Source organism: Paraburkholderia sp. BGA-UO-ETr-F12, assembly GCF_059567945.1.
Genome location: NZ_JCAQOZ010000063.1, coordinates 169780 through 227450, shown reverse-complemented (window position 1 = coordinate 227450; position 57671 = coordinate 169780). Strand labels below are relative to the sequence as shown.

General features: G+C 62.2%; 45 protein-coding genes and 1 pseudogene (1 of these 46 running past the window's edge). 28 read left to right on the top strand and 18 right to left on the bottom strand.

Going from position 1 to position 57671, the window contains the following annotated elements; all coding sequences use genetic code 11:
* Positions 1–61 precede the first annotated feature (61 nt).
* From AC57B6_RS31785 to AC57B6_RS31775, 3 genes are all read left to right on the top strand, one after another.
* Complete coding sequence (locus AC57B6_RS31785) at positions 62–556, top strand: hypothetical protein (protein ID WP_046567843.1); 495 nt, start codon at positions 62–64, stop codon at positions 554–556.
* Positions 557–732: 176 nt separating this feature from the next.
* Positions 733–1125, top strand: a complete 393-nt coding sequence (locus tag AC57B6_RS31780; RefSeq protein ID WP_028198007.1) for a DUF427 domain-containing protein — start codon at positions 733–735, stop codon at positions 1123–1125.
* Positions 1126–1158: 33 nt separating this feature from the next.
* Entirely contained in the window at positions 1159–1920 is a 762-nt protein-coding gene (locus AC57B6_RS31775; protein WP_406867523.1) for an SRPBCC family protein, read from the top strand.
* Positions 1921–2004: 84 nt separating this feature from the next.
* Here the strand turns inward: AC57B6_RS31775 and AC57B6_RS31770 are convergent, their stop codons facing one another.
* Entirely contained in the window at positions 2005–3000 is a 996-nt protein-coding gene (locus tag AC57B6_RS31770) for a helix-turn-helix domain-containing protein (protein ID WP_183796388.1), read from the bottom strand.
* Positions 3001–3179: 179 nt separating this feature from the next.
* Here AC57B6_RS31770 and AC57B6_RS31765 point away from each other — a divergent pair, with 179 nt between their 5' ends.
* Entirely contained in the window at positions 3180–3812 is a 633-nt protein-coding gene (locus tag AC57B6_RS31765) for a cysteine hydrolase family protein (protein ID WP_496422807.1), read from the top strand.
* A 48-nt stretch (positions 3813–3860) separates the two neighbouring features.
* Here the strand turns inward: AC57B6_RS31765 and AC57B6_RS31760 are convergent, their stop codons facing one another.
* A complete protein-coding gene (locus AC57B6_RS31760) occupies positions 3861–4508 on the bottom strand; it encodes a TetR family transcriptional regulator (protein ID WP_028198003.1) in 648 nt (215 codons plus the stop codon).
* A gap of 427 nt (positions 4509–4935) precedes the next feature.
* Between AC57B6_RS31760 and AC57B6_RS31755 the strand changes: the two genes are divergently transcribed.
* Genes AC57B6_RS31755 through AC57B6_RS31745 form a run of 3 tightly spaced genes read left to right on the top strand, consistent with a single transcriptional unit; the run spans position 4936 to position 10927 of the window.
* Complete coding sequence (locus tag AC57B6_RS31755; RefSeq protein ID WP_028198001.1) at positions 4936–6168, top strand: efflux RND transporter periplasmic adaptor subunit; 1233 nt, start codon at positions 4936–4938, stop codon at positions 6166–6168.
* An 18-nt stretch (positions 6169–6186) separates the two neighbouring features.
* Entirely contained in the window at positions 6187–9408 is a 3222-nt protein-coding gene (locus tag AC57B6_RS31750; protein WP_028198000.1) for an efflux RND transporter permease subunit, read from the top strand.
* A gap of 1 nt (position 9409) precedes the next feature.
* Positions 9410–10927 (top strand): efflux transporter outer membrane subunit, encoded by a 1518-nt coding sequence (locus tag AC57B6_RS31745; RefSeq protein ID WP_028197999.1) that lies wholly within the window; start codon positions 9410–9412, stop codon positions 10925–10927.
* A 196-nt stretch (positions 10928–11123) separates the two neighbouring features.
* Here the strand turns inward: AC57B6_RS31745 and AC57B6_RS31740 are convergent, their stop codons facing one another.
* Positions 11124–12536, bottom strand: a complete 1413-nt coding sequence (locus AC57B6_RS31740) for a nucleobase:cation symporter-2 family protein (protein WP_046567855.1) — start codon at positions 12534–12536, stop codon at positions 11124–11126.
* 1 nt (position 12537) lies between these two features.
* Between AC57B6_RS31740 and AC57B6_RS31735 the strand changes: the two genes are divergently transcribed.
* From AC57B6_RS31735 to fghA, 4 genes are all read left to right on the top strand, one after another.
* On the top strand, positions 12538–12753 hold the full coding sequence (locus AC57B6_RS31735) for a prephenate dehydrogenase (protein WP_162181303.1): 216 nt from the start codon (positions 12538–12540) through the stop codon (positions 12751–12753).
* Positions 12754–12961: 208 nt separating this feature from the next.
* Positions 12962–14413, top strand: a complete 1452-nt coding sequence (locus tag AC57B6_RS31730; RefSeq protein WP_496422806.1) for a xylulokinase — start codon at positions 12962–12964, stop codon at positions 14411–14413.
* A gap of 256 nt (positions 14414–14669) precedes the next feature.
* The gene (locus tag AC57B6_RS31725) at positions 14670–15776 is read left to right on the top strand and encodes an S-(hydroxymethyl)glutathione dehydrogenase/class III alcohol dehydrogenase (RefSeq protein ID WP_178369285.1); all 1107 of its coding nucleotides are present in this window, start codon (positions 14670–14672) and stop codon (positions 15774–15776) included.
* Between the two features lie 15 nt (positions 15777–15791).
* The gene (fghA, locus tag AC57B6_RS31720; RefSeq protein WP_144192415.1) at positions 15792–16685 is read left to right on the top strand and encodes an S-formylglutathione hydrolase; all 894 of its coding nucleotides are present in this window, start codon (positions 15792–15794) and stop codon (positions 16683–16685) included.
* On the opposite strand, the gene AC57B6_RS31715 is transcribed toward fghA, so the two are convergent.
* From AC57B6_RS31715 to AC57B6_RS31705, 3 genes are read right to left on the bottom strand one after another with little or no spacing between them, the layout of a single operon-like run.
* A complete protein-coding gene (locus AC57B6_RS31715; RefSeq protein ID WP_028197995.1) occupies positions 16633–17415 on the bottom strand; it encodes a metal ABC transporter permease in 783 nt (260 codons plus the stop codon). The two genes, fghA and AC57B6_RS31715, sit on opposite strands and share 53 nt — an antisense overlap.
* Positions 17408–18373, bottom strand: coding sequence for an ABC transporter ATP-binding protein (locus tag AC57B6_RS31710; RefSeq protein WP_496422805.1), 966 nt, complete (start codon positions 18371–18373; stop codon positions 17408–17410). The genes AC57B6_RS31715 and AC57B6_RS31710 overlap by 8 nt, the downstream gene beginning before the upstream one ends.
* Complete coding sequence (locus AC57B6_RS31705; RefSeq protein ID WP_496422804.1) at positions 18370–19344, bottom strand: metal ABC transporter solute-binding protein; 975 nt, start codon at positions 19342–19344, stop codon at positions 18370–18372. Before AC57B6_RS31705 ends, AC57B6_RS31710 begins: the two co-directional genes overlap by 4 nt.
* A gap of 435 nt (positions 19345–19779) precedes the next feature.
* Here AC57B6_RS31705 and AC57B6_RS31700 point away from each other — a divergent pair, with 435 nt between their 5' ends.
* The 6 genes from AC57B6_RS31700 to AC57B6_RS31675 all read left to right on the top strand — a co-directional run bounded on the left by AC57B6_RS31700 (position 19780) and on the right by AC57B6_RS31675 (position 25947).
* Entirely contained in the window at positions 19780–20562 is a 783-nt protein-coding gene (locus tag AC57B6_RS31700) for an L-iditol 2-dehydrogenase (RefSeq protein ID WP_406867519.1), read from the top strand.
* Between the two features lie 111 nt (positions 20563–20673).
* Complete coding sequence (locus AC57B6_RS31695; RefSeq protein WP_030101073.1) at positions 20674–21996, top strand: ABC transporter substrate-binding protein; 1323 nt, start codon at positions 20674–20676, stop codon at positions 21994–21996.
* Positions 21997–22249: 253 nt separating this feature from the next.
* The gene (locus tag AC57B6_RS31690; RefSeq protein ID WP_030101074.1) at positions 22250–23185 is read left to right on the top strand and encodes a carbohydrate ABC transporter permease; all 936 of its coding nucleotides are present in this window, start codon (positions 22250–22252) and stop codon (positions 23183–23185) included.
* Entirely contained in the window at positions 23182–24057 is an 876-nt protein-coding gene (locus AC57B6_RS31685; RefSeq protein ID WP_028197989.1) for a carbohydrate ABC transporter permease, read from the top strand. The genes AC57B6_RS31690 and AC57B6_RS31685 overlap by 4 nt, the downstream gene beginning before the upstream one ends.
* Positions 24054–24755: an HAD family hydrolase gene (locus AC57B6_RS31680; protein WP_030101075.1), complete on the top strand. Its 702-nt coding sequence runs from the start codon at positions 24054–24056 to the stop codon at positions 24753–24755. Before AC57B6_RS31685 ends, AC57B6_RS31680 begins: the two co-directional genes overlap by 4 nt.
* Positions 24756–24837: 82 nt before the next feature.
* Positions 24838–25947 (top strand): ABC transporter ATP-binding protein, encoded by a 1110-nt coding sequence (locus tag AC57B6_RS31675; protein ID WP_028197987.1) that lies wholly within the window; start codon positions 24838–24840, stop codon positions 25945–25947.
* Between the two features lie 42 nt (positions 25948–25989).
* Here the strand turns inward: AC57B6_RS31675 and AC57B6_RS31670 are convergent, their stop codons facing one another.
* The 3 genes from AC57B6_RS31670 to dalD all read right to left on the bottom strand — a co-directional run bounded on the left by AC57B6_RS31670 (position 25990) and on the right by dalD (position 30032).
* The gene (locus tag AC57B6_RS31670) at positions 25990–26937 is read right to left on the bottom strand and encodes a sugar-binding transcriptional regulator (RefSeq protein ID WP_030101076.1); all 948 of its coding nucleotides are present in this window, start codon (positions 26935–26937) and stop codon (positions 25990–25992) included.
* A 78-nt stretch (positions 26938–27015) separates the two neighbouring features.
* Positions 27016–28497, bottom strand: coding sequence for a xylulokinase (xylB, locus tag AC57B6_RS31665; protein WP_144192417.1), 1482 nt, complete (start codon positions 28495–28497; stop codon positions 27016–27018).
* 122 nt (positions 28498–28619) lie between these two features.
* Complete coding sequence (gene dalD, locus AC57B6_RS31660) at positions 28620–30032, bottom strand: D-arabinitol 4-dehydrogenase (protein ID WP_252888394.1); 1413 nt, start codon at positions 30030–30032, stop codon at positions 28620–28622.
* A gap of 386 nt (positions 30033–30418) precedes the next feature.
* On the opposite strand from dalD, the gene AC57B6_RS31655 reads away from it, so the two are divergent.
* The 7 genes from AC57B6_RS31655 (at position 30419) to AC57B6_RS31625 (ending at position 38520) form a co-directional block, all read left to right on the top strand.
* A complete protein-coding gene (locus AC57B6_RS31655; protein ID WP_183796403.1) occupies positions 30419–31417 on the top strand; it encodes an AraC family transcriptional regulator in 999 nt (332 codons plus the stop codon).
* Positions 31418–31525: 108 nt separating this feature from the next.
* On the top strand, positions 31526–32479 hold the full coding sequence (locus tag AC57B6_RS31650) for an ABC transporter substrate-binding protein (protein WP_046567879.1): 954 nt from the start codon (positions 31526–31528) through the stop codon (positions 32477–32479).
* A 62-nt stretch (positions 32480–32541) separates the two neighbouring features.
* A complete protein-coding gene (locus AC57B6_RS31645) occupies positions 32542–34062 on the top strand; it encodes a sugar ABC transporter ATP-binding protein (protein ID WP_496422803.1) in 1521 nt (506 codons plus the stop codon).
* A complete protein-coding gene (locus tag AC57B6_RS31640) occupies positions 34049–35056 on the top strand; it encodes an ABC transporter permease (protein ID WP_496422802.1) in 1008 nt (335 codons plus the stop codon). Before AC57B6_RS31645 ends, AC57B6_RS31640 begins: the two co-directional genes overlap by 14 nt.
* Positions 35057–35093: 37 nt before the next feature.
* Positions 35094–36188 carry an alcohol dehydrogenase catalytic domain-containing protein gene (locus AC57B6_RS31635; RefSeq protein ID WP_216750060.1) on the top strand — a complete coding sequence of 365 codons (1095 nt, stop codon included), beginning with the start codon at positions 35094–35096 and terminating at the stop codon, positions 36186–36188.
* 53 nt (positions 36189–36241) lie between these two features.
* Positions 36242–37786: an FGGY-family carbohydrate kinase gene (locus AC57B6_RS31630; RefSeq protein ID WP_496422801.1), complete on the top strand. Its 1545-nt coding sequence runs from the start codon at positions 36242–36244 to the stop codon at positions 37784–37786.
* Positions 37783–38520, top strand: coding sequence for an SDR family oxidoreductase (locus AC57B6_RS31625; RefSeq protein ID WP_454806467.1), 738 nt, complete (start codon positions 37783–37785; stop codon positions 38518–38520). The genes AC57B6_RS31630 and AC57B6_RS31625 overlap by 4 nt, the downstream gene beginning before the upstream one ends.
* An 83-nt stretch (positions 38521–38603) precedes the next feature.
* Here AC57B6_RS31625 and AC57B6_RS31620 read toward each other — a convergent pair whose 3' ends face one another.
* The 3 genes from AC57B6_RS31620 to AC57B6_RS31610 form a co-directional block, all read right to left on the bottom strand.
* Positions 38604–39089: a hypothetical protein gene (locus tag AC57B6_RS31620; RefSeq protein ID WP_144192423.1), complete on the bottom strand. Its 486-nt coding sequence runs from the start codon at positions 39087–39089 to the stop codon at positions 38604–38606.
* 467 nt (positions 39090–39556) lie between these two features.
* A complete protein-coding gene (locus AC57B6_RS31615) occupies positions 39557–41311 on the bottom strand; it encodes a ShlB/FhaC/HecB family hemolysin secretion/activation protein (protein WP_496422800.1) in 1755 nt (584 codons plus the stop codon).
* The gene (locus tag AC57B6_RS31610; RefSeq protein WP_028197974.1) at positions 41308–41670 is read right to left on the bottom strand and encodes a hypothetical protein; all 363 of its coding nucleotides are present in this window, start codon (positions 41668–41670) and stop codon (positions 41308–41310) included. Before AC57B6_RS31610 ends, AC57B6_RS31615 begins: the two co-directional genes overlap by 4 nt.
* A gap of 323 nt (positions 41671–41993) precedes the next feature.
* Between AC57B6_RS31610 and AC57B6_RS31605 the strand changes: the two genes are divergently transcribed.
* Positions 41994–42383 carry a hypothetical protein gene (locus AC57B6_RS31605; RefSeq protein ID WP_052660776.1) on the top strand — a complete coding sequence of 130 codons (390 nt, stop codon included), beginning with the start codon at positions 41994–41996 and terminating at the stop codon, positions 42381–42383.
* Positions 42376–42678 (top strand): hypothetical protein, encoded by a 303-nt coding sequence (locus tag AC57B6_RS31600; RefSeq protein ID WP_042275718.1) that lies wholly within the window; start codon positions 42376–42378, stop codon positions 42676–42678. Before AC57B6_RS31605 ends, AC57B6_RS31600 begins: the two co-directional genes overlap by 8 nt.
* Before the next feature lie 271 nt (positions 42679–42949).
* Here the strand turns inward: AC57B6_RS31600 and AC57B6_RS31595 are convergent, their stop codons facing one another.
* From AC57B6_RS31595 to AC57B6_RS31580, 4 genes and pseudogenes are all read right to left on the bottom strand, one after another.
* A complete protein-coding gene (locus AC57B6_RS31595) occupies positions 42950–43912 on the bottom strand; it encodes a hypothetical protein (RefSeq protein WP_496422799.1) in 963 nt (320 codons plus the stop codon).
* Between the two features lie 250 nt (positions 43913–44162).
* Positions 44163–44810, bottom strand: a complete 648-nt coding sequence (locus AC57B6_RS31590) for a hypothetical protein (protein WP_127837946.1) — start codon at positions 44808–44810, stop codon at positions 44163–44165.
* Positions 44811–44980: 170 nt separating this feature from the next.
* The gene (locus AC57B6_RS31585) at positions 44981–45427 is read right to left on the bottom strand and encodes a hypothetical protein (RefSeq protein WP_496422798.1); all 447 of its coding nucleotides are present in this window, start codon (positions 45425–45427) and stop codon (positions 44981–44983) included.
* A 7-nt stretch (positions 45428–45434) separates the two neighbouring features.
* Positions 45435–47291: pseudogene (locus AC57B6_RS31580) on the bottom strand (filamentous hemagglutinin); the annotation flags it as partial.
* A 249-nt stretch (positions 47292–47540) separates the two neighbouring features.
* On the opposite strand from AC57B6_RS31580, the gene AC57B6_RS31575 reads away from it, so the two are divergent.
* Together AC57B6_RS31575 and AC57B6_RS31570 are read left to right on the top strand one after the other, a co-directional pair.
* Entirely contained in the window at positions 47541–47747 is a 207-nt protein-coding gene (locus AC57B6_RS31575; RefSeq protein WP_052660774.1) for a hypothetical protein, read from the top strand.
* A gap of 73 nt (positions 47748–47820) precedes the next feature.
* Positions 47821–48054 (top strand): SymE family type I addiction module toxin, encoded by a 234-nt coding sequence (locus AC57B6_RS31570; RefSeq protein ID WP_081833158.1) that lies wholly within the window; start codon positions 47821–47823, stop codon positions 48052–48054.
* 201 nt (positions 48055–48255) lie between these two features.
* Here the strand turns inward: AC57B6_RS31570 and AC57B6_RS31565 are convergent, their stop codons facing one another.
* Together AC57B6_RS31565 and kynA are read right to left on the bottom strand one after the other, a co-directional pair.
* Complete coding sequence (locus AC57B6_RS31565) at positions 48256–57222, bottom strand: hemagglutinin repeat-containing protein (protein ID WP_496422797.1); 8967 nt, start codon at positions 57220–57222, stop codon at positions 48256–48258.
* A gap of 372 nt (positions 57223–57594) precedes the next feature.
* Positions 57595–57671, bottom strand: the final stretch of a protein-coding gene (gene kynA / locus AC57B6_RS31560; RefSeq protein ID WP_030101098.1) for a tryptophan 2,3-dioxygenase. The gene runs 877 nt beyond the window's last position; 77 of the gene's 954 nt are visible here — the last part of the coding sequence; its start codon lies beyond the right edge, outside the window; it ends in the stop codon at positions 57595–57597.

The window sequence follows — 57671 nt, the reverse complement described above, 5'->3', positions numbered from 1 at the left end:
TATCTTGATCCGGGCCCACGGGGGACCCCGGACGACAAGATATTAAAAAAGGAGCGAACCGATGAAAACACAACGCAATCAGCAAAGGATCGTAGCCGCCGCGATATGCGCGGCGCTCACGCTCGGTCTGGCGGGCGGCGCGTATGCACAGGCGAGCGACGTAACGGGCGGCACGACCACGGACAACGGCAGCGCGGGCAACGCCAATGGCGCCGGCATGCCGCAAATCCAGCAACAGGGCGACGTGTCGTTCGTGTCGGGCGGCGTCGGTCTCGACGAGTCCACGGCGTTGCGGCACGCAGAGAGCCAGTGGCCGCTGTCGCTGCGCTTCACGGGCCCCGGCTCCGATTTTCTTGCCGACGTCCACGTGCGAATTGTCGACGCGCACGGCGGCGATGTGCTGGGCGCCACCTCGCGCGGGCCGTACATGCTGGTCAAGTTGCGTCCTGGCCGCTACACGGTGCATGCGCAATATAAGGACCGCGATCAGACCCAGACGGTGACGGTCCCGGCGAAGGGCACAGCCAAGGCGGCGTTCTACTGGAAGACGCAGTAAGAAGCACCGGGAGAAGCGCCGCGCCTTCCTGCGCGACGCCGGGTGGGATACGCCGGCGCCATGCATGAAGGCTGCGCATTCGGCAGGAGTTTGGCCGATAATGAAGCCACGGGCCCACCCCGTGGCTTTATTCTTTGCGCGATCGCGCGCGTTGCACACCACTCCGGAGCCGAGACATGAGCGATGCCTTGACACCCCACGGAAGTCCCGGCGCAAGCTCGGGCGCGCATGCCATTACGATTCGCGCCAATGGTCACCGGGTGCGGGTGATTCATGGCGGCGTGACCATGGCCGACACCCAGTCAGGCCTGACGCTCGCGGAAACCGGTCTGCCTGACGTGTTCTATTTCCCGCGTGGCGACGTGAACATGGCGCGCCTCGAACGCTCGACACATACTTCGCACTGTCCGTTCAAGGGCGAGGCCTCCTACTTCCATCTGCGCACCGAAGACGGCCTGATCGAAAACGCGGTATGGAGCTATGAGACGCCGCTCGAGCCAGTGGCACAAATAAAAGGGTATCTCGCGTTTTACGCATCGCGCGTCGACCGTATCGATCAGACATCCTGACCGGGCCGTCGAGCGCTTATCGGGGAGGCTGCCATGGAGCTGAACGACGCGTTGAGAATTCCGCTTGCACCGTCCGACGTTTGGGACGCGTTGCAGGATCTCGCCTTGTTGCGCGCCAGCCTCGACAATTGCGAGTCGTTCACGCGGCTAGGCCACGGCGAATTTGCACTCACCATGACCGTGCCGCTTGGGCCGTTGCGCGCGCGCTACGACGCGCGCGCTCACGTAGCCGGTCAGGATTCCGGGCCGGCGGAGGCACAGCGCCGCACCATCAATTTCAAGGCGCGCGCCGAGGGCATCGGCGCATTGCGCGGACAGATCGAAGTGAAGTTGCGCGCGGACGATGCCTCGCACGGCATCGGCAGGGAGCGGGGCACACGGATCGAGTACACGATCTGGGCAACCTCGTCCGGGCCGCTTGCCGAACTGCCTACGCGCCAGCTCGAACACGCGCTGCATCAACTGGCCGACGATTTCTTCGACGAATTTGGCGCGGTGGTTCGCGCCAAGCACGGGCAAGGTCCGAACCGGGCGCGTGGTTCCGCGGCGCGGCGGCAGCACGTGTTTCTTCGGCCAATCGCGTTGAGCGGCATCGCGCGACGGACCCGCACGGATCATGGCCATACACTGACCGGACGGGCGGCGAGCGCGTCGCACGGCGGCTCTCACGGCGTGTCGCACGGGGTCTCGCATCACGATTCCGCTCCGCATGCGATGCCTAACTGGGCATGGGCGGCGATGATTTTTCTGGTGGCGCTGCTGTTGTACGTGGCGCGCTGGTTCAGCGAACACTGAACGCATGGTCAGCCTGGCCGGCGCCGTGACGAAGTCTTGGTAATACGCTACCAGCGGCGCTGGCGGCGCGGCCCTCATACTCCCTCATACGCCGCGAAACTCCCGCCGCCACGCTGATGGCGAAGTGCGGAACGCCTCCGCGAAATGTTGCCGCAGCGAGGCGGTCGAGCCGAAACCGGCAATTCCCGCGATCGTTTCCACGGACTCATCCGTGCTTTCCAGCAGGTGCTGCGCGCGGGCGAGGCGCTGGGTCAGCAGCCACGCGCCGACGGTTGTGCCGGTGGCGAGCCGGAAGCGCCGCGTAAAGGTGCGACGGCTCATCAAGGCGCGCTCGGCGAGCGTGTCGAGCGTATGCGGCGCATCGAGATTTCCGCTCACCCAATCGAGCAGGCCGGACAAGCGGTCGCCGCGCACATTCGGCGGCACGGGCTGGTCGATGAATTGAGCCTGACCGCCTTGCCGGTGCGGTGGCACGACCAGCCGGCGCGCGACGTAGTTCGCCACCTGCGCGCCGCACATCTTGCGCAGCACGTGCAGACAGCAATCGAGCCCGGCAGCCGTGCCGGCCGAGGTCAGCACGTTGCCATCGTCCACATACAGCACGTCGGGATCGAGCCGCACGCGCGGATAGCGGCGCGCGAAATCGTCCGCCCACGCCCAGTGGGTGGAGGCCGGACGGCCGTCGAGAATGCCCGCGGCGGCCAGCACGAATGCACCCAGACACAGCCCGACCAGTTGCGCCCCGCGCGCATGGGCGGCGCGCAGCGCGTCGAGCAGCGCGGCGGGCGGGGGTTCGTCCGGATCGCGCCAGCTTGGCACGACGATCGTATCCGCGTCGGCGAGCGCCTCGAGCCCGTGCGTGACGGCGATCGAAAAGCCCGCGGTAGTGGTCAGCGCGCCGGTTTCGGCCGCGCAAACGCGGAAGTCGAAGCCAGGCACGCCGCCGCCACTGCGGTCCTCGCCGAACACCACGCACGGCACCGAAAGGTGGAATGGGCTGATGCGATCAAACGCGACAACCGCGACGACGTGGCGGTGCGCGTCGTCGCGGTGCCCGATGGAGGAGCAATGGGTGGCCATAGATTGCGGCGCCGTGAGAAATTGCGTGATGGCCCGATTCTAGCGAATCTTGTCATCTGGGTCACTGGCGGGGAAATAGGTGGAAGCGAACAATGCAGTTCATCGCCGCTGCCTCTTCAACGCCCATTTGGCGCCGTGCAGCGCGAGCCTTAACTGCTCAACCGAAAAGGAGTCTTGCCATGACCGCACCCCGCCGCGCGCTGATCGTCATCGATGTGCAAAACGAGTACGTCACCGGCGATCTGCCGATCGAATATCCTGACGTGCACACCTCGCTCGCCAACATTGGCCGGGCGATGGATGCGGCCCACGCCGCCGGCGTGCCCGTGGTGGTCGTGCAGAATTTCGCGCCGGCCGCTTCGCCGCTGTTTGCTCGGGGCAGCGCCGGCGCGGAGTTGCATCCGGTGGTGGCGTCGCGTCCACACGATCACTATGTGGAGAAGTCGCTGCCCAGCGCCTTTGCCGAGACGGACCTGGCTGACTGGCTCGCCGCGCAGCGGATCGACACGCTGAGCGTGACCGGCTACATGACGCACAATTGCGACGCCTCGACCATCAACCACGCGCTTCACTCAGGACTCACGGTCGAGTTCCTGCACGATGCGTCGGGCTCGGTGCCGTATGAGAACAGCGCCGGCTTTGCGAGCGCGCAGGACATTCACCGGGTGTTCAGCGTGGTCTTGCAATCGCGCTTCGCGGCCGTGGCGAGCACGGACCAATGGATCGCGGCGGTGAAAAGCGGCGCGCCGCTCGAACGCGGCAACATCTATGCGTCGAATCAGAAGGCGCGCGCGAGAAAGACCGTTGCATAAAACGGCCGCCGCATAACACGGCTGCCCGCAGGCCCGCCTCATTTCCCTTCAGCCGGCCTTATTTCCTTTGCGTAACGCGGGACTCAGCCGCAGCGCATCGAACATCCCGGCGATCATCTGCTCGGCATGTTTGCCGAAATCGGTCGCGTCCGGCAGGAACAGCATGTCGCGCAGCGAGCCGCTGACGAACGCATGCACCATCGCCGCCGCGATCCGGGTGTCGAGATCGGCGGGCAATTGCCCTTTGGAGATCGCGTTGCGCAGACCGCCTTCGATCTTCTGCAGCCCTTCGCGCATGTTCGTCTGATAGCGGATCATCACCGGACCCATCTCTTCGACCAGTTCGCACTTCAAAAACAGGATGTCGAACACCCGCCGGCGACGCGGGTCGTTGGCGGTATCGCGCAGACAGACTGTACAGATTTCCGTAAGGCGGCCGAGCGGATCGGGCTCGTTGGGGTCTTGCGAGGCAGCCTTGAGTTCGTCCAGCGGCAGCAGCACGCGGTCGAACATTTCGGTAAACAGATCGCTTTTGTGAGCGAAGTGCCAATAGATCGCCCCACGCGTGACGCCGGCGGCCTGCGCAATGTCGGCGAGCGAGGTGCGCGACACGCCTTTCTCGAAGAAAACCCGTTCGGCCGCGTCGAGAATGCTGTTACGTGTCTCCTGCGCTTCTTCTTTCGTTCTTCTGACCATATTGGTGTGACCTGCGCTGATTGTGGGGGTTTTCCCGGGCGCTTTTAAGTACGCTCGATGACAATCTGTCTGGGGTTTGGCAATTTTCGGATCGATCTTGCAGACCTCCCGCCTGCGAAGATTGAAACGCACTTTTACATCCATTCGTGAATGTATATATAATAGCACCCCACGATCGGATAGCCCAAGCCGTGACGACCGGTTAATATCCGTCACTGTTGCCTTTCAAAACGCTCTTGCGCCGTGCCCCGACGGGCGGCGCCGTGCGGCATTTCTCCGGTATGGCGCATTTCGCTCAGGATGCCCTTGCAGGTGTTTGCATCCTCGGGCTTCCGGTCAGGCGTCGCAAGACGCATGTGTGCGCTGTCGTCCCCGGGGTAGGGATGCGCGCACTTTTTCATTCTCAGTCATTGACAGAGGTCGCTCCATGCGCGTCGAACGGGTTCCATTCCGCTTAATCAGTGCCGCGACGGCTGCCGTATTGCTGGCAGCGTGCGGACCAAAACAATCTGCCCCGCCGCAACAAACGCCCGAAGTGGGCGTGGTCACCGTCCAGCCGACGGCCGTGCCCGTCGTCACCGAATTGCCCGGCCGCACCAGTGCCTTCCTCGTCGCGCAAGTGCGTGCGCGGGTCGACGGCATCGTGCTGCGCCGCGAATTCACGGAAGGCAGCGAGGTCAAGGCGGGCCAGCGTCTGTACAAGATCGATCCGGCACCCTATATCGCAGCGTTGAACAATGCGAAGGCAACGCTGGCAAAGGCTCAGGCCAACCTCGTGTCGACCACCGCGCAAGCCAATCGCTACAAGGTGCTGGTTGCCGCCAACGCGGTCAGCAAGCAGGACTACGACAACGCGGTGGCCGCCGAAGGCCAGGCCGCGGCTGACGTGGCCGCCGGCAAAGCCGCGGTCGATACGGCGCAGATCAACCTCGGCTACACCGACGTGGTCTCGCCGGTCACCGGCCAGGTCGGCGTATCGCAAGTCACGCCGGGCGCGTATGTACAGGCAAGCGCCGCCACGCTGATGGCGACGGTCCAGCAAATCGACCCAATGTACGTGGACCTGACGCAGTCCAGTCTCGACGGTCTGAAGCTGCGCCGCGAAGTGCAGGAAGGACGCCTGAAGACAAGCGGCCCGAGCGCCGCCAAGGTCTCGCTGATTCTTGAAGACGGCCGCACCTATTCGGAACAGGGCAAGCTGCAGTTCACCGACGTGACAGTCGACCAGAGCACTGGCTCGGTGACGGTTCGCGCGATCTTCAAGAACACCGACAAGGTGCTGCTGCCGGGCATGTTCGTGCGCGCGAAGATCGAGGAAGGCGTCAACGAAAACGCGCTGGTCGTGCCGCAAGTCGGCATCACGCACGACCAGAAGGGCACGCCTACCGCGCTGGTTGTAAATAGCGCGAACAAGGTCGAATTGCGCCAGCTCGTTACCTCGGGCACTTACGGTTCGAACTGGGTGGTGGAGAGCGGCCTGAAGGCCGGCGACCGCGTGATTGTCCAGGGCACCGACAAGGCGCACCCGGGGCAGGACGTCAAAGCCGTTGCCGCGCAACTTCCCGCCACACCCGCTTCCGACGCATCCGCTCAGGGTGCGCCGGCCGCCAGCGGTGCTACGCAGACGGCGCAACCCGCTTCTGCTGCATCGGGCGCGTAATAACAGGGAGCCCGCCACATGGCAAAGTTCTTTATTGATCGCCCGATTTTTGCATGGGTGATCGCCATTATTCTGATGCTCGCGGGTATCGCGTCGGTGTTTACATTGCCGATCGCCCAGTACCCGACCATCGCGCCGCCGGCCGTGCAGATCAGCGCAACGTACCCGGGCGCCTCGGCGAAGACGGTGGAAAACACCGTCACGCAGGTGATCGAGCAACAGATGAGTGGTCTCGACCACTTGCTGTATCTGTCGTCCACGTCGGACGACTCCGGTACGGCGACCATCACGCTGACGTTCGCGGCCGGCACCAATCCTGACATTGCGCAGGTGCAGGTGCAGAACAAGCTGCAGCTCGCCACGCCGCTGTTGCCGCAAGCCGTGCAACAGTTGGGCACCAAGGTCACGAAGTCGAGCAGCAGCTTCTTGCTGGTGATGGCGTTCGTGTCCGAAGACGGCAGCATGAGCAAGTACGACCTGGCGAACTACGTCGCGTCGAACGTCGAAGACCCGGTCAGCCGGATCGACGGCGTGGGTACGGTGACGCTGTTCGGCTCGCAGTACGCGATGCGGATCTGGCTGGATGCGAACAAGCTGACCAACTTCGGCCTGACGCCGGTGGATGTGCAGACGGCCTTGCAGGCGCAAAACGTTCAGGTCGCGGGCGGCTCGCTCGGCGGCACGCCGTCGGTGCCGGGGCAGGTGCTGCAGGCAACCATCACGGAAGCCACGCTGCTCAATACGCCTGAACAGTTCGGCAACGTGCTGCTGAAGGTGAACCCCGATGGGTCGCGGGTCCGTATCAAGGACGTGGGGCGGATCGAGCTCGGTGGCGAAAACTACAACTTCGATACCAAGTACAACGGTCAGCCTACGGCTGGTTTCGGTATTCAGCTCGCCACCGGTGCTAACGCACTGGCAACCGCCAAGGCAGTGCGCGCGAAGATCGACGAACTGTCGAAGTACTTCCCGCACGGTCTCGTCGTGAAGTATCCGTACGACACCACGCCGTTCGTGCGCCTGTCGATCGAAGAAGTGGTCAAGACGCTGCTCGAAGGTATCGTGCTGGTGTTCCTGGTCATGTACCTGTTCCTGCAGAACCTGCGCGCCACGCTGATCCCGACGATCGCCGTGCCGGTGGTGCTGCTGGGCACGTTCGCGATCATGGGGCTGGTGGGCTTCTCGATCAACACGCTGTCCATGTTCGGGCTCGTGCTGGCGATCGGCTTGCTGGTGGACGATGCGATCGTGGTGGTGGAAAACGTCGAGCGGGTGATGGCGGAGGAGGGCTTGTCGCCTCGAGAGGCGACCCGCAAGGCGATGGACCAGATTACCGGCGCGCTGGTCGGCGTGGCGCTCGTGCTGTCGGCGGTGTTCGTGCCCGTGGCGTTTTCGGGCGGTTCGGTCGGCGCTATTTACCGGCAGTTCTCGCTGACGATCGTGGCGGCCATGGTGCTGTCCGTGCTGGTTGCGTTGATTTTGACGCCGGCATTGTGCGCGACGATTCTCAAGCCGATTCCGAAGGGCCATCACGAGGTCAAGAAGGGCTTCTTCGGCTGGTTCAACCGCACGTTCGAGTCGAGCCGCGACAAGTACCACAGCGGCGTGCACCACGTGATCAAGCGCTCGGGCCGCTGGCTCATCATCTATATGGTGGTGATTCTCGCGGTCGGCCTGCTGTTCGTGAAGTTGCCGAAGTCGTTCCTGCCTGATGAAGACCAGGGCACGATGTTCGTGCTGGTGCAAACGCCGTCCGGCTCGACGCAGGAAACCACGGCGCATGCGCTGAAGGACGTCTCCGACTACCTGCTCAACAGCGAAAAGAGCATCGTCGAATCGACCTTTACCGTGAACGGCTTCAGCTTCGCCGGCCGCGGTCAGAACGCGGGTCTCGTGTTCGTGCGGATGAAGGACTACGCGGAGCGTCAGCATTCGGATCAGAAGGTGCAGGCGCTGGTTGGCCGCCTCTTCATGCACTTCGCGGGCTACAAGAACGCGCTGGTGTATCCGGTCAATCCACCGTCGATTCCTGAACTCGGCACGGCTGCCGGCTTCGACTTCGAGTTGCAGGATCGCGCGGGCGTCGGCCACGAGAAGCTGATGCAAGCTCGCAACATGCTGCTCGGCATGGCCGCGAAAGATCCGACGCTGGCTCAGGTGCGTCCGAACGGCCTGAACGATACGCCGCAGTTCAAGGTGGATATCGATCACGAGAAGGCTGCCGCGCTCGGCGTGTCGCTGTCGGCGATCGACCAGACGTTCTCGATCGCATGGGCATCGCAGTACGTGAACAACTTCCTCGATACCGACGGCCGGATCAAGAAGGTGTATCTGCAGGGCGACGCCCCGTTCCGGATGAACCCGGAAGACCTGAACGCCTGGTACGTGCGCAATTCGGCGGGCACCATGGTGCCGTTCTCGTCGTTCGCGAGCGGTTCGTGGACCTACGGTTCACCGAAGCTCGAACGCTACAACGGTATCTCGGCGGTGGAAATCCAGGGCGCGGCTGCACCGGGCAAGTCGACCGGTCAGGCCATGACGGCGATGGAAGCACTCGTAGCGAAGCTGCCGGCGGGTATCGGCTACGAATGGACGGGCTTGTCGTTGCAGGAACGCCAGTCCGGTTCGCAGGCGCCGATTCTGTACGGCATCTCGATCCTCGTGGTGTTCCTGTGTCTCGCGGCGCTGTATGAAAGCTGGTCGATCCCGTTCTCGGTGATCATGGTGGTGCCGCTCGGCGTGATCGGCGCACTGCTGGCCGCTACGCTGCGCGGGCTCGAGAACGACGTGTTCTTCCAGGTGGGTCTGTTGACCACGGTGGGGCTGTCGGCGAAGAACGCGATTCTGATTGTGGAATTCGCTCGCGAGCTGCAGCAGGGTCAGGGCATGGGGCCGGTCGAGGCCGCGCTTGAGGCGGCGCGTCTGCGGTTGCGTCCGATTCTGATGACCTCGCTCGCCTTCATTCTCGGCGTGATGCCGCTCGCGATCAGTAACGGCGCGGGCTCGGCCAGCCAGCACGCAATCGGTACCGGCGTGATCGGCGGGATGTTGACGGCGACGTTCCTCGCGATTTTCATGATCCCGATGTTCTTCGTCGTGATCCGCGCGAAGTTCGGCGGTGAGACAGAAGACCCGGATGAGGCGCTCGCACACTACAACCAGCACCATCCGCATGACGACCAGGGTGGCGGTTCGGCTGGCGGGTCGACGGATGCAGGCTCGGGCAAGGACGGACATTGAGATGCAAAAACACTCTTTGATTGCAGTGGCGGTTGCGTTGTTCGCCGCGGGGTGCACGATGGCGCCGAAGTACCATCGCCCCGCCGAACCCGTGACGGCGACCTTCCCGACCGGCGGCGTGTACGACACGCAACCGGGCGCGGCGGGCGCCGCGCGCACCGCGAATGGTCAGGCGGCGGCCGATATCGGCTGGCGCGATTTCTTCGTCGACGCGCGTTTGCAGCGGCTGATCGAAATCGCGCTGAAGAACAACCGCGATCTGCGCGTGTCGGTGCTGAATATCCAGGCATCGCAGGCGCAGTACCAGATTGCCCGCGCGGCTCTGTTCCCGACGCTCGACGCAGCGGCGTCGCAAAGCAAACAGCGCACGCCTAAGGATCTCTCCTTCAACGGGCAGACGATCAGCAACAGCTATTCGGTCGGGCTGAACGCTTCGTGGGAAATCGATTTCTTCGGGCGGATTCAAAGCCTGAAGGATCAGGCGTTGGCGCAGTACCTGGCCACCGCACAGGCGCGCAAGGCGGCGGAAATCGCGCTGGTCTCGCAAGTGGCCAACCAGTACATGACGGTGCTCGAACTGGACGATCTGCTGAAGGTCACGCAGAACACGCTGAAGACCGCGCAGGAGTCGTACCGGATCGCCAAGCTGCAGTTCGACAACGGCACAGGTTCGGAACTGGATCTGCGCCAGTCGGAAACGGTGGTCGAGCAGGCGCAGGCGAACCTGCAGTCGCAGGCGCGTCTGCGGGCACAGGCGGATAACGCGCTCGTGCTGCTGCTCGGCGAGCCGTTGCCGGATGACCTGCCGCCGGGCATGCCGCTGGATAGCCAGAATCTCCTGACGGATATTCCGGCGGGCTTGCCCTCCGATCTGCTCACGCGCCGTCCGGACATCATGGAGGCCGAAGAGAACCTGCTTGCGGCCAACGCCAACATCGGCGCGGCGCGCGCAGCGTTCTTCCCGAAGGTCTCGCTGACCGGCAGCTTCGGCACGCTGAGCCCGTCGCTCGGCGGTCTGTTCAAGCCGGGTTCGGCGGCATGGAGCTTCGCGCCGTCGATCACGTTGCCGATCTTCGAAGGCGGCCAGAACAAGGCCAATCTCGATCTCGCCACCGTACAGAAGAACATCCAGATCGCGACATATGAAAAGGCGATCCAGACGGCCTTCCGCGAAGTGGCGGACGCACTGGCGGCGCGCGGCACGTACGACCAGCAGATCAAGTCGCTGGAACGCAATGCTTTTGCCGAACAGCGCCGGCTGGATCTGTCGGACCTGCGTTATAAGAACGGCGTCGACAGCTATCTGTCGGTGCTGACCGCGCAGACCGATCTGTATTCGGCGCAGCAGTTGCTGGTGACCGCACGCATGCAGCGTCTGCAGAACCTGGTCACGCTGTACCAGGCACTCGGCGGCGGCTGGATCGAACGGGCCGGCGATCAGCCGCGTCCGGCCGATGCACCGGTCGATTACGGTGCGGCGAGCGCGCCGGTGGCCGCTTCGGCAGCGACCGCGGGTTGAGGTTGGTCGTCTTGCAATAGCAGGCGCGCAGGGCGGCTTTCGGTTCTATCGGAAAAGCCGTCTTGCGCAACTGGTGATAAAAAAAGCCACGGCATGCCGTGGCTTTTTTATTGATGCCTGGATCGAACCTAATTTGGCCCGGCGCCCCGGCGCTCAGCGCGATCTATGTCGCACGGCGCCGGTTCCAGTCAGACGCTCAGTGCGCATCCGCGGCGCGCAGCAGTTCGTCGCCCGCGGGCGGTTCATTGCCGCCGCGCCCGTCGAAATCATGTCCGGCCCGGCGAATTTCGCACTGTGCTTTCTTCTCGCTCTTCACACCGTTGAAGATCAGGTTCAGCACGACCGCCGACACCGACGCCAGCAAGATCCCGCTATGCAGCAGCGGCGACAGCGCCGGCGGCAGCTTCGAAAAGAATTGCGGCGACACCACCGGCACCAGACCCATGCCGATACTGACCGCGACGATGAACAGGTTGTGGTGGTTCTTCACGAAGTCGACCTTGGCCAGTACCTTGATGCCGTTTGCCGCGACCATGCCGAACATCACGATGCCCGCGCCGCCCAGCACGAAGGCCGGCACCGAAGCAACCACCTGCGCCATCTTCGGGAACAGACCCAGCAACACCAGGATCACGCCGCCCATCGCGCAGACAAAGCGGCTCTTCACGCCGGTCACGCCGATCAGGCCGACGTTCTGCGAGAACGAGGTATGCGGAAACGAGTTGAAGATGCCGCCGATCAGCGTACCCAGACCGTCCACACGCAGACCGCGCACCAGCGTCTTCTGATCCACCGGACGATCCACCATATCGCCGACCGCGAGGAACATGCCGGTCGACTCGATGAAGGTCACGAACATCACGGTGACCATGGTCGCGATGGCGAGCGGATCGAAATGCGGCAGGCCGAAGTGGAACGGCATGACGAAACCGACCCACGGTGCGTGCGTGACGCCGTCCATGTTGACGCGGCCCAGTGCCAGCGCGATCACGAAACCCGCGACGATGCCGAGCAACACGGAGATATTCGCCATGAAGCCCTTGGCGAACTTGTTGATCAGCAGAATCAGCATCAGCACGACCAGCGACAGGCCGAGGTAGATCGGATTGCCGTAATCAGGATTGCCGACACCGCCGGCTGCCCAGTTGATGCCCACTTCCATCAGTGAGAGGCCGATCACCGAGATCACCACGCCGATCACCACTGGCGGGAAGAAGCGCAATAGCTTGCCGACCGCCGGCGCGAGGATGATGCCGATCACGCCGGCCGCGATCGTCGAGCCGAAGATATCGAGGATACCGAGCGAGGGATTCGTGCCGATCGCGACCATCGGACCGACGGCGGCGAATGTGCAACCCATGATGACCGGCAGACGAATGCCGAAGATCCACAGACCGAGCGTCTGAATCAGCGTAGCGATGCCACAGGAAAACAGATCCGCGCTGATCAGGAACGCGATCTGGTCTTTCGGCAGCTTCAACGCGGCGCCAATGATGAGCGGCACCGCAACTGCGCCTGCGTACATCACCAAAACGTGCTGAATGCCGAGCGTCAGCAACTGGCCCGCGGGCAGTCGCTCGTCGCACGGGTGAACCGTGTTCGATTGCATTTTGTCTCTCTCCACCATCTCGTTTTGGGATGACTCCAAGGTATGCGGAACGAAAAAGCGCAACAAGACCACTGGGGCCTATTCCGGCATTCCCGGTGACGATATGCATGAGACTCGTTTGAAAGCAAAAAGAAATGACCGCACCGCACAAATCGGCCGTCAGGCCCATGCAGTGGCGATGGGCGCTCATGCGCGGCGCGCGCTCGCCTCAACGTGATATGTGTGAGAATCAATGGGGTGTATCTCGCTCAACGCATAGTGCTGTTTTTGTACAACTCGCGACAGGGCGGGGTTAACCCGCGATTTCCGGTTTTCAGCGTGCATCGGGGTGCGCTTCCGAAACGACGCAGCGGTGATTGAAAATATGCCGTTCCAGACATCTTTCGCGTGCTTGTCTCCACGCTCAAATTGACGTTCTATCGCCCATGAGTTTTCTTGGCATCGACCTCGGCACCGGCTCGCTCAAAGTAGCAATCGTCGACAGAAGCGGCCGCGAACTGGCTGCGGCAAGTGTCGCGTACGCACTCGAAACACCGCTTCCGGGCTGGGCCGAAACTTCGGTGCAGACCTGGTGGCGCGCGCTTCGCGAAGCGGCGGCGCGTTTGCCCGAGGATTTGCGCCGCGAGGTGCAGGCAATCGGTTTCTCCGGACAGATGCATGGCGTGGTTCTGATCGACGCGAATGGCGAAGCAGTGCGCCCCGCGATGCTCTGGCCCGACACGCGCGCCTTGGGTTTGCTCGATCAATGGCCCGAGCCGCAGCCGAATCCGGTCGCGCCCGGCATGGCCGGTCCTTTGCTGCGCTGGATCGTGCAGAACGAACCGCAAGCCGCGCGCAGGACGCGTTGGGCGCTGCAACCGAAAGACTGGCTGCGCGTCGCGCTGGGCGGTGTGCTCGCAACCGATCCTTCCGATGCCTGTGCGACCGCGCTTGCCGATCCGGCAGGCGTATGGGACCTGACGCTGCTCGACCGGTTCGCGTTGCCGCATGAATGGTTTGCGCCGCTCGCACCTTCCTATGCGGCGGGCGGCACGCTGTCGCGCGAAGCGGCACAGGAGCTGGGCCTGCGCGCCGGCATCATGCTCGCGATCGGCGCGGCCGATACGCCGTGTGCCGCGCTGGGCAGCGGTCTCGCGGGCGACGGCGACGCATTGCTCACCACCGGCACCGGTGGCCAAATCGTCGTGCTCGCCGAACACGCACCGCCAGCCGTGAGAGGCCTGCATCGCTATCGCGCCGCGAGCGATCACTGGTATCGCATGGCGGCGATGCAAAACGTCGGCGTCGCGCTCGAACGCGTGCGGGGCTGGCTGTCGTACGAGTGGGCCGATGCGTATCGCGACGCGTTCGATGATGCGGCCGGCGCTAACGCACCCGCCACGACCGCAACCGGCCTCACCTTTCTGCCGTATCTCACCGGCGAGCGCACTCCATGGCTCAACCCGGCGGCACGCGGCGGTTGGCTCGGCCTCGCGCTCGACCACACACGCGGCACGATGATGCGCGCCGCGTTCGAAGGCGTCGCCTTCTCGTTGCGCGCCGGGCTCGACGCGATCCGCGCGAGCGGCGCTACGGTGACGGCCCTGAAACTCGCGGGCGGCGGTTCCGTCGATGCGCGCTGGCGGCAGTTGCTTGCCGATGCGCTGAACGTCGAACTCTACGCGGTGGATTGTCCCAACGCGGCGCCACGTGGCGCGGCCATCCTCGGCGGTTTGGCGAGCGGACATTGGCACGCGAGGGATCTCGCCGCACTTGCCCCAGGCGCGACGCGCGTTGCCGGACCGCAAGGCGACGCGGCGCTTGCCGAACGTTATGCGTGCTTTCTGGATTTGTATGGCCGCGTCGAATCCTGGTTTGGCGAACGGCCGCTTCGATAACCCCAGCGATGTCAGCTACGGACAATGCCGCGACGCACTTTGCAATACCATGACGGCTTTTGCAAGCTAAGGTGTAGGCCGGCCCGTGATGGCGGACGAAAGCAGCATCGTCCGTTCATCGATCGGCACAAGAATTAGCTGCGGCAGGCGAACCTGCGGCAGGCGAACCTGCGGCAAGCGACCCGCGACACCGGCGCGCCGCGCGATATTTCAGCGCGACGCGCCAGCCATTCACAGACTTACAGGAGTATTCACCATGAAGACCAAAGCAGCAATCGCATGGAAAGCCGGCGCCCCGTTGACGATCGAGGAAGTGGATCTGGAAGGCCCGCGCGCCGGTGAAGTCCTGATCGAAGTGAAGGCCACCGGGATCTGCCATACCGATTACTACACGCTCTCCGGCGCCGATCCGGAAGGCATCTTCCCGGCGATTCTCGGCCACGAAGGCGCGGGCGTGATCGTCGATGTCGGTCCGGGTGTCGGCACGCTGAAGAAGGGCGACCACGTGATTCCGCTCTACACGCCGGAATGCCGCCAGTGCAAATTCTGTCTGTCGCGCAAGACCAATCTTTGCCAGGCGATCCGTTCGACGCAAGGCAAGGGCCTGATGCCCGACTCGACCTCGCGTTTCTCGCTGGATGGCAAGCCGCTGTTTCACTACATGGGCACATCCACGTTTTCGAACTACATCGTCGTGCCGGAAATCGCGGTGGCGAAGGTGCGTGAAGACGCGCCGTTCGACAAGATCTGCTACATCGGCTGCGGCGTGACGACGGGCGTGGGCGCGGTCGTGTATTCGGCGAAGGTCGAGGCGGGCGCGAACGTGGTGGTGTTCGGTCTGGGCGGCATCGGCCTCAATGTGATCCAGGGCGCGAAGATGGTCGGCGCGGACAAGATCATCGGTGTCGACCTCAATCCGGGACGCGTCGAACTGGCGAAGAAATTCGGCATGACCCACTTCATCAACCCGAACGAAGTGGAGAACGTGGTCGATCACATCGTGCAACTCACCGATGGCGGCGCGGACTACTCGTTCGAATGCATCGGCAACACCAAGGTGATGCGTCAGGCGCTGGAGTGTACGCACAAGGGCTGGGGCCAGTCGTTCATCATCGGCGTGGCGGCGGCGGGCGAGGAAATCAGCACGCGCCCGTTCCAACTGGTGACGGGCCGCGAGTGGAAGGGCTCGGCATTCGGTGGCGCACGTGGGCGCACGGACGTGCCGAAGATCGTCGACTGGTACATGGAAGGCAAGATCAATATCGACGATCTGATCACGCACCGTCTGCCGCTCGAACGCATCAACGAGGGCTTCGACCTGATGAAGAAGGGCGAGTCGATCCGCTCGGTCGTGCTGTACTAAAGCGGGAGTTTCGCCATGCTCGAACTATTGTCGTCGCATGCCTGCCATGGCGGCGAGCAGCGCATCTATCGTCACGACTCGCAGACCGTCGGTCTGCCGATGCGTTTCTCGGTGTATCTGCCGCCGCAGGCCTTGCAGGCCAACGCGAATGTGCCCGCGCTGTTCTATCTCGCGGGCCTGACCTGCACGGAAGAAACCTTTCCGGTCAAGGCGGGCGCGCAGCGCTTCGCGGCGCAGCACGGTATCGCGCTGATCGCGCCGGACACCAGTCCGCGCGGTGCGGGCGTGCCGGGCGAAAGTGCAGCATGGGACTTCGGCGTGGGTGCGGGCTTTTACGTCGACGCGACTCAGCAGCCGTGGGCGAAGCATTACCGGATGTACTCGTACGTGCGCGACGAACTGCGCGAAACGGTGCTCGCGAATCTGCCGGTGGACGGCGCGCGTCTGGGCATTTTCGGGCATTCGATGGGCGGTCATGGCGCGTTGATGCTGGCGCTGCGCAACCCGGAGATCTACCGCTCGGTGTCGGCGTTCGCGCCGATCGCGGCGCCTTCACAGTGCCCGTGGGGCGTGAAAGCGTTCAGCGGATATCTGGGTGAAGACCGGGAAGGGTGGCGCAAGTACGACTCGAGCGAACTCGTCGCTCACGCGTCGCGCAAGTTCAAGGAAGGGATTCTGGTCGATCAGGGACTGGCGGATCAGTTCCTTGCCGAGCAGTTGAACCCGGATGTGTTCGAAGCGGCCTGCAAAGCCGCGGGGCAGCCGCTGACATTGCGCCGTCACGCAGGCTACGACCACGGCTACTACTTCATCTCGACGTTCATCGAAGACCACGTCGCGCATCACGCGAGGGTGCTCAACGCCGCCGCAACAGACTCCCGCCATACACCACCGCCGACAGCACCGTGATCCAGAAGCTCGTCGGCCAATCGGTATAGAACGCCAGCGTCAGACCCAGCCACGCCTGAATCAGCGCAAACACGGCGGCGAGTACGAGACCGGTCGAGAGCCGCGTCGTCATGTTTTGCGCCGCGGCGGCCGGTCCCACCATTAGCGTGAACACCAGCAGCACACCGACAATCTGCGTGCACGCCGCCACAGCCAGGGCGGCGATTGCGAGAAACAGCACCGACACCTTGCGCAGCGACACGCCCTTGGCTTCGGCCAGTTCCGGTTGCAGCGAAGCGAACAGCAAGGGCCGCATGATCGCTGCAAGCGCCAGCAGGCTGACAATACCCAAGCCCGCCAGCACACCGAGCGTCGACGCATTCACGCCGAGAACATTGCCGAACAGCAGCGCGGTTACCTGGGTCGCGTACGCGGTGAAGAAGTGCAGGAACAGCAAGCCGAAGCCTAGCGACAGCGACAGGATCACGCCGATCGCCACATCGCGTCCGGCGAGCCGCTCACCGAGCGCGCCCATGCCGATGCCCGCGGCGAGCGTGAAGCCGATCATCCCCCAGATCGGCGAGATGCCGATCAGCACCGCGCCGGTCGCACCTGTGAAGCCGACGTGCGAGAGCGCGTGGCCCGCGAAGGTCTGCCCGCGCATCACCAGAAAATAGCCCACCACGCCTGCCAGCACCGCGACGATCCCCGACGCCGCGAACGCGTTCACCATGAAATCGTATTCAAACATCGTGCGTGTGTCCGTCGCGTGAGTCGTGCTGGTGTGAGTGGCCGTGTGCGTGGCCATGGCCGTGCGAGTGTGAATGGCTATGGCCGCCGTTCTCGTCGTGTTCGTGCTCGTGGTCGTGTTTTTCGACTTCGACGTCGCCCGACATCACGAAGATGCGCCCGTTCACGCGCATCACGTCGATCGGCGAGCCGTAGAGGCGCGACAGGACCGGCCGCGTAATGACTTCGTCGACCGTGCCGAGCGCGGCGACGCCGCTACCGAGATACAGCACGCGATCGAGCGCGTGCAAAAGCGGATTCAGTTCATGCGCGGAGAACAGCACGGCGATGCCGAGTTCCTGCTGAACGCGCCGCACCAGTTCGACGACGCTTTTCTGATGATGCGGATCGAGACTGATCAGCGGTTCGTCGAGCAACAGCAGTTTGGGGTTGCCAAGCAGACATTGCGCGAGCAGCAAGCGCTGACGCTCGCCGCCGGACAATTCCGACAACGGCCGCTCGGCCAACTGGCGGCCGCCCACCAGATCCAGCACCCGCTCGACGTCCGCGCGGGTTTTGCTGTCTGCATGGGGCAGGCCCCAGCGGTGTCCGTCGGCGGCCATCGCCACGAAGTCGCGGCCGCGTACGCGGCGCCCGGCCAGCGCGCTGCGTGTCTGCGGCATATAGCCGATCGACGCATTGCCGCGCTCGACCGGCTGCCCCAGCACGCGGATCGCGCCGCTCGCGGCCGGCACGAGACCGAGCACGGCGCGCATCAGCGTGGTTTTGCCCGCGCCGTTCGGCCCGAGCACACCGATGAATTCGCCTTGGTTCACCACGAGGCCGGTGTCGCGCAGAATCGTGCGGCCACCGAGTTCGAGCGTCACGTGCTCGAGTTCGAGCACGGGCGCCGTGCTGCGTCCGCTGATTGATGCATTGTTCGATGCATTAGCTGGCGTGCCGCGGCCAGTCTCGGTCATTGGGTTTTTCCTTTGGGCGCCGTGGCCGCCGCATTCGCTGCACTCGCATCGCCCGCAGCCAGCGCCGTGGAGAGCGCGTCAAGCTGCGTCAGCATCCACGTCTGATAGGTCTTGCCGGCCGGTTCGGTTTCGGTGACGCTCATGGTCGGCACCTTCGATTGCTGCGCGAGCTTCAACATGCGTTTGGTCAGGGCCTCGGTTGCCTGGCTGTTATAGATCAGAACGCGCACGCGCTTTTCGCGCAGATCGCGTTCGAACGCGGCGATATCGGCCGCGCTTGCTTCAGTGTCGTTCATCGTCGCCATCTGGAAGCGCAAATTGCGCATCGAGAGGCCGATCGCGTCGGACATATAGCCGAACACCGGCTCGGTCGCCGTGACCGGCACGCCGGCGTAGCGGCCATGCAGATCGGCGACCTTGGCGTCGATCGGCTTCAGCGAATCGAGAAACTTCGCGAGGTTCGCATCGTACGCCGACTTGTGCGCCGGGTCAGCCGCGACGAGCGCATCGCTTACCGCGCGCGCCACTTTCGGCATGGTTTGCGGGTCGTACCAGAGGTGCGGATTATCGCCGGCTTTCTTGCCGACCAGGTCCGCGGCGACGATGGTGGTGCGCTTCGCGCTCTTCGAGGCGGCCAGCAATTTTGCCATCCACGGATCGTAGTCGGCGCCGTTGTAGACCACAAGGCTTGCATGCTGCAGCGCGCGCGCCGTCTTCGGGCTGGCTTCGAACAGATGCGGGTCCTGATCCGGATTGCTCAGGATGCTCGTGACATCGACACGGTCGCCGCCTAGTTGCTGCACGACGTCGCCGTAAAAATTCTCTGCCGCCACCACCGGGATTTTCGCATCCGCCGCAAACGCGGCATGGCTGAGCGTGAAAGCAGCAGCGGCCGTCGCGCCCACGGCCACGGTCTTCGACAGCGTCAGCGCGCGGCGCGCCCCGTTCAACATCGAGCCGAATTTCTTCATCGTCGTTTCCTGCTGCGTGAGAGTTGAATGAATGACAAACGTAAGGGACGGTATGCCCCGGTGTTCTTGCACTCGCTCGAGCGCATGCGCCGGCGCGGCATGCGGAGGCCGCGCCTACGCTGAAGGGCAGAAGTCGAGCGAGTTCGAAATGATATAACGTATCTCGATTTTTTGGCAGCGGCGTCGGCAACAGGCTGTCTTACCGTCTGCACTTCTTCGGTCCCGCAGGCGTGCTGGACGAGGCGCGCAGTGGGTTAGCCGCGGACATATCAGGCTTATAGGGGAGGCCTGCCGCGCTGCACCATCGAAATCTGATCGAGCGCCTTGACATGACCCGGTCCGTATCCGATCATTCGATCACTAACAGAGCAATTGTTCGCGCAACGAGCGTTCGCTCACCGCGCCTCAAGAAGCGAAACGAACCGGAGACAGGCAGTGGCGGCACGATTGCAAGACAAGGTGGCCATTCTGACGGGCGCGGCAAGCGGAATCGGTGAAGCCGTGGCCCGGCGCTATCTGGACGAAGGCGCGCGTTGCGTGCTGGTCGATGTGAAGCCGGCCGACAGTTTCGGCGACGCGCTCGCCGCCGCGTATGGCGACCGCGTGCTGACCGTCAGCGCCGACGTGACGCGCCGCGAGGACATCGAACGCACTCTTGCGAGCACACTGGAGCGCTTCGGCCGCGTCGATATCCTGTTCAACAATGCAGCGCTCTTCGACATGCGCCCACTCCTCGACGAATCCTGGGACGTCTTCGACCGCCTCTTCGCGGTGAACGTGAAAGGCATGTTCTTCCTGATGCAAACCGTCGCCCGGAAAATGGTCGAGCAGGGCCATGGCGGCAAGATCATCAATATGTCGTCGCAAGCCGGCCGGCGCGGCGAGGCGCTGGTATCGCACTACTGCGCGACCAAAGCCGCCGTGCTCAGCTACACGCAGTCCGCCGCCTTGGCTCTTGCGCCGCATAAGATCAATGTGAACGGCATCGCGCCGGGCGTCGTCGATACACCGATGTGGAAAGAGGTCGACGCGCTCTTCGCCCGCTACGAAAACCGGCCGCTCGGCGAGAAGAAACGCCTGGTCGGTGAAGCGGTGCCGCTCGGCCGAATGGGTGTGCCGGACGATCTGACCGGCGCTGCCCTGTTTCTCGCGTCGGCGGATGCCGACTACATCACCGCGCAAACCCTGAACGTGGACGGTGGGAACTGGATGAGCTAAGCGGACAGCAGCGCTGGATGAGCCGAGCCGGCTTGACCAACCCGCTTCACCCTTCGTCATTTTCGTAGAACAAACGCAGCACTACATAACGTACGAGAAAGGAGACAACACATGAAACCAGCTACTCAATCCGCGCTGAAGGCGCTCAGTGCCGGTGCTCTGGCGTGCTTTGCGTTGAGCGCGTCGGCGGCCACGGTGACCATCGCCACGTTGAACAATCCGGACATGATCGAGCTGAAGAAGCTCTCGCCCGCTTTCGAGCAGGCCAATCCGGACATCAAGCTCAACTGGGTGATTCTCGAAGAAAACGTGCTGCGTCAACGCGCCACCACCGACATCACGACCGGCAGCGGCCAGTTCGACGTGATGACGATCGGCGCGTACGAAACGCCGCAATGGGGCAAGCGCGGCTGGCTCACGCCGCTGACGGGGCTGCCTGCGGATTACGATCTGAACGACGTCGTGAAGACGGCCCGCGACGGTCTCTCGAGCGGCGGCCAGTTGTACGCGCTGCCGTTTTACGTCGAAAGTTCGATGACGTATTACCGCAAGGATCTGTTCGCGGCCAAGGGCCTGAAAATGCCCGATCAGCCGACCTACGACCAGATCGCGCAGTTCGCCGACAAGCTGACGGACAAAGCCAACGGCGTCTACGGCATCTGCCTGCGCGGCAAAGCCGGCTGGGGCGAAAACATGGCGTACGCGACGACGGTGGTGAACACCTTCGGCGGTCGCTGGTTCGACGAAAAGTGGCAGGCGCAACTGACTTCGCCGGAATGGAAGAAGGCCATCAGCTTCTACGTCGATCTGTTGAAGAAAGACGGCCCTCCGGGAGCGAGCTCGAACGGCTTCAACGAAAACCTCACGCTGATGTCCTCGGGCAAATGCGCGATGTGGATCGACGCCACGGTGGCCGCCGGCATGCTCTACAACAAGCAGCAGTCGCAGATCGCCGACAAGGTGGGCTTTGCGGCGGCGCCGACCCAGGTGACCCCGAAGGGTTCGCACTGGCTGTGGGCGTGGGCGCTGGCTATTCCGAAGTCGTCGAAGCAGGCTGACGCGGCGAAGAAGTTCATCGCGTGGGCTACCTCGAAGCAGTACATCGAGCTGGTTGCGAAGGATGAAGGCTGGGCATCGGTGCCGCCGGGAACGCGTCAATCGACCTACGCGCGCCCTGAATACAAGCAGGCAGCTCCGTTCGGCGACTTCGTACTGAAGGCAATCGAGACGGCGGATCCGGATCACCCGACGCTCAAGCCGGTACCCTACACCGGTGTGCAGTTCGTCGGCATCCCTGAGTTCCAGTCGTTCGGCACGGTGGTCGGTCAGAGCATCTCCGGCGCGGTTGCCGGTCAGATGACGGTCGACCAGGCACTGGCAGCCGGGCAGGCCACGGCGAATCGCGCCGTGCAACAGGCCGGTTATCAGAAGTAAGCCGCGCTTTTACACTCCCGGTACCGAAGCCAGGTACCGGCGCGCGTAACGTGAAACGCGCCGGCTGACGCCCGTCAGCCGGCTCACGCAGCACAGCGGGCCGTCCCCGGCACTTGTTGCCGCTTATATGCCGGTCAATTGTCATTCATGCGCCGCGACATCGGCTGGCGTCGCGGCGAGTGATGTGGCTAAAGCGCGGCTAAGGCGGTGTCTTTGCCGGACAACCCGCGCATTACCGAACAGGTGGTCAATCATGCGTCCTCTGCGCCTACCTCTCATGCATGCCCATCCCCAGACAGAAAAAGAACGCGAAACCCGCAAAGCCAATTCCGCCCGCTGGCTGGTATCGCCCTCCGTCGCGGTACTCGTGCTGTGGATGGCGATTCCGCTGGCGATGACGATCTGGTTTTCGTTCTCGCGCTACAACCTGCTGAATCCGGATCTCAAAGGCTTCGCCGGATTCGACAACTACAAGTATCTGGCCACCGATCCGTCATTCGGACCGTCGATCGGGCACACCCTCGAACTGATTATCTCGGTGCTGGTGATTACAGTAGTCGGCGGCGTGCTGATGGCGATCCTGTTCGACCGCAAGTTCTATGGTCAAGGCGTTGCACGACTGCTGGCGATCGCGCCGTTCTTCGTGATGCCGACAGTCAGCGCGCTGATCTGGAAGAACATGATCCTGCATCCGGTGTATGGCCTGATCGCCCAGGGCATGCGCGCGATCGGCATGCAGCCGATCGACTGGTTCGCCGACTATCCGTTGACGGCGGTGATCATGATCGTTGCGTGGCAATGGCTGCCGTTCGCGTTCCTGATCCTGTTCACCGCGATCCAGTCGCTCGATCAGGAGCAGAAGGAAGCGGCGCGCATCGACGGTGCGGGTCCGTTCTCGATGTTCTTCTACATCACGCTGCCGCACCTGAAACGGGCGATCGCGGTGGTGGTGATGATGGAGACGATCTTCCTGCTGTCGATCTTCGCCGAAATCTATACGACCACGGGCGGCGGTCCGGGCACCGCGACCACCAATCTGTCGTACCTGATCTATTCGCTCGGTCTGCAACAGTTCGACGTCGGTCTTGCTTCGGCGGGCGGCATTCTGGCTGTGGTGCTGGCTAACATCGTGTCGTTCTTCCTCGTGCGGATGCTCGCGAAGAACCTGAAAGGGGAGTACGAAAAATGAGTCACGTTGCCTCTACACCGGCGTCGAGCACGACGTCCATTGCCGTGCCGGCCAAGTCGCCGTTCGACGCGATTCGCCGCGGCATTCCCGGCGTGATCGCTTGGCTGGTCGCGCTACTGCTGTTCTTCCCGATCTTCTGGATGACGATCACCGCGTTCAAGACGGAGCAGCAGGCGTATTCGTCGTCGCTGTTTTTCGTCCCGACGCTCGATAGCTTCCGCGAGGTGTTCGCGCGCAGCAATTACTTTGCGTTCGCGTGGAATTCGATCCTGATCTCGTTGGGCGTCACGGTGCTGTGCCTGCTGCTCGCCGTGCCGGCCGCGTACGCGATGGCTTTCTTTCCGACGCGCCGCACGCAGAAAGTGCTGCTGTGGATGCTGTCGACCAAGATGATGCCGTCGGTCGGCGTGCTGGTGCCGATCTATCTGCTGTGGAAGAACAGCGGGCTGCTCGATACCGTGTCGGGTCTGGTGATCGTCTACACGCTGATCAATCTGCCGATTGCGGTATGGATGTCGTTCACGTACTTCGCTGAAATTCCGCGCGACATTCTCGAAGCCGGACGGATCGACGGTGCGGCCACCTGGCAGGAAATCGTCTATCTGCTGATGCCGATGTCGCTGCCGGGGCTCGCCTCCACCGCGCTGCTGCTGGTGATCCTGTCGTGGAACGAGGCGTTCTGGAGCATCAACCTGTCGAGTTCGAATGCGGCGCCGCTGACGGTGTTCATCGCGTCGTATTCGAGTCCTGAAGGCTTGTTCTGGGCGAAGCTTTCCGCCGCGTCGCTGCTCGCGGTCGCTCCGATCCTGATCGTCGGCTGGCTGTCGCAGAAGCAACTGGTGCGCGGCCTCACGTTCGGGGCGGTCAAATGACCGCCAGCACGAATGGAAGCCAGTTCGCGCTGATCTGCGATTGCGACGGCGTGCTGATCGACAGCGAAGCCGTGGCGGCGCGCATGCTGGTGCACGAACTCGAAGCGCGCTGGCCTGATGCCGATGTCGAACCGGTGGTGCTGCCGCTGCTCGGCCTGCGCATCGAAAAGGTGCTGCAAGGCACGGCGGCGCAACTGGGCAAGAGCCTCGGCGCAGAAGATGTCGAAGCAATCCGCCGGGCGGTGGAAGCGGCGGCGATGCAGGCGCCGACAGTCGCAGGAATCGAAACCGCGCTGGCCCAGGTGCCGCTCACCAAGGCCTGCGCGAGCAACAGTTTCCGGCCGTATGTGGAAAGCGTGCTGGCGCGCACGGGTCTCGTGAAGTTCTTCGGCAATCGGCTTTTTTGCGCCGACGCGGTGCCGAATCCGAAACCCGCACCGGACGTCTATCTCGCTGCCGCGCAAGGTCTCGGCCTCGCGCCGTCGGCCTGCCTCGTGGTGGAGGACAGCGTGACGGGTGTGACGGCGGCGAGCGCGGCGGGCATGACGGTGCTGGGTTTTATCGGCGGAGGTCATGCGAGCGACGCGCAGATCGACGCATTGCACGCGGCCGGCGCGCGCCACGTTTTCGACGACATGCTGCAGTTGCCGGAACTGGTCGCGCAATGGACGCTGAGCGCGACGGCCGCGGCGCCGTAAGCGCGGCCGCGTTGGCGCCGCGTCTGGCACAGCCCCTGGACAAACGAATTAACGCTGTAAGAGCAACACACGGAGACACATCATGGCAAGCGTAACTCTGCGCAATATCAGAAAGGCTTACGACGACAACGAGGTGATGCGCGACATCAACCTCGACATCCTGGACGGCGAATTCGTCGTGTTCGTAGGCCCGAGCGGTTGTGGTAAATCGACGTTGATGCGGATGATCGCCGGCCTCGAGGACATCACCGGCGGCGATCTGACCATCGACAACGCGCGCGTGAACGACGTGCCGCCCGCCAAGCGCGGTATCGCGATGGTGTTCCAGTCGTACGCGCTGTATCCGCACATGACGCTGTACGACAACATGGCCTTCGGCCTGAAACTCGCCGGCACCAAGAAGCCCGAGATCGACGCCGCCGTGCGCAATGCAGCGAAGATTCTGCACATCGACCATCTGCTCGATCGCAAGCCGAAGCAGCTCTCGGGCGGTCAGCGTCAGCGGGTTGCCATTGGCCGCGCGATTACGCGCAAGCCGAAAGTGTTCCTGTTCGACGAACCCTTGTCGAACCTGGACGCCGCGCTGCGCGTGAAAATGCGTCTCGAATTCGCGCGTCTGCACGACGAGCTGAAGACCACGATGATCTACGTGACGCACGATCAGGTCGAAGCCATGACGCTGGCCGACAAAATCGTCGTGCTGTCGGCGGGCAATGTGGAGCAGGTCGGCAGCCCGACCATGCTGTATCACGCGCCGGCCAATCGCTTCGTCGCCGGTTTTATCGGTTCGCCGAAGATGAATTTCATGGAAGGAGTGGTGCAGTCGGTGACGCACGACGGCGTCACGGTGCGCTACGAAACCGGCGAGACGCAGCGTGTCGCGGTTGAGCCGGGCGCGGTGAAGCAGGGCGACAAGGTCACCGTCGGCATTCGTCCGGAGCACCTGCACGTGGGTATGGCCGACGACGGTGTGTCGGCGAAAACCATGGCGGTCGAATCGCTGGGTGACGCAGCGTATCTGTATGCGGAATCGAGCGTGGCGCCGGACGGCCTGATCGCGCGGATTCCGCCGCTCGAGCGCCACAGCAAGGGCGAAACGCAACGGCTCGGCGCGACACCCGAGCACTGCCATCTGTTCGACAGCGAAGGCAAAGCCTTCCAGCGCAAGATCGTCGAAGTGCTGGCTGCGTGATTCCGTGAAGGGCAAAGCGGCGAGGTCGCCGCTTTGCCTCAATCACGCGTCGAGCGCCGCTCGCGCGCACAACTCGTCGGTCACCAGTCCCGACAGCCAGCCGCCTTTGAGCACGGCGATCAGCGCTTCGCGCTTGCGCTCACCGCCGGCAAAGCCGATGGTAGGGCGCCGCGGCGGCGAGTCGAGCGCGATGCTCGTGACCCGGCGCCCGGTCGGCGATTCGACGTGCGCGCCGGCGGCATCGATCGGCAGGCCGAGCATTTCCGCCACCGCACGGTTCTGCATCAATTCCTTCACCTCCGCGGAGGTGATGAAGCCGTCTTCGTGCAACGGACATTTCGGCCCGATATTGCCGACGCCGACGAACGCGACATCCGCGTTGGCCAACAGCGATTCGACGATCCGGTAAAGCCGGTGATTGCACCACTGCGCGCGTTCGGCCTCGCTATCGGCGAGTAACGGCGCGGGCAGCAGAAAATGCTTGCCACCGGTCTTCTCCGAAATGTGCAGCGCGACGTCATAGCGGTTCGAGGAGCCGTCCTGGGCGATCGCCCCGACCATGGATACCAACCGGTGCTGCGGACGCTCCAGTTGCGCGATCTGATCGACCGCGGCCTTCAGCGTACGGCCGCTGCCCACGGCGACCACCATCGGCTTTTCTTCCACCAGATAGCGTTCCATGACCTGCGCGCCGGCCACCGCCAGTTTGCGGTCGACTTCCTCCGAGGTGTCGCTGTCGATCGGGACGACTTCGCACATGCTCAGGCCGTAGCGCTTCGAGAGCTGGTCGGCGAGCGCGAGGCAATCGGCCAGTTTGTGATCGACGCGCACGCGAATCAGGTTCTTTTCCACGGCGAAAGCAACCAGCCGTTGCGCGACCGGGCGTGACACCTGCAGTTTCTCGGCGATCTCGTTCTGGGTGTTGCCAGCGACGTAATACAGCCACGCGGCGCGGGTAGCTAGATCTAGTTTTTCTGTGGACTTGGGCACGGTGACGGTTCGCTTGAAGTGCGCCGATGATAGCAGCCGGTCCCCGCGTCTCAACGGGCACCGGCTGCGGTTTGCCGATCAGGCGAGCGGTGGGCGCGCCGGGTCGAACAGCGGCCGCACGTGGCGATAGAGCGCGCGATACGCCTCAAGCCGGCTGCGCAGTTCGGCGTGCCGTCGCGGGTTCGGCGTGAACTCCTTTTCGATCGGCGGCTTGGTCAGCACTTTGGCCGGATCGCCGCCCGCGGCCAGCCAGCCGAGCCGTGCCGCGCCGAGCGCCGCGCCGGTTTCGCCGCCGCCGTGCTTGCGGGTGGCGGTGTCGAGCGCGTCGGCGAGCAGTTGGGCCCAGTAGTCGCTGCGCGCGCCGCCGCCGAGCAGGGACAGCGCCTTCGCTTCGGTGCCGGCCGCGCGCAACGCGTCGAGGCCGTCAGTGAGCGCGAGCGTAACGCCTTCGAGCACCGCGTAGCCGAGCAGCGCGCGATCGGTCGCGTGGTTCATGCCGAAGAACACGCCCTGCGCGTACGGGTCGTTGTGCGGCGTGCGTTCACCGGACAGATAGGGCAAAAAGAGCGGCGCAGTGGTCAATGCTTCCGCCGGCAGTGCCTCGATTTCGGCGAGCAACGTCGGTTCGTCGGTCGAGGTGAGCTTGCAGACCCAGCGCAAACAACTGGCCGCCGACAGCACCACGCTCATCTGATGCCAGCGATCCGGAATCGCGTGGCAGAACGCATGTACTGCCGACGCGGGGTTCGGCCGGAAGCTGTCGCCGACCACGCACAACACGCCGGACGTGCCGAGCGACACGAAGCCGTCACCGGGTTGCGTCGCGCCGATGCCGATCGCACTCGTGGCGTTGTCGCCACCGCCGGCTGCGACGATCACGCCGTCGCTCAAGCCGAATTCGCGCGCTACGGCGGGGAGCAGGGTGCCGGAGGGCGCGCTGCCTTCGCACAGGCTGGGCATCTGCGCGCGCGTCATGTTGCAGGCGGCAAGCAGCGAATCGGACCAGTCGCGTTTGGCCACGTCGAGCCACAACGTGCCCGCCGCATCCGAGGGATCGGACACCTTGCCGCCCGTCAGTTGCAGGCGCAGGTAGTCCTTCGGCAGCAACACGCAGGCCGTGCGCGCAAAGATTTCCGGCTCGTGGCGCGCCACCCAGAGCAGCTTCGGCGCGGTAAATCCGGGCATCGCGAGATTGCCGGCCACGGTATGCAGCTCCGGCGCGCGCTCGGTCAGCTCGGCGCACTCCTTATCGCTGCGCATGTCGTTCCACAGGATCGCGGGCCGCAACACGCGATTCTCCGCATCCAGCAGGACGGCCCCGTGCATTTGCCCCGACAGGCCAATGCCGCGAATCTGCGCGAACTCATCCGGATGTTTGGCGCGCAACGCGGCCAGCGCCGCGCGCGTGCCGGCCCACCAGTCTTCAGGATTCTGTTCGGCCCAGCGCTGATGGGGGCGCGAAACGGTAAAGGGTGAGCCCGCGGTGCCGATTACGCGTCCATCGGAGGCGAGCAGCAGGACTTTCACTTCGGACGTGCCGAGGTCGATGCCGAGATACATGGGCGCGAAACCTTCGTCGTTAGGGATGCGCTACTTTAGCCGCAAGCGCCAGGCGCTGCCATGCGCATTAAGCCTGGCACCGGCGTGGTTCGGGTGGTTCGCTTGGTCCGACACCGCGCGGCTCAAGCGGCGCCGCGTTTGGCGAGCCATACGTCGACACGCGCCAACGCGCCCGCCAGGGCCGATTCCAGCTCCGGTGTCTGCGCCATGCTGCCCCATAGCAGGCGATCAGCGGCGAATGCCTTGAGCGGATCGGGCGCGCTGAAGAAACCGCGCGCGACCTGCTCGTCCATCACGCCGTCCTGATACGCATACGGCAGCGTGCCGGCGTTCCAGCGCTCGAGGAAACGGAAGAACAGCGCCGGCAACATCGCCGTAGCCGTGGGCTTGACGCCGCGTTCGAAGCATTCCGAAAGCGTCGGCGCGATAAAGCCAGGCAGCTTCGAAAAACCGTCAGCCGCGACGCGCTGGTTCGTGTCCTGGATGTAGGGATTGCCGAACCGCTCGAGCACTACGTCGCGATAGCGTTCGAGGTCGAGCGGGCTCGGCGTGAGGCACGGAATCACGTCTTCGGTCACATAGTCGAAGGCGAATTTGTTGATGTCCGGATCGAGCGTGCCTTCGTGGATGTAGTTCAGTCCGACCAGCGTGCCCGCCCATGCAATGCAGCTATGCGTCGCGTTGAGAATGCGGATTTTCGCTTCCTCATACGGCAGCACCGAGTCGACCAGTTCCGCACCGACCTTTTCCCACGCGGGGCGCCCGGCGATGAAGCGGTCTTCGATCACCCACTGGATGAAGGATTCGCCCATGACGGGGCAGGCGTCGTCGACGCCGGTAGCGGCTTTGACGCGTTCGCGCACATCCGGCGTGGGACGCGGTGTAATGCGATCGACCATCGAACTCGGGCACTCGGTGTTGTCGTCGAACCATTGCGCCAGTTCGTCTGCGCCGCGCCGCTCGAGAAACTCGCTCATACCCGCATGAAAACGCTCGCCGTTGCTGCGCAGGTTATCGCAGGTCTGCAGCGTGACCGGGCCGCCGCCGCGCTTCATGCGGGCGTCGAGAATCGCCGCGAGCGCGCCGTAAATGGTGGTATGGCCGCCTTGCAGGTCAACCGCGAGATCGGCATTGGCCGTATCGAGTTCGTCCTGTTCGTCGAGGTAATAGCCGCCTTCCGTGACGGTGAAGGCGATGATCTTGCAGGCCGGGTCGGCGCCCGCTTCGATCAGGCCGTCGAGACTTTCGGTCCACGGTAAGACACGCTCGATCGAGCGAATCGTTTCGTACGCGCGCTCGCCCTGCGGTGTGACGGTCTCGAGCGTATAGACGCCGTTCTGCGCGGCGAGCGCGTCGAGCACGGCGTTCATGTCGCTGCGGATATTGCCTACCGTGAGCGACCAGTGCGGCTCGCCCGCCACCTTCGCCTCGTTCAGCCGATGGAGATACCACGCCTGATGGGCGCGATGAAACGATCCCGCGCCGATGTGCAGGATCACGTGTGCGGTCGCGCCGCTGCCTTGTCCGCTGCTCATGTACGTCTCCTGAATGTCTTCGCTCGCCTGGCTCGGAGCCCGCGTTTTTCTTGAATTGGAGCATTTGCTCTGTCTGTGAGCGAATGATCGTACCCGGTGAAACGAATGTCAAGGCAAGCTCAGCGGCTTTTCGTGGCGCAGCGCGGCGTGGCGGGCGTTCTGGCTGTAGTCGCGAGGTGCCCGTGCGTTGTGGGACGCGTGTCGCGGTGCGTATTGCATTGCATCAAATTTGACTTTCTCTGCGTCAGGACTAACCCGAATGCAAAAAAGTATCGGTCCGCGGTTTGATTTTTAGTGGTGGATCAGGTCGTAGAAGGCTACTTTTCGCTATACAAGACGAAGCTCAGCGGCACTCGCAATACGCCGCTTCATGGAGGAAGACGCGAATGCAACCCGATCTGGAAGTCGTCGCCGTACGGCGTGACGAATCCTTCAAAGCGTGGTCGCACGGCTATCCGTACCGTACGGTGCGCTGGCACTTTCACCCCGAATACGAAATCCATCTGATCGTGGCGACGACGGGCAAGATGTTCGTGGGCGATCACATCAGCAGCTTTACGCCAGGCAATCTTGTGCTGATGGGGCCGAACCTGCCGCACAACTGGGTCAGCGACGTGCCGGAAGGCGAGACGATCGCGCAGCGCAATCTGGTCGTGCAATTCGGCCAGGAGTTCGTATCGAGTTGTCTTGAGAGTTTTCCGGAGTGGCGCCAGGTCGAAGCGCTGCTGGCCGACTCGCGCCGCGGCGTGTCGTTCGGCGCGCACACGAGCGCCGCGATCAAGCCGCTGTTCCTCGAATTGCTGGCCGCGCGCGGATTGCGCCGGCTCGTGCTGTTCATGTCGATGCTTGAGATTCTGATGAACGCCGACGATCGCGAGATCCTGGCGAGCCCCGCTTATCAGGCCGACCCGACCAGTTTCGCGTCGACGCGCATCAATCATGCGCTTTCGTATATCGGCAAGAATCTGTCCAACGACCTGCGCGAATCGGACCTCGCGCAACTTGCCGGACAAAGCGTGAGTGCGTTCTCGCGTTACTTCCGCCGTCATACGGGGCTGCCGTTCGTGCAGTACGTGAACCGCATGCGCATCAATCTCGCCTGTCAGCTGTTGACGGACGGAGAACTGAGCGTGACCGATATCTGCTTCAAGGCGGGCTTCAACAACCTGTCGAATTTCAATCGGCAGTTCCTCGCGGTCAAAGGCATGGCGCCTTCGAAATTTCGCCACTATCAACAATTGAACGACGCGAGCCGCGACGCTTCCGAACAAGCCGCCGCGCGCGGCGCGGGCATCGACAATGCGCCGGCGATCGTGCTTGCGCCGGGCTTGCCGCGCACCGCGGCGGCCGCCTATCCGCCGACGAGTCCCCATACGCCACGCTAAAAGCCGAAGCGTTCAAATTTATCCGCGTTTCAACACCCGTCGCGCTGTCTTCGCACAGCGTGAGGGACGTGCTCACTTCATCGAACAGTTTTAATAACGGAGACAACCATGACGCAATCCATTTCGAAGCCGACATCGTTGAAGACCTTCGCGCGCAACACGGCAGCGCTCGCGACGCTTGCAATCGGCCTGTCGTTGAGCGCCGCGCCCGCAGCACAGGCCGCGCCGCTGAAGATCGGTATGACGTTTCAGGAACTGAACAACCCCTATTTTGTGACGATGCAAAAGGCCCTGAACGATGCCGCCGCGTCGATCGGCGCGACGGTGGTCGTCACCGACGCGCACCACGACGTCAGCAAGCAGGTCAGTGACGTCGAAGACATGCTGCAAAAGAAGATCGACATCCTGCTCGTGAATCCGACCGATTCGACCGGTATTCAGTCCGCGGTGACGTCGGCCAAGAAAGCGGGCGTGGTGGTGGTCGCGGTCGATGCGAATGCGAACGGCCCGGTCGATTCCTTCGTCGGTTCGAAGAATTTCGACGCCGGTGAGATGGCCTGCGACTATCTGGCGAAGGCGCTTGGCGGCAGCGGCGAAGTGGCGATTCTCGATGGCATTCCGGTGGTGCCGATTCTCGAACGCGTGCGCGGCTGCAAGGCGGCGCTCGCGAAAGCCCCCGGCATCAAACTCGTGGATACGCAGAACGGCAAGCAGGAGCGCGCGACGGCCTTGTCCGTCACCGAGAACATGATTCAGGCGCATCCGAATCTGAAGGGCGTGTTCAGCGTGAACGACGGCGGCTCGATGGGCGCGCTCTCGGCAATCGAATCGTCGGGCAAGGATATCAAGCTGACCAGCGTCGACGGTGCGCCTGAAGCGATTGCGGCAATCCAGAAGCCCGGTTCGAAGTTCATCGAAACGTCGGCGCAATTCCCGGCCGACCAGGTGCGAATCGCACTCGGCATTGCGCTCGCGAAGAAGTGGGGCGCGAATGTGCCGAAGGCGATTCCGGTCGACGTGAAGATGATCGACAAGAGCAATGCCAAGGGCTTCAGCTGGTAAAGCGAACGCTCGCCGCCGTGCTTCTTTGATCGACATGGCGGCGAGCAGCAGAGGAGGACCCCGTGGACACGATACTCAAGCTCGACAACATCACCAAAAGCTTTCCCGGTGTGAAAGCGCTGCAAGGCATACACCTGGAGATCGCACGCGGCGAGATTCACGCGCTGCTCGGTGAAAACGGTGCGGGCAAATCGACATTGATGAAGATCCTGTGCGGCATCTATCAGCCGGACGAAGGCACGATCACGATCGCCGGCGAGGCGCGCCATTTCACGAACTATCACGATGCGGTCGCCGCGGGTGTCGGTATCGTGTTTCAGGAGTTCAGCCTGATCCCGTATCTGAATGCGGTGGAGAACATATTTCTCGGCCGTGAGTTGAAGAACGCTTTGGGTTTGCTCGAACGCGGCAAGATGCGGCGCGCGGCCGCCGCGATTTTTGAGCGCCTCGGCGTGGCAATCGACTTATCGGTACCGATTCGCGAGTTGTCGGTCGCGCAGCAGCAGTTTGTCGAAATCGGCAAGGCCCTGTCTTTGGAGGCGCGCATTCTGATTCTGGATGAGCCGACCGCGACACTGACGCCCGCCGAAGCCGAGCATCTGTTCGCGATCATGCGCGATCTGAAGCAGCAAGGCGTCGCGATGATCTTTATCTCCCATCACCTGGAAGAGATCTTTGAAGTATGCGACCGCATTACCGTACTGCGCGACGGTCAATACGTCGGCATGACCGAAGTTGCGCTATCCGATGTGAACCACCTTGTGGAAATGATGGTGGGGCGCCGCATCGAAAACAGTTTTCCGCCGAAGCCGCCGCTGCGTGCCGACGCGAAGATCGTGCTCGAAGTCGACAAGCTCCAGTTGCTCAAAGACAGTCCGATACTGCGCTTCACGTTGCGGGAGGGCGAAATTCTCGGTTTCGCGGGACTGGTCGGCTCGGGCCGCACGGAAACCGCGCTCGCCGTGATTGGGGCCGACCCGGCTTACGTGAAGGAAATTCGCATCAACGGTACGGCCGCGAAACTGTCCGATCCCGCCGATGCGTTGCGCGCCGGCGTCGGCATTCTGCCGGAGAGCCGCAAGACCGAAGGCCTGATCACCGACTTCTCGATCAAGCAGAACATCTCGATCAACAACCTCGGCAAATACCGCTCGCTGCGCTTCTTTATCGACCCGCGCAGCGAAGCGCGTGCCACGGCCGACATCATGAAACGCGTCGGCGTGAAAGCCCCGACGATGCACACCGAAGTCGCGACGCTCTCCGGCGGTAACCAGCAGAAAGTGGTGATCGCGCGCTGGTTGAATCACCACACCAACATTCTCATCTTCGACGAACCGACGCGCGGCATCGACGTCGGCGCCAAAGCCGAAATCTATCTGCTGATGCGCGAACTCACTGCGCGCGGCTACTCGATCATCATGATCTCGTCCGAACTGCCGGAGATCGTCGGCATGTGCGACCGCGTTGCCGTGTTCCGGCAGGGCCGCATCGAGGCGATGCTCGAAGGCGAGCAGATCGACTCGAACGCCGTGATGACCTACGCCACAGCCGGTACCCGTGGAGCAACTCATGAACATGCCTAATCGTTCTTCATCGCCGAAAACCTCGGCCGTCAGTAGCGACACACCGGGCGCGCCCGTGCGCTTCACATGGGCGGCGTTGAAACGCTCGACGCTCTTCTATCCGTTCATCGGCTTGCTGGTGGTCTGCATCGTGATGGTGTTCGCGAGCGACAGCTTCCTTTCCGCCGCCAATATCGAGAATGTGCTGCGCCAGGTGTCGATCAACGCGATCATCGCCGTGGGGATGACCTGCGTGATTCTGACCGGCGGCATCGACCTGTCGGTCGGCTCGGTCATGGCTTTGTCCGGCACGCTCGCCGCGGGCCTGATGGTCGCCGGGATGAACGCCGTGGGGGCGTTGGCGATCGGCATCGCGGTCGGTTTGGGCTTTGGCGCCGCGAACGGTTTCTTCGTTGCATTCGCCGGCATGCCGCCGATCATCGTCACGCTTGCCACGATGGGTATCGCTCGCGGCCTCGCGCTGATCTACACGGGGGGTTATCCGATCGATGGTCTGCCGGATTGGGTCAGCTTCTTCGGCAGCGGCAAGATTCTCGGCGTCCAGGCGCCCGTGGTGATCATGCTGGTGATCTATGCGATTGCCTGGATGTTGCTCGAACGCATGCCGTTCGGCCGCTACGTGTATGCGATTGGCGGCAATGAACAGGCGACGCGTCTTTCCGGCGTGCGCGTGGCGCGCGTGAAACTGATTGTTTACACGCTCGCCGGTTTGACCTCCGCTTTTGCAGCGATCGTCCTGACCGCGCGTTTGATGAGCGGCCAGCCGAACGCGGGCGTCGGCTTCGAACTCGATGCGATTGCCGCGGTGGTGATGGGCGGTACGTCGATCTCCGGCGGACGCGGCTCGATCATCGGCACCCTGATCGGCGCATTGTTGCTCGGCGTACTGAACAACGGCCTGAATATGGTCGGCGTGAATCCGTATGTGCAGAACGTGATCAAGGGCGGAATTATTTTGCTCGCGATCTACATCAGCCGCGACCGTAGAAAGTAACTCTCCACTGACCCATTTTTCCCAGCAGGACCATGCAATGACTCAAACTACCCAATCCGATAAGCAGGACATGACGGCGATCGTCTGCCACGCACCGAAAGACTATCGCGTCGAACAGGTAGCCAAACCCAAGGCACGCGCGCACGAACTGGTGATCCGCATCGCCGCGTGTGGCATCTGCGCGAGCGACTGCAAATGTCATTCGGGCGCGAAGATGTTTTGGGGCGGCCCGAGCCCGTGGGTCAAGGCGCCGGTGATTCCGGGGCATGAGTTCTTCGGTTTCGTCGAAGAAATTGGCGAGGGCGCAGCCGATCATTTCGGCGTGAAGCTGGGCGACCGCGTGATCGCCGAGCAGATCGTGCCGTGCGGCAAGTGCCGCTATTGCAAATCCGGCCAGTACTGGATGTGCGAAGTGCACAACATCTTCGGCTTTCAGCGCGAGGTCGCCGACGGCGGCATGGCCGAGTACATGCGTATTCCGCCGACCGCGATCGTCCACAAGATTCCCGACGGCATTTCGCTCGAAGACGCCGCGATCATTGAACCGCTCGCGTGCGCGATCCACACGGTGAACCGCGGTGACCTGCAACTCGACGATGTGGTGGTGATTGCAGGCGCGGGTCCGCTTGGTTTGATGATGACGCAAGTTGCGCATCTGAAAACGCCGAAGAAGCTGGTCGTGATCGATCTGGTTGAGGAGCGCCTGGCACTCGCGCGTGAATATGGCGCGGACGTGACCATCAATCCGAAACAGGACGACGCGCTGGCGATCATTCATTCGTTGACCGGCGGTTATGGTTGCGACGTGTACATCGAAACGACCGGCGCGCCGATCGGCGTCAATCAGGGCATGGAGATGATCCGCAAGCTGGGGCGTTTCGTCGAGTTTTCCGTGTTCGGCGCGGATACCACGCTGGACTGGTCGGTGATCGGCGACCGCAAGGAGCTCGATGTACGTGGCGCGCATCTCGGCCCATACTGTTATCCGATTGCGATCGATTTGCTGGCGCGTGGGCTCGTGACGTCGAAGGGCATTGTCACGCATGGCTTTTCGCTGGAAGAATGGGACGAAGCGATCAAGATCGCCAACTCGCTCGATTCGATCAAGGTGTTGATGAAACCGCGCGCCTGAGGGGGGCGAGTGGAGCGCGGGCCTCGGACGAACGGCACATAAACGGAGACTGTATGGATTACGTCATCGGCGTCGATATCGGCACGCAGAGCACCAAGGCGTTGCTGGTCGATCAGCACGGCGCGATCGTCGCGCAGCATGCGTCGAGCTATCAGCCGGATACGCCCAGGCCGCTATGGGCTGAGCAATGGCCGGCGGTGTGGTTGAACGCGGTGGTGGAATGCGTTGCCGCGTGTGTCGATAAGGCGAAAGCGGCAGGCGTCGCGGCGAAGTCGATCAAGGCCGTATGTGTGAGCAGCCTGTACGGCGGTTCGGGGATTCCTGTCGATAGCGAGATGCGGCCGCTCTATCCGTGTTTGATCTGGATGGACCGGCGCGCAACCGACCAGGTCGAGTGGGTGCGTGCAAACATCGACCTCGAGCGCCTGTATGCGATCACCGGCAATGGCGTGGACAGCTATTACGGTTATACGAAGATGCTGTGGCTGCGCGACTATGAGCCGGATGTGTGGGCGCATACGCGTTACTTCCTGCCGCCTAATGCTTATGTGATTTACATGCTGACCGGCGAGGTTGCCGTCGACCATAGCTCGGCGGGCAATATCGGCGGTATCTACGACATAGCAAAGCGTGACTGGTCGGACGAGGCGCTCGACATGCTCGGCATTCCCGCGACGATGATGCCCGAGCGACTGGTGGAATCGTCGGACGTGGTGGGCGGGCTGCTGTCGCAGTGGACCGGACAGCTTGGCCTCGAGCCGGGCACGGCGATCGTGGCGGGCGGAGTGGACGCGGCGGTGGCGACGTTTGCCGCCGGCGTCACGCGCGCCGGGCAGCACGTTGCGATGATCGGCACGAGCATGTGCTGGGGATATATCAACCAGAGCGTCGACGCGAGGCATGGGTTGATCAGCATGCCGCATGTGTTCAACGGTCAGCACGATATCTACGTGTTCGGCGGCGCGATTACGGCGGGTGCTTCGGTGACGTGGTACCGCGAGCAGTTCTGTCACGCGGAGACTGAAGCCGCGCGGGCGATACCGAATGGGGACCCGCATCGCTTGCTGGAAGAGAACGCGTCGCGGATTCCGGCAGGGTCGGACGGCGTGATGTTCCTGCCGTATCTGATGGGCGAGCGAAGTCCTGTTTGGGACGCGAAGGCGAGTGGGGCGTTTGTCGGCTTGAGCCTGTTTCATACCCGGGCGCACCTGTATCGGGCGGTGTTGGAGGGCGTGTCGTTCGCGTTGAAGCACAACATCGAGGCGGGGCGTAAAGGCGCGCAGTCGTTGGATGACAAGCTGATCGTGGTGGGCGGCGCCGCGCACTCTGATCTATGGATGCAGATCATCGCGGATGTCACCGGCTATCCGGTCTACACGATCGAGCAGGATGTCGAGGCGGCGATGGGCGCGGCGTTGCTGGCCGGCCTCGGCGTCGGTCTGGTTTCGCGTGAAGAGGCGCACAGAGGATGGGTCACGCTGTTTGAACGCGCGGAGCCGAATGCGCAACGGATGGCGCTGTATGAGCAGCGGTTCGGTGTTTATACGGATTTGTATCCGGCGTTGAAATCGGTCATGCATCGGTTGCAGATATCATGAATGCTACTTTCGATTTTTCTGGCCGCTCGATTCTGGTGACAGGCGCATCGAGCGGAATTGGGCGAGCGACGGTGGAAGCGTTGTGCGCTTCCGGCGCGAATGTGGTCGCTGCGGCGCGCAATGTGAATGAACTCGCGCGTTTGGCAGAGGAGACAGGCTGCGAGCCGTTGATGCTTGATGTGAGCGATGAAGAGGCCGTAGACGAGGCATTGAGCTCGCTCGAAGCGTTCGATGGGCTTGTGAACTGCGCGGGGATCGCTTTGCTTGAGCGTGCCGTGGATACGACCGGTGCGAGTTTCGATCGTGTGATGGGAGTGAATGCGCGTGGGGCGGCGCTGGTGGCCAAGCATATGGCGCGCGGAATGATCGAGGCGAAGCGTGCCGGCAGCATCGTGAATGTTTCCAGTCAGGCTGCGCTGGTGGCGCTTGACGATCACTTGAGTTATTCGGCTTCGAAGGCGGCGCTCGATGCGGTTACGCGGGCCTTGTGTATCGAGTTGGGGCCTTTTGGTATTCGGGTGAATAGCGTCAATCCGACGGTGACGTTGACGCCGATGGCCGTGCAGGCGTGGAGCGATCCTGTGAAACGCGATCCTGCTTTAAAGGCGATTCCTTTGGGGCGGTTTGCCGAGTCTGCTGAAGTCGCTGCGCCGATTATGTTTTTGTTGAGCGACGCGGCGTCGATGATTAGTGGGGTTTGTCTGCCGATCGATGGGGGGTATACGGCGAGGTGAGGGGTTTGCGCGTACTTCAATAAAGAAGGCGCGAACAAGTCGCGCCGTTTTCTTTGTCGCAGCATGGTCGCCGCTATTTCATCCTAGTGCTTCACTGCTGCCCGCTGCGCATCAGTTCGCGCACGTGCGGCGGTCTTGATTCGCTCCTGCTTACACGTCGCAGCTTTATCTGGTGTTGCTTCGGCTTCGACCGCTGCTTCCGCTGCATCTCGCCCCGCCTCCGCTGCATCCGAAAGAAGTTTCGCCGCATGTTTGGCGGTGATGCAACTGTGAGGAACGCCCTTCGCGTCGAGCGCGATTACCTGGTAAAGCTCTCGGTCGCATTCAACTTCCTGCTGGTATTGCTCGACGGTGTGAAGCAGGTGTTCCAGCAAGTTGCGCTCACGGCGTCTTTCGTCAACCGTCGTAGCCGGGCATCGTGTGATGCTTGCCGCGAGATTGATCAGTGTTTCAAGCTGCCGGATTTGCCGGTCGCATGCGCCGAATGCCGACAGTGCGAGCTTTTCGTATTGAAGCGCATCAACAGGCGGGCGTGACGCAGGTTTAGTTTTTTTGGTGTGTTTGCTCATGGCGCGGTTTCCGGTGAGTTCCTGAATTGCCCGACACTCGCTGATATAACAGATGGGGTGAGCGGGCACGTAGCGAGTTTGAGAGACCGGGCGTAAAACCGAAACCGGCGAGCCTCGCGGCTCCCTCACCACAGCCCGCCCGTAGAAACAGACGTGCATGATGGGTTGCGCACTACCTACTTGCGCAGGTAGTGCGGGTTTACGCTGCGGGCTCTCATACCCGGCCGCTTTGTAACGGCGGGAACAATTTAAACCAGATATTTTTTAAGACGAGCAACCACGCAGGCTAAACGCGCGAGTTATAACGAATCTTTACATTCGAGCCGGGGCACTCGCGGATCAACGCGAGTCACGCAAACGCGACCGATTCATCGCGCATGTCGACAGCGAGACGCACAACGCTGCAATCGCAAATTTACTTAACATGGTTGACTCGCAAAAAAGCATGAATAAAAGTTTGGTCCCACTCAGAACTGAGCCGTAGCCTGCACTCCCACCGTCACGCGCGAGGTCGGAAATCCGCTGGGTTTGTAGACCGGCGTGCCGACGAACAGGTCGTAGGAGAGACCAGCAAAGCGTGCAGGCAGACCACCGCGGATGCCGATCACCGCACCCGCCAGTTGTGTTCCGGCCAGAAACGCGGTGTTCGGTCCGAACACGCGTCCGTAGTCGATTCCCGCGTACAACGCCTGTCCGGTCTTGCCGATGGACCATTGCAACTCGTTGCGCCAATAAAAACCTTTCTCTGCCGCCAGCATGGTTTCGCCGTCGAAGCCGCGCACCGTGTATCGGCTGCCGATGGTGAGGTCGTCCAGATAGAACAGTGTGTCAGTAGTGAACTGCGCGTGAACGGTCGCGACATACCGGACGTTTTGGCTGGCGACGGCAAACGGGACCGACAGGTTCGCGTCCAGCACCGCCATGTGGTAACGGTAGGTCGGACCCTCGGGGTACGGGTCGGACGTCGCGCCCAAGCCGCCGATGCCCTGGCGGTAAGCGAGCGTGCCGTCGAACTGGGACGCGCCGAAGTAATGCCGGTCGGTCAGGCCCGCTTCGATGAACGTGTTGTTGCGCTTCTGTTGCGGGATGTGGGTGTCGTCAATGAAGCTGTCGCCGAAACGCTTCGATAACTGGAACTCCACGCCGAATACGTCGCTCTGGCTGCGGCTCAGCACACGCGCGAGTCTCAGTGCGGCTGTCTGCGAATTGCCGCTGGACACGAAGGTCTGGTTCACGCCCGCGATGTTCTGGTAGTACGTGTTCGTGTTACCGGACAGTGTGGCCGTCCAGTACCCCCATGGCACGGAATACGAGCCGTTGAATCCGTGCGAGCCGAGTGACTTGTTGCCGAACGACAGATCCTGATTTGCGCCGACTGTGAAGATGTCGTTGAGTCCCAGCGGATTGTCGACGCCGAGGTTCACGTTGCCCTGCCACTTGCCGGTCGCGTCTGTACCCGAGTTATCGACGGATGCGACGAAGCTCCACGGTTTCGAGCGCTTCACGCTCACGACGACATCGCTTTCGCCTGGTGTGTCGGTCGGCTCGATTTTCATGTCCACGTCCTGCGACGCCACGCGCTTCATCTGCTCCAGCCCCTGCTCAAGGTCGCGCAGGTCCAGCAGGTCGCCGTCGCTTACCGGGAATGCGGATTTCAAGGTGCCGCGCGTTTCGGGATCGACAAAGCGGAGCTGGTGCACGACGCCGGGAACGAGCGCAAAGGCCAGCGTGCCGCTGGACAGGTCCTGCTGCGGGACGAGTACGCGCGTCGTGACATAGCCACGGCTCAGGATGGCCTGCTGCAGCCCCTTCGTCAGTGTGTCAATGCCGGACTTGCCGATGCATTGGCCCCTGTAGTGATCGAGCCATTCGCGAGCGAAGGCGAACGGGTCCAGTGATAGGGCCGAGGTGCCCTTGCTGCGCACGGCATCGGGCAGAGTCGTCGGAATGTCGAGTGCAAATCGGGCGATGCGGAAGCATGGTGTCTCGACCGGCAGCTGTGGGTAGCCCTCGAATGTCGGGAGGGTCGAACGCACGGCGGGTGCCTGCACAATTGCGTCGCGCTGCTGTGCATCGCGTTGTTGCTGTATCTGCTGGTTCTGCCCGGCGTTGGCCCGTGCTGCGGCGGCTTCATCGGCTGGCGTCGGCGAATGTTGCGCGTTCGACGCGAGCGATACCAGGGCTGTGAGCGGGAGTGCCGCCAGCCGCGTTCTGATTTTCATGGGTGTTTCATTCCGTGATTCGATACGGCATGCAGCAGCGAGTACCCAACCATGCCCGTGCCGGCGATAGCTGTACTCACTGGATTGTTATTCACCAGATCGTCATAGGCCTGCTGATTACCTGCAATGTAATGACGGTTGCAGTCGTGATTTGCGTATTGCGGATCGGTCTTGTAGCCGTCGCAGTTCAGGCTCTGGCATCCGATGATCGCGTGAACCTCATAGTCCTGCACGCCACCGGATGCGTTCGAGGCCCGGTGGTCCAGGTTGCGGAATATTTCCGCAACGATTTGGCTTTCCGCTTCCTGTTTATTGATGCCGAACTTCTTTGCAACGACTTTTGCATCCTTCTTTTCCATTGCGTATTCGTCGGGGTGCAACGGCCGGTTCGAGCGAACACCACACCCCGACACGCCCGCCGTTGTCGGTACAGGGTTCCTCCTGACGCAACAGGAACCTGCAAACCGGTTTTTCCTGATTCGCGTCGCCATCCGAAATTTTTGCCCCGACACGGGTTCTGGCCAGAAGGCGCGAGTTTGCCAGAGGACGCCTTGCGCCCATCTCAATTACATCGCATCACGAAACAACTTCGTCTCGGCGGGTTTGATTGAGCACGCAGTGCGACGGCAAACCAGGCGGAATAGGACCGTTGTGCTCCACTGTTCAACAACCGCGCTGACCGTTGTTACGCGGTAACGACGCCTCGCTTACCCCGGGCGCTTACTCCGTCAAGGCCGCGCGCGAGCGCGCCGAAGGGCAGCCGTCTGCCGATGTCTTGAAGAGAATGGCTGTTGCGCTGCATGTCACCGCAGATTTTCTGCTCTTCGATGAACACGAGCGCGGCCCCGACACTGACCTCACCTTGCAGTTCGAAGCCGTCAACCAGTTTTCAAAGGAAGAGAAACATGTCGTGCGCGAACTGCTTGGGGGTTTGATCCTCAAGTACGAAGCACGACGATGGAATAACCGGACCCCGGAACAGGGCCGTTATCGAAGCGCGGGGCATGAGTGTTACCAGCACTCATGCCCCGCTGACCGCAACCAGTTCACTTGGAGAACTGATCATGGCTGATACCAATCTTAAACCACGTCGCGCACGCGGCGAACACGCCACGCGCATTTCCGTGGCACTTGAAGCAGATAGCACGTCCGAACACGGCAGGCGCACCGCCTTCCCCTGGATGCAGGTCACCAATGCCATGCTCGAACACGCCGGCTTCCTGCCGGGGAACCAGGTCCTGTTCAGCATCGACTACCGGCACGGGCACATCACTATCACCCCGGACTATGACTACAGGGTCGCCGGCCGGTACATGACCGCGACAGAGGCCAACGCCATGCTGCAACGACGCAGCAAACGAAACTGAACAACACCCGCAAACAACAAACTCGGCCAGCGCCGGGTTTGTTGTTACTGCTACAGCCGATTTCTCACCCTGAGATACTGCAGAATTGCCACGATCCAGAAGACTAAGGCCACAAGCGAACCGCGAATCAACACAAACCGTATGTCCTCAACTCCCCATCGATACGCTCCGCCATAAAATACAACAGCCATCAGGACAGACGATACTTTGATCGCCGCGAAGCACAGCAGTGACAGGGCATAGGCCAACATCAGCAAGAGCACTAGACGCATCATTTTTTCGCAGGCCCCATTTGATTCTTGACACCATTTATTGCGGCACCCGCCGCCTCAGAACCTGAACCGCCGGCTACGCCAGCCCCGATTACGGCCAAATTGTTCGGTATAAGGAAGTTCAACCCCGACGGCCCAGCCCATTTTCCGACATCCGCCCAGCCCGAACTGTTGATCGTTGGCCGCAGGATGGAGTTGATCCCTGTCTCCATGCCTTTGCCGACACCATAACCGAAGGCCGCGCCAGCGCCGCTCACTGCGCCGCCAAACATGATGCTGTCGCTCTTACCGTATACGGCATTATTGATCGCCGTGCCAGTCGCACCACCCACGCCATTCACGAACACGTTCCATCCCAGGCCACCGTACGCGCCAGCACCTCCCGATATCGCGGCAATTGCCACGTCAACAGGATTGACCGTTCCATTCTGGTAATACTGCGAGCCTGCATTGATGCCCGCGCTAATCGCGCCGGTTCCCGCCGCCGAAGTCCATGCAGTCGAACCCAATGCCCCGTCAATCCCGAAGATCGGCGCACCGGGTATTGCTGCCAGTGCAGGTAGGACTGCCGGTGCCGCCAACGCGCCCGCAATAGCGAGCCCGAGTTTAGGATTAGCTACGGCTCCAGGCAATGCCCGTTGCTCCGGCGTCAGTGACCCATCTTTGTTTCCGTAGAGGAAGGGACTGTTGTATTCGGAATTAGTGGCGGTGAACATACCGTCCGCGTTCTGACTGATAAACGCCACCGCAGTCGCATCGCCACCAGGTCCCTTGCTTGCCGCTGCATCGACCAAACGATACCCATTGGCCAACAGCACCTGCTGCGCCTGATCGGGCGTGATCGACTGGCCAGTCTTGTCCTTATAGAACTGCGCGAACTGCTTCGCGTTATCTTTCGCCCATTGCCGTTCTTCCGGATGCAACTGTCTGTTAAACCGGTCTGTGTTCACGGCTTGAACCAAGGTCCGAATCTCTCCGGCTCATCACTCAGTATTCCTGCCTTGCGTAGTGGTTTCGGTAAAAACCTGATTAAGACAACCAGCAAGATAAGAAACATAGGCAACCCGATTGCCAAGAGGGCAATATTTTCATCTAGCTTGAACATTAAGCGACATAACCCGGCAACCAGAAACGACCAGGAACTCGCCCCGATCGCCGATGTAAGGCAGACCATGAACCAAATTTGGAATGCGGCGTATGCTCGACGCCAATTCATTTTTTTTCTCCCGCGTTGCGGACGTCATTAACAAAGGTCGCGGCCTTGGTGCCCACTCCAAGCCATAGAGAGGCTTGGTTAGCACTAACGGACGGTCCGATAAACGGGACTGACTTTGCATTGTTAATGTTCGGCACCATGACGTCGAACATAGAAGTGGGTCGGTTTAGGCCATCTAACGTTCCTACGTTAAGTGGAACCGGTACTTTTAACGCAACGAGAGCGGTCCCGAGGTTGATGCCGTCATATATGGTGTTTCCCCAAGTCGGCGCGAGTGCACTAAAACCTGACCGCAAGGGGTTCCATCCAGAGGCCGTAATTCCATCATAGCGATTGGCTAGGCTAGTTGCCCCCTCGATTGCATCACTTGTGCCGAACACGAACATCCAGCCTCCCACCGCACAACCAGCAGCGCTTCCACAGAGCAAGCCACCAGTCTTCGCTGTTACAGCTCCCAGGCCAACCTTCAATGCATCCTTCCCTACACCCAGGGGATCGCTCTTCACCATGTCTGTGATCTTCTGCCGAGGCGTGTAGTTGAACAATCCTGCTTCCTGCTGACGGGTCACCCACGCAACTTCAGGCCCGAGCTGCGTTGCCTCAAGCTGACTCACGTAGTTCTTGTTGTACTCGTCGCTGCCCACGGGATATTCTGCCCAGCACTTCACCGCAAGGCATGCCGCCTTCGTCAATTTGTCCTGTTCGGCCTGGTCGCCGTTCGCCTGCTTCGCTATTGCGCTCTTTTCTTCAGGGTGTAGTTGCCTATTAAACCGAACACTGCCGTGTAGGCGCAGTTGGCGGCCCTACATATCGATTATTTGCATATCTTGCTTGTGGTGGCGTTGTACCTCATGGATATGAGAACAGTTGACGTGTTCTTGTAATCCCCAACATTTTCCTGAATCTCCGCAAGCACGCCCTTCTTACAGAAAGAAGCGGGGCTAGTCGGCATCTGCTGCCAGCCGAGATCAACCAGGGTTTTGATGTCCCTATCCCGAAGCTGCTGCGACCACGAATCCGTGCGAATCAGGAGCGATAACAGCGCTCCGCCGAACTTCGCATTCTCATTTCGATAGACGATCGCTCCCCCGTTTCCAAGCATCGTCGCCATATCGGCTTTCATCATGCTCATCCTTACACTTGCGTCAGTCGTTGATGGATTTTTTATCACGGCATAAATGAGGATGAGCAACCACGACACCACCGTCAGCGCTACTACGTAGTGCTTGGCGGGGCGGCCCCAAATTTGATTATCTGGCATGGTCCATTTATTGTGATGAGGGAAGTTTGAACACAGGCAAAGATACTCCCGTGCTCGCACTCCCGCCGAGATTTATCGCTTTTGTCGACGCGCCAATTCCCAAGCCAACCTCGACAGCCGTAGCGCCACCAATGGCATGATTCCCGCCAAAGCAGGCACCGTAAGCGCAAGCAGCGACCGAGTAGGAGCCGCCCCCCAGGAGTTGATCGGTATTCTCCCCTTGCACTGCGTTGGGCAGCCCGTAGTTCGACGGCAGCCAACCCAACGTGACGCTCGCGCTAGGAGCCACAGGCACAGAGCCGCCAGCTCCGACATAGACTTGACCGTTATGCAGATTCATTGAGAGTGAGCCTGAGAGGCCCAGAGCGTTGCCATTGACGGCGACGTAGTCAGGTGCGGGGATGCCCGGCTGCTGAAATCCAACCGAATTGTCACCGGTGTTCCATCCCGGTGAAAACGGTCCATACGGATCGATCTTCGGCGTTGCCGCTTGAGCGGTTGACGTTCCCCAACTGTACGGTGAGCTAGCACCACCCGTGTTTTGCGTGATCAAGTCCTGCACATTCTTAGACGGTGTCGCCAGCATCGACGGGTCCTGCACCAGATAATTACCCGTACTGTCCGTCGCCAGCTTCATGCCCGTTGTGTCGTAGACGGCGCTTGCAGGCGTGTTCGCGTTCAGCGGCACCACGACGCCTGTCGCAGCGATCTCGCCGTACTGGCTGTTGCTGGCCGCGCGCATTGCGTTCTCAATCTGGTCGGTTGTGATCGGCGATCCGTCCGGGTTCGTTATACCTTGCGCCGCTGCATTCGCCGCTATCTGCTTGGCTGCGGTCTTTTCCTGCGGATGCAGTTGCCGGTTGTACCGGTCAACGTTGTAGCCTTCGAACGCACCCGCATTGCCGCCTACCGCCGCACCGGCACTCGTAGCGATTACGTTTGCCACGATGTTGCCGAGCGCCTTGTTCATATCCGAATTGCCAGTCGGGTCCGATCCCGCGATTGCGTCGCTCAGTCCGTTCAACTTGCCCGCAGCGATTGAAGCGATACCCGCGCCAGCCGCACCGCCGAGCGCGTTGCCGCCGGCAAGTCCCGTTACCAGCGCTGCGCCTGCCGCCTGCATCGCGGCGCGATACGTGCCTCCTTCGGCCCACTCAGGATCGCCTGTCGCCCTGGCCTGACGGTCGGCGTAGTCACCGATGCGCCGCGAAACCGCTTCTCCCGCTGCGCTCGCCGCCGCCATCATGTCCGCCTGCCGGTCGAGCAGGTTGTTCACGTCAGGCAGTTTGGCAACCGTGCCGTTCGTGTTCGACGTGTCCCGGTTCAGGCTTGCGATGTCCTGCATCTGGCTGGCTGCATCGGTGACACTGACCGTGCCCGTACTGATGCCGCTACGCGTGGCCGCGCTGTCGCTGCCGCTGTCGTTCTGGCTCAACATCGGCCCACCGCCGCCTGCATTGGGCCCGTTCGCCGTTGAACCCGGGCCGTGAGTACTGTAATTCGCGCCACCGTCACCAGTCGTCACGCCTGCACTGAAGCCGCCCGAGTGCGCGTCGTAGCTCGACTGGTTCTGGATATCGCTGAAGGTCAGTGTCCCAGTGGACAGGTTGTTCCTGGACGCGTCCGCATCGCCAGCAATCACCGCCCCCTTGAGGTCGGTGTTCCCCTTGACGCTGATACTGAACCCGCCGTCACCCGCCTGGATGCCCGCCTGTTCGTTCACGCCCGCGTAGCTGCCGTTGGCGTTCGCGTTGGTGTGGCTGAAGCTCGCGCTGCCGCCACCCTGGCTGATTGCAAAGCCGCCGCCCGAGCTCTCCTGATGCGCGGCGCTCGCCATCGTGTCCTGCACGCTCGCGATGTTCAGAAAACACGCACCTGACGCGCCCGCCGTTGTCGAAACAGGTTTTCTCCTGACGCGACAGGAACTTGCAAACCGGTTTTCCATGATGCGCGTTTCCATCTGCAATTTTTTGCCCTACGCGGTTTCTGGCCAGAAGGCGCGAGTTTGCCAGATGAGGCATTTTCCTTATCCCAATTACATCGCATCACGAAGCAAACCCGGCGGAACAGGGCCGTCGTGTCGCGTCAACCGTCTGCCGATGTCTTGAAGAGAATGGCTGTCGCGCTGCATGTCACCGCAGACTTTCTGCTCTTCGATGAACACGAGCGCGGCCCTGACACCGACCTCACCTTGCAGTTCGAAGCCGTCATCCAGTTTTCAAAGGAAGAGAAGCATGTCGTGCGCGAACTGCTTGAGGGTTTGATCCTCAAGTACGAAGCACGACGATGGAATAACCGGACCCCGGAACAGGGCCGTTAACGAAGCGCGGGCCATGAGTGCTGGTAACACTCATGGCCCGCTGACCACAACCGACTCAATACAGGAGTTGACCATGGCTGATGTCCATCTTAAATCACCTCACGCTCATCCGGAGCGCAGCCTCACCATCCAAGAGTCTTGGCGTTATCAGCAGATCACGCTCGGGCGCATCCGCAAAGATCCACCTCTTTATCCATGGATGAAGCTCGCTGGCCGATGGATCGAACACGCGGGCTTCCTTCCTGGCCAGCGCGTTCGTATCGTCGTCGAACATCACAGGATTATCATCACGCCATTCCCGGAGTGATTCCACATACAACAAACCCGGCCAACGCCGGGTTTGTTGTTTTAGCGGAAGAATCAGCTCACCAGTAAAGCGTACGCGACTGCCGTTGATGCCAACGTTACAAGCGCGGCCATAAATATCCAGTACCTGAGTCGTTCCTTCTTACTCATTTGCTTCCATTGATCGAGTGAAGGGCCACCACCTGCTGCCATATTTAGCTCCTCATTTACTCTTTCTGCCTATTTGTTTGGCATGACTCCACGGTACAACACCGAATGTTTTGCTACCAGGAGGACTAACACCAAGCTCAATTGCCGTCGCCCCACCGTATGCATGCGTAATCGCCGCATAAACGTTGGCACCAAATGGGGTTGGCAACGAAACGAAGAATTGATTTGCATCGCCATTTAAGAATGCATTCGTCAATTGTGCATTGGAGGAACCTATGATCCACCCGAGTGCTGCGCTGCCGCCCGGTATCCAAGACGTTGCTGACGGGTTCGCCTGAGCTATTCCGCCAGATGCATGTACAGACCCATCGTAAAGGTTTGCTGCGATGCTGCCCGTGGCGGACAAGACACCACCGCCGACGGTTGCGTAGTTAGGCTGGAGAGTAGCCGCCGCTGCATCTGCATTCGCACTCTGCGCCTGAATCGCCGCCTGCAGCACCGCCACACTACACTGCGCACCCGCACCGCATATCTGCGACACCAGATCCTTTGATACAGATCCATCGTGAACCGATCTATTGTAGAGATCGACATTCGATCCCGAGAATGCACCCGCATCACCACCCACTGCCGCACCCGCGCCCGTAGCAATCGCGTTCGCGACGATGTTCCCGAGCGCCTTGTCGATGTCCGCATTGCCGGTCGGGCGTGATCCCGCAATCGCGCCACTCAGTTCGTTCAGTTTGCCCGCTGCGATCGAAGCGATGCCAGCGCCTGCTGCGCCGCCAATCGCATTGCCGCCGGCAAGTCCCGTCACCAGCGCCGCACCAGCGGCCTGCATGATGGCCCGACTCGTGCCGCCTTCCTTCCACGCGGCCATCCCAGCCTGGTCGCCGTTGTCTTTTGCCTCGTCGTATTTCGACTGCGCAAAGTCGCCGATGCGCCGCGAGACTGCTTCACCCGCCGCGCCCGCTGCATTCATCATGTCCGCCTGCCTGCCCAGCAGGTTGTTCACGTCCGGCGTCCTGCTGACCGTGCCGTACGTGTTCGACGTGTCGCGCTCCAGGCTCGCAATGTCCTGCGACTGGTTCGCCGTATCGGTGATCGTGACGGCACCCGCGCTGACGGCGCTTTTCGTCGTCGCACTGGCGCTGCCACTGTCATGCTGACTAAGTGAGGGCGTGACACCACCGGCGTTGTGCACGGAACCCGTACCAGTTGTCGCATAGTTATTGCCGCCATCGCCAACCGATCCGCCCGCCGACAATCCGCTGCTTTTAGCATCGTAGTTCGAACTGTTCGCGATATCGGAGAAGGAGAGTGTGCCCGTCGTCAGACTGTTTTTATCCGGCGTGGCCGTACTGGCAATGACTGCCCCCGTCAGCTCCGTATTGCCCTTGACAGCAATATCAAACCCACCCGTACCCGCGTGAATCCCTGCCTGTTCATTGACACCCGCGTAGCTGCGGTTGGCGTTCGCGTTCGTATGGCTGAAGCTCGCGCTGCCGCCGCCCTGGCTGATCGCAAATCCGCCGCCCGAGCTCTCCTGATGCGCGGCGCTCGCCATCGTGTCCTGCACGCTCGCGATGTTCAGGTTGCCGCCGACATCGGCGTTCACCTGGCGACCATTCACATTCGAGCCGATGATGTTCGTATCGCCGCCCGAAATGATCGTCGCCGTGTTCGCGGCCGTCACGTGCGTGTTGTTCTGCATGGCGGCATCGCTGTTGCCGTTGCCGCGCGCCTTCGACATCGACGCATCGACTCCCCAGCCCTGCGTGCCAAAGGAGACACCGACACTCGCGCTGCTGGACTCGTTGCTGCTGCGCGTCGAGTCGGTATCCGTCGTGTTCACGAGATTGACCTGATTCCTTGCTGCAAGGATCACGTCATTCGCGTTCACGTTCGAACCCGCAATCGTCAGGTTGCCACTTCCCGCGCTGTTGCCAGATGAGCCGTCGCCGGGCGCCACAAATGCAACCGTGCCGCCCGCCGTGACACCTGAGCCGCGACGGGTCGTGCTCTCTTCCGTGTAGGTGTTCCTGCTGTGGCTGCTGCCGTAACTGAGTTCGATCTTTGCTTCCGGCTTCTCGCCGCCGGCGAGCGCGCCCGCTGCGGCTCTGCCTGCGCCGATTGCATCCACCGCGCTACTTGCCGCCGCCATGCCGTGCAATGCCGCAGCACGGTCATCCTGACTGTGGCTCGCCGCATGCGCCTCGTCAACCGCGCTGGACACCGCGTCAACCACCGGAGCCTTGATCGCGAGCGTAAAGCCGCTCTGTTTGACCTCATGCGTCTCGTCGCGATGCATCGTATCGACGGCAGAGTCGATCGTGACGTTCGCGCCGGTACCGGTGACATTCTGCGCGGCAACCAGATCACTACCCGTGACATGCAGGTCCTTTCCTGCGGTAAGGTTCAGACTGCCGTTGAGCGAGCCGATCGTGCTGCCAGTGTTCGTTACCGTAACGTCGTGAGCGGTATCGGTCTGCGTCCTGCTGCCCACCGATATGCCAATTCCGCCGCTCGTGCCAAAGCCGGACTCGTGCTTCTGGTAGTAGCTCGATGTGCTCTGCGTATCCTGTGAGGTCGTGATGTTCACGTTGCCCGCCGCAGCCAGATTCACGTCGTTCGTGCCCGCGACGGTCGAACCTTTCACGCTCAGGTCCTTGCCCGCACTGACCGTGACCGTGTCGCCGGACACAGTGCTACCCACGCCGATGTTCGCCTGCGTGTTCCGCATCGTGTCGGTGGTCGAGCCATGCACGAAGCTGCCACGCTTCGATTCGGTCGCCGCGTACGAATCGTGTTCCTCGCGGCCTTCGTTGATAGTCACGTCACCCGTGGCCGCAATGGTTGCGGCGCCGCTGCCCGCCGCCAGCGACGAACCCGTGAGCGTGACGCTGCCTTTGCCGGGATCGGCACTCAGGGCCGCGAGCGTGGCATTGCCGCCCGCGATAAGGTTCGTGCCGACTGCCTGTTCGTCGTAGCTGCGGTCGGACTGCTTGCGGGTTTTGTCGTCCGCGGCGACATTGTTGTAGGTCGCGGTGTTGGTCACGGTCGTGGCCGTCAGGTTGCCACCCGCGACAACCGTCATATCACCGCCCGCGCTGAGCGTCGCCCCTTTAAGCGTCGTATCGTTACCGCTCTGCATCGCAAGGTCGCCTCCAGCACTAATGCCGCTCGTCTGGTTGAGCGTGCTGCTGGCTTCCCAATGATGCTGGTCGCTCTTCGTCACGGACTGCGACGTGTCAGACTGCACGGTATCCACCGTAATATCGTGACCCGCTGCGATCTGCGCGTTGCCGCCAGCGGCGATGTTTGCACCGTGAACTGACAGGTCATTTCCCGCCACGACAAGCAGGTCACCCGTCGATGCAATCGTGCCCTGTGTGCCCAGCAGGCTCTGGCTGATCTTGCTGTCGCCCACCGCCGAACTGACGCCCACGCTATCCACCAGCGTCGTGTTCACGATGTCATGACCGGCAAGCACGGCGACCCGGTTGCCGGTGATGCGTCCCGACGCGTTGACGACATCATTGGTCGCCGAAACTACGGTCGTGCCGCTGTCCGTGCTGCTGCCCGAACCGTTACCGATGGAGCCACCCCGGTTCAGGATGCTGGTCGCGGCAATAACGGTCTGTGTACCGCCCCTGATAACGCCTGAGTTGGTCGCGCTGCCCGTCGCGTGAATTTCCACATCATCGGCGGCGATCAGCGCACCGCCCGGCTGCAGGTCGTTCGCGTGGGCGTGGGCCAGATAGACGACCGGGGCCAGCACCGTTTGCGTCGTGCCATCGGGCAGCGTGACGCTCTGGCTGACCAGCCAGACGATATCGCTCGTCAGCGCATCCATCTGCGCGGCGCTCAGTGCCATGCCCGGTTCAAGATTGAATGCCTTCGCGACGTTCACGCCGCTGTTCATCAGCGCGCGATACTCGTCCTCGTTGCTGGTGTAGCCCTGCAGGTAGACCCGGCCCGTGAGCTGCGTGATCTGGTTGCGTACCATCTGTTCTTCGTATGCGCCGTCACCGAGCCGCCTGATGGTCTTCGACGGATCGAGGCCGAGCGCTCCCAGCATGTAGTCGCTCGATATGAAACTCGTGTAACTCGTCAGGCGCGGATCGGTGACCACCAGATACGACGCGCCGGGGGCCGTGTTAAAGGTGTACAGGCCGCTCGACGGCAGCGTGATATTCAGCGTACCGCCCGGTCCGGCGATGGACTGCGGCGCGTTAATAATTTGTGTCTGGGCGGTGGCGAGGTCGACGGTCTGCGCGCCTGTGCCGGTGATGCCGCCCACGGTGCCGTTCGCGCCCAGCGTGCCGCCCGTCGCGCCGGTTGCGGAGTTGGCCGCCGCCACGTTCGTGTTGTCGATGTCGGTCGCGCTGATCTGCACGGTGTTGTTTGCGATGATCGTCCCACCCGTGCCGCCAATGGCAACCGGCGACAGGACAATCGACGGCTCAACCACGGTGCCGACATCGCGCGAAATGTTCTCGTTCCACGCGTAGGTCGAAACAATGTCCTGCTTCTGGTACTGGTAGAGCGTCTGGCCGATGTTGTTCACCAGCGTGCCGCCATAGTTGCCGCTCGCCACGTCGCCGGTTGCATCGGTGCTCGCGTCGGCGCTGCCAATCTGGATCGAGCCGCCCGCGCCAATGGCGCTGTACTCATTGTTCAGCGTGCCGACGTTCGCAAGCACCATGTTGCCGCCCGCCACGATCTGCGCCTGCTGCGCCTGCGGGCCGCTTACCTGGTCCTGCTGCGTGGTGGTGGTCGTGTCGCGGGCGATCTCGACACGCTGGTAACCCTTGTGGGCGTCGTTGCGCGACGCGTATTCGGTGCCAGGATCGTAGTTGACGTGCGGATCGTAGCCGTCCCAGTAGCTGACGGTGATCGTGCCGTCGGTGTTAGCCGCCAGGGTGTTGTACCAGATCGTCTGCGGCTGGCCGTTGATGTTCACCACCAGCACCTTGTCCGTCGCATTGGGACCGGACGCCTGCGACACAACGTCCGCGCTGGAGAAGGTCGCGTTGACCGGCGCGATATAGCCGTTGTCCCACATGGCCTGTGTACAGTAACCCTTGTCGGCGTTCGTCGTCGTACAGGCCATGTACTTCGAGCGCTTGGTCTGATGTTCGGCTTCAACGCCGGTTGTCACCGTCTCGACGGTGGGCGCGGGGCGCGTATTGGTCAGCGTCTGCGTGGCAATTTCGATGCTGCCCTGCGCCTCGATCGTGGACTGGTCGTTGGTAACGGAGTAGCTGCGGTTCGCGAGCAGGCCGTTCGCATCGCGCGTGCCATCTGCAGCGATGTTGATGTCGCCGAGGCTGAAGAGGTTCGCGCCGCCCGAATTGGAGATATCGCCGGGCGAATGCAGGTTCAGTTGCGAAGCCGCGGCCATTACGGCGGCAGTGCCGGTGTTGGCGATGGAATGGCTGGCGTTCAGCGTGACCGTGTTGCCGATGATCGCTGCCGCGTTGACCAGTGACCCGCTATGTGTCGTAACGGTATCGCCTTCGATGCGGCCTTCGTTGGTGATCGCGTTCGCCGCATTGACCGTCGTAGCCGACGAATTCAGGTCCGCGCCCGCCTGGTTGTCCACGTTCGCCGCGTTCACCGTCAGCGCGTTCACCGCGCCGAGCGTGCCCTGATTTGTGAAGGTGCCTGCTGTCGTGAACGTCAGGTCATGGTTAGCCTGGATCTGGTTGCTGCCGGTGAGCGTGTAGTCGTCGTTGACCGTGACCGCACCGTCGTTTCCGGCAATGATCCTGCCGTCCCCCGTAAGCTGGTTCGCAGTGACACCCAGATTCTGGTCACTGCCGATTGCGCCGTCCTGGTTTGCCAGCGTGCCGGCATTGACGGATATCGAGCCGCCGCTGCCCGTGTCATTACCAATGCGGCCAGATGTGTTGTCGAGCGAAGCCGCATTCAGCGTAATCGCACCGTTGCCGTGAATCGAGCCGCCCGCATTGATGACCCCTGCGTTTGGGCCGTTGAGGGTGACGTTGTTTGCGCCCGAGAGCGTCGCGTTCGTGTTGTCTGCAAGCTGCGCGATAGTCAGCGTGAGGTCGTGGCCCGACACAAGCTGCGCGCCATTCGTGTTCGACAGCGTGTCGGCGTTCACGCTCAGGTCGCCGTTGCCACCGATGGTGCCCGCACCAGCGACACCGCCCGTATTGCTGTTCGTGACGGTGGCCGCGCTGACCGTCGTCGCGCCTGATCCGGTGTTCGCGATACGCCCGTTCGTGTTGTCGAGCGATGCACCTGTCACGGCGAGCGTGGCAGCAGTGCCGTCTGCCTCGATCTGCCCGCCCGTATTGTCGATGGCGCCCAGGGTCGACACCGACACGATATCCATACCCTGAATCAGGCCAGCCCGGTTATCGAGCGTGCTGCCGGACTGCACCGTGGCCGCGCCACCCGCCGTGACGGTGCCGCCCGCATTGCCGATGCTGCCGCCCGATACCGATACATCGCCGTTGCCGCCAATCAGTCCGTTGGTCGTGTTCGTGATTGCACCGCTGGCGCTAACCGTCGTCGTGCCAGTACCGCCGTTCGCGATGGAACCGCCATCGTTGGCAACCGACTGTGCGGAGATGGACAGCGTGTCATCGGCCTGGATTGTGCCGCCCGCGTTGTTCACTGCGCCCGTGCCCGACACAGAAACAGTCTGCGCGCCGACGTAGCCGCCAGCGCTGTTGTCCAGCGAGGCGACGTGTAACGTCGCGCCCGTCTGCGCGGCCAGCGTGCCGCCCCGGTTCGAAGCCGCACCCGAGCGGACATCAAGCGCACCATTCGTCGCGATGGTGCCGCCATTGTTCGACAGTGTTCCGGTATTGACCGTTAGCGTGCCGGCGCCGGAGCTGGCAATCGTGCCGTTGTCGTTGACGAGCGCAGCGGGGCTGAGCGAGAGGCTATCGCTGTTGGTCTGCAGCGTTCCGCCGGAATTGTCGAGCGTGCCGGTCACGTCAAGGGTCGTCGTGCCCGTGCCGGTCTGCGTGATAGTGCCGCCGCGGTTGACCAGGTGCGACGCATGCAACGCGAGCTGGTCCGCACCGAGGTTGCCGTGGCTGTTGTCGAACGTCGCGGCAGAAAGCGTGACCAGACGACCTGCCGCGATGGTGTTCGCATTCGTCAGCGTCGAACCTGTGGCCAGCGTGACATTGCCGTTCGCCGCCAGCGTGCCGCCGTTGAACAGGCTCTGCGCCGCGCTGGCAATCAGCGACTGCACCGCCGTAATCGAACCCGCGTTCGCGATCTGACCGGCCTGCACGTTCACATTGCCGTTGCCGCCGATGGTGCCAACCCCGGTCCCACTCGCGCCGTTGTTCAGCAGGCCGGTTGTGGTCAGCGTGAGGCCGTCAGCGCCTAGCGCCGCAACATGGCCTCCCGTGTTGTCGAGCGAACCCGCGTTGACGGAGAGTGCGCCTGCTGCCTGCAGCGTGCCGCCCTGGTTCAGCAAGTCACTAGTTGCAGTGACGTTGAGCGTGCCACCCGAGGCGATCTGGCCACCGCGATTGGACAGTGCGCCGGCCGTGACAGTCTGCGCACCGCCCGAGGACAGTACACCGCTGTCGTTCGTGAGCGTCCCGGAGGCGCGCGTGTCCAGCGCGCCGCCCGCCGTCACCGTTGCGCCCGACAGGTTCAGATCACCGCCGCTCGCGGTCAGGACCAGCGCTCCGTTAGCCGAGGTACGGCTTCCGGCGAGATTGACCGCCGTGCCATTCAGCGCCGCATTGCCGCCCGCCGCGTTATGTCCGGTCGCGGTCAATGTGCCGCCTGCCGTCACAGAAAGGTCGCCCGCCTGCGCCAGACTGCCGTCGCCGTTCACACCTGCGCCGAGCGTGCCGGTCGAGGCGACACTACCCGCATTGACGGTCGTATTCTGCTGCGCGGCCAGCACGCCACTGTTCGTGAGCGCGCCAGACGTGCTCGCTGTCACGTTATGCTGCGCATAGGTGGTGCCGCTGTTGTCGATACCGTCGCGCGCTGACAAGGCAAGGTTACCGCTCGCGCTAGTCTGCCCGGCAAGCGTCAACAGCCCATTGGTGCTCAATACGAGATCACCTGCCTGCGCGGCGAGAACCCCTTTATTCGACACGCCGACGCCATTCTCCGTGCCGACCAGAACGATCCTGTTCGCGTACATTCCACCAAGCTGGCTCACGTCGATGGAGACACCGGGCGCCGGACCATCGCCCGCGACAGGCGTTGCATCAAGCGTGTCATGACTGATGCTGTTCGCACCGGTCACGACATTCAGGTTCTTCGCGTAAGTTGCGGCGTTCGCCTGGACGGCGCGCGAGAGCAGGTCCACCTGATCGGTATCGCCCGCGTTCAGCCCCGAACCCTGGATGCTGATGTTGCCGCCCGTGACGTTGAAACCGGCGAGCGAACCATCCGGCGCAAAGTTCGGGGTGCCCGTGGTCAGGATGGTTCTGGACGTATTGATAAAGCCGCCGCCGTTCACGGCAATCCCGCTTCCGTTCGCGATGACAACTTCCGCGCGCTGGCCCGCTACTTCCAGATGTCCGTTGATCTGGCTCGCCGCGCTGCTGTTGACCTGGTTGACGATGACGCGCGCCGACTGGCCAGGGCCGAAGTTCGGATTGCCGTTGATCATGCCCGCCTGCTGCGTCTGCACGATCGCAGGCGAATTGTTCAGGATCGCGCCTTTCGACGGCACGTCGAAGCGGCCATAGGTGTTCATCGAGACGCCCGCACCGGAGGGCCGGTTGATGTTCACCTGATCCAGCCCGTTCTGTGTCTGGACCACGGACGGTGCGTGCGCGCCGCCCGGAACGATCTGCGCGCCCGACAGCGAGGGCAGCGCGCCGATGAGTGCGAGCGCGGCGAACGCAATCTGTCGTAACGAAAAAACCACACCCGGTGATGTTCTGCTGCGTACCGTGGTTTGTCCTGCCTCCTTACCCATTGCCGCAGCAGTTTCCCCGACGGCGACAAGCATTCCTCTGAGTCGGCTGTACACCAGCCTGTATGTCTTCCGGTTCATTTTTATGCTTCGTATTACGGACTATTAACCGGCCGTAAACTAGCGGAGATCGAACCAATGGAATGTCCACAAATCGTAAAATTCGCGGCACAGCAACGTTTGCATCAATTCGGACTGTTCCGATGGAACCGTCCGGGGAAATGGCCTAACGCGCGCAGGCATGATGCGCACGGGCAAACACGCGGATAAAAAAAGCCCGCGCGATGCGGGCTGAACAACCAGGTCAACGGGAGGGGGCAACAGGGACCGGGATAGACAGAGGAATACGCTGGGCTTAAGAGGCCAGTTAAAAAAGGCTGCTCCGTACGCCTGAAGATGTTCCAGCAGACGAGGGCGCAGCCGAATTTCAGGAATGCTTGGTGAACTGGCGTCTTAAAGCATCGTCCTCACATGCCAAAGCTCAGGAAACAGAACCACATCCAGCATCTTGCGCAGATAAGGCGCGCCGC

What these genes read in the sequence shown, in the direction of transcription:
- AC57B6_RS31615 (WP_496422800.1), bottom strand. Translation starts at nt 41,311, where the DNA reads ATGAAAATCAGAACGCGGCTGGCGGCACTCCCGCTCACAGCCCTGGTA.
- AC57B6_RS31730 (WP_496422806.1), top strand. Translation starts at nt 12,962, where the DNA reads ATGAGTTTTCTTGGCATCGACCTCGGCACCGGCTCGCTCAAAGTAGCA.
- AC57B6_RS31675 (WP_028197987.1), top strand. Translation starts at nt 24,838, where the DNA reads ATGGCAAGCGTAACTCTGCGCAATATCAGAAAGGCTTACGACGACAAC.
- AC57B6_RS31725 (WP_178369285.1), top strand. Translation starts at nt 14,670, where the DNA reads ATGAAGACCAAAGCAGCAATCGCATGGAAAGCCGGCGCCCCGTTGACG.
- AC57B6_RS31695 (WP_030101073.1), top strand. Translation starts at nt 20,674, where the DNA reads ATGAAACCAGCTACTCAATCCGCGCTGAAGGCGCTCAGTGCCGGTGCT.
- AC57B6_RS31570 (WP_081833158.1), top strand. Translation starts at nt 47,821, where the DNA reads ATGGCTGATGTCCATCTTAAATCACCTCACGCTCATCCGGAGCGCAGC.
- AC57B6_RS31770 (WP_183796388.1), bottom strand. Translation starts at nt 3,000, where the DNA reads ATGGCCACCCATTGCTCCTCCATCGGGCACCGCGACGACGCGCACCGC.
- AC57B6_RS31610 (WP_028197974.1), bottom strand. Translation starts at nt 41,670, where the DNA reads ATGGAAAAGAAGGATGCAAAAGTCGTTGCAAAGAAGTTCGGCATCAAT.
- dalD (WP_252888394.1), bottom strand. Translation starts at nt 30,032, where the DNA reads ATGAGCAGCGGACAAGGCAGCGGCGCGACCGCACACGTGATCCTGCAC.
- AC57B6_RS31685 (WP_028197989.1), top strand. Translation starts at nt 23,182, where the DNA reads ATGAGTCACGTTGCCTCTACACCGGCGTCGAGCACGACGTCCATTGCC.
- AC57B6_RS31710 (WP_496422805.1), bottom strand. Translation starts at nt 18,373, where the DNA reads ATGACCGAGACTGGCCGCGGCACGCCAGCTAATGCATCGAACAATGCA.
- AC57B6_RS31575 (WP_052660774.1), top strand. Translation starts at nt 47,541, where the DNA reads ATGGCTGTCGCGCTGCATGTCACCGCAGACTTTCTGCTCTTCGATGAA.
- AC57B6_RS31640 (WP_496422802.1), top strand. Translation starts at nt 34,049, where the DNA reads ATGAACATGCCTAATCGTTCTTCATCGCCGAAAACCTCGGCCGTCAGT.
- AC57B6_RS31785 (WP_046567843.1), top strand. Translation starts at nt 62, where the DNA reads ATGAAAACACAACGCAATCAGCAAAGGATCGTAGCCGCCGCGATATGC.
- AC57B6_RS31690 (WP_030101074.1), top strand. Translation starts at nt 22,250, where the DNA reads ATGCGTCCTCTGCGCCTACCTCTCATGCATGCCCATCCCCAGACAGAA.
- AC57B6_RS31600 (WP_042275718.1), top strand. Translation starts at nt 42,376, where the DNA reads ATGGCTGATACCAATCTTAAACCACGTCGCGCACGCGGCGAACACGCC.
- AC57B6_RS31750 (WP_028198000.1), top strand. Translation starts at nt 6,187, where the DNA reads ATGGCAAAGTTCTTTATTGATCGCCCGATTTTTGCATGGGTGATCGCC.
- AC57B6_RS31680 (WP_030101075.1), top strand. Translation starts at nt 24,054, where the DNA reads ATGACCGCCAGCACGAATGGAAGCCAGTTCGCGCTGATCTGCGATTGC.
- AC57B6_RS31565 (WP_496422797.1), bottom strand. Translation starts at nt 57,222, where the DNA reads ATGAACCGGAAGACATACAGGCTGGTGTACAGCCGACTCAGAGGAATG.
- AC57B6_RS31740 (WP_046567855.1), bottom strand. Translation starts at nt 12,536, where the DNA reads ATGCAATCGAACACGGTTCACCCGTGCGACGAGCGACTGCCCGCGGGC.
- AC57B6_RS31780 (WP_028198007.1), top strand. Translation starts at nt 733, where the DNA reads ATGAGCGATGCCTTGACACCCCACGGAAGTCCCGGCGCAAGCTCGGGC.
- AC57B6_RS31755 (WP_028198001.1), top strand. Translation starts at nt 4,936, where the DNA reads ATGCGCGTCGAACGGGTTCCATTCCGCTTAATCAGTGCCGCGACGGCT.
- AC57B6_RS31745 (WP_028197999.1), top strand. Translation starts at nt 9,410, where the DNA reads ATGCAAAAACACTCTTTGATTGCAGTGGCGGTTGCGTTGTTCGCCGCG.
- AC57B6_RS31765 (WP_496422807.1), top strand. Translation starts at nt 3,180, where the DNA reads ATGACCGCACCCCGCCGCGCGCTGATCGTCATCGATGTGCAAAACGAG.
- AC57B6_RS31650 (WP_046567879.1), top strand. Translation starts at nt 31,526, where the DNA reads ATGACGCAATCCATTTCGAAGCCGACATCGTTGAAGACCTTCGCGCGC.
- fghA (WP_144192415.1), top strand. Translation starts at nt 15,792, where the DNA reads ATGCTCGAACTATTGTCGTCGCATGCCTGCCATGGCGGCGAGCAGCGC.
- AC57B6_RS31620 (WP_144192423.1), bottom strand. Translation starts at nt 39,089, where the DNA reads ATGAGCAAACACACCAAAAAAACTAAACCTGCGTCACGCCCGCCTGTT.
- AC57B6_RS31705 (WP_496422804.1), bottom strand. Translation starts at nt 19,344, where the DNA reads ATGAAGAAATTCGGCTCGATGTTGAACGGGGCGCGCCGCGCGCTGACG.
- xylB (WP_144192417.1), bottom strand. Translation starts at nt 28,497, where the DNA reads ATGTATCTCGGCATCGACCTCGGCACGTCCGAAGTGAAAGTCCTGCTG.
- AC57B6_RS31630 (WP_496422801.1), top strand. Translation starts at nt 36,242, where the DNA reads ATGGATTACGTCATCGGCGTCGATATCGGCACGCAGAGCACCAAGGCG.
- AC57B6_RS31655 (WP_183796403.1), top strand. Translation starts at nt 30,419, where the DNA reads ATGCAACCCGATCTGGAAGTCGTCGCCGTACGGCGTGACGAATCCTTC.
- AC57B6_RS31585 (WP_496422798.1), bottom strand. Translation starts at nt 45,427, where the DNA reads ATGCCAGATAATCAAATTTGGGGCCGCCCCGCCAAGCACTACGTAGTA.
- AC57B6_RS31715 (WP_028197995.1), bottom strand. Translation starts at nt 17,415, where the DNA reads ATGTTTGAATACGATTTCATGGTGAACGCGTTCGCGGCGTCGGGGATC.
- AC57B6_RS31625 (WP_454806467.1), top strand. Translation starts at nt 37,783, where the DNA reads ATGAATGCTACTTTCGATTTTTCTGGCCGCTCGATTCTGGTGACAGGC.
- AC57B6_RS31635 (WP_216750060.1), top strand. Translation starts at nt 35,094, where the DNA reads ATGACTCAAACTACCCAATCCGATAAGCAGGACATGACGGCGATCGTC.
- AC57B6_RS31760 (WP_028198003.1), bottom strand. Translation starts at nt 4,508, where the DNA reads ATGGTCAGAAGAACGAAAGAAGAAGCGCAGGAGACACGTAACAGCATT.
- AC57B6_RS31775 (WP_406867523.1), top strand. Translation starts at nt 1,159, where the DNA reads ATGGAGCTGAACGACGCGTTGAGAATTCCGCTTGCACCGTCCGACGTT.